The organism is Streptomyces sp. NPDC059696, assembly GCF_042733745.1.
In the GTDB taxonomy this organism is placed as follows: Bacteria; Actinomycetota; Actinomycetes; order Streptomycetales; family Streptomycetaceae; genus Streptomyces.
In genome coordinates, this window is record NZ_JBHWFG010000001.1 from 343,817 (window position 1) to 399,975 (window position 56,159).

The 56,159-nt window shown below is 70.9% G+C and carries 54 protein-coding genes (2 of these 54 running past the window's edge); 36 read left to right on the forward strand and 18 right to left on the reverse strand.

Features of this window, described 5'->3' with window-relative positions:
- The 4 genes in view from ACFV20_RS01575 to ACFV20_RS01590 are tightly spaced (at most 11 nt apart) and all read left to right on the forward strand, a layout consistent with a single transcriptional unit that may run on beyond the window.
- Positions 1-504, forward strand: partial view of an ABC transporter permease gene (locus ACFV20_RS01575; protein WP_385651107.1) — the 3' portion only. The gene continues 423 nt to the left of window position 1, outside the view; the window shows 504 of its 927 coding nt (coding positions 424-927); its start codon lies beyond the left edge, outside the window; the stop codon is at positions 502-504.
- Positions 497-1,465, forward strand: a complete 969-nt coding sequence (locus tag ACFV20_RS01580) for an ABC transporter permease (protein ID WP_385651109.1) — start codon at positions 497-499, stop codon at positions 1,463-1,465. Before ACFV20_RS01575 ends, ACFV20_RS01580 begins: the two co-directional genes overlap by 8 nt.
- Positions 1,466-1,476: 11 nt before the next feature.
- Positions 1,477-2,535 (forward strand): ABC transporter ATP-binding protein, encoded by a 1,059-nt coding sequence (locus ACFV20_RS01585; RefSeq protein WP_385651112.1) that lies wholly within the window; start codon positions 1,477-1,479, stop codon positions 2,533-2,535.
- On the forward strand, positions 2,528-3,676 hold the full coding sequence (locus ACFV20_RS01590) for an ABC transporter ATP-binding protein (protein WP_234846160.1): 1,149 nt from the start codon (positions 2,528-2,530) through the stop codon (positions 3,674-3,676). The genes ACFV20_RS01585 and ACFV20_RS01590 overlap by 8 nt, the downstream gene beginning before the upstream one ends.
- 206 nt (positions 3,677-3,882) lie before the next feature.
- Here the strand turns inward: ACFV20_RS01590 and ACFV20_RS01595 are convergent, their stop codons facing one another.
- Positions 3,883-6,009 (reverse strand): prolyl oligopeptidase family serine peptidase, encoded by a 2,127-nt coding sequence (locus ACFV20_RS01595; protein ID WP_385651117.1) that lies wholly within the window; start codon positions 6,007-6,009, stop codon positions 3,883-3,885.
- A gap of 177 nt (positions 6,010-6,186) precedes the next feature.
- Here ACFV20_RS01595 and ACFV20_RS01600 point away from each other — a divergent pair, with 177 nt between their 5' ends.
- The 4 genes from ACFV20_RS01600 to ACFV20_RS01615 all read left to right on the forward strand — a co-directional run bounded on the left by ACFV20_RS01600 (position 6,187) and on the right by ACFV20_RS01615 (position 13,247).
- Entirely contained in the window at positions 6,187-6,381 is a 195-nt protein-coding gene (locus ACFV20_RS01600) for a hypothetical protein (RefSeq protein ID WP_031103282.1), read from the forward strand.
- A gap of 193 nt (positions 6,382-6,574) precedes the next feature.
- Positions 6,575-10,156, forward strand: a complete 3,582-nt coding sequence (locus ACFV20_RS01605) for a DEAD/DEAH box helicase family protein (protein WP_385651120.1) — start codon at positions 6,575-6,577, stop codon at positions 10,154-10,156.
- Positions 10,157-10,251: 95 nt separating this feature from the next.
- The gene (locus tag ACFV20_RS01610; RefSeq protein ID WP_385651278.1) at positions 10,252-11,655 is read left to right on the forward strand and encodes a restriction endonuclease subunit S; all 1,404 of its coding nucleotides are present in this window, start codon (positions 10,252-10,254) and stop codon (positions 11,653-11,655) included.
- Positions 11,652-13,247, forward strand: coding sequence for an N-6 DNA methylase (locus ACFV20_RS01615; protein WP_385651123.1), 1,596 nt, complete (start codon positions 11,652-11,654; stop codon positions 13,245-13,247). The genes ACFV20_RS01610 and ACFV20_RS01615 overlap by 4 nt, the downstream gene beginning before the upstream one ends.
- A gap of 6 nt (positions 13,248-13,253) precedes the next feature.
- Here the strand turns inward: ACFV20_RS01615 and ACFV20_RS01620 are convergent, their stop codons facing one another.
- The gene (locus ACFV20_RS01620; protein ID WP_385651125.1) at positions 13,254-13,463 is read right to left on the reverse strand and encodes a DUF397 domain-containing protein; all 210 of its coding nucleotides are present in this window, start codon (positions 13,461-13,463) and stop codon (positions 13,254-13,256) included.
- Positions 13,460-14,335, reverse strand: coding sequence for a helix-turn-helix domain-containing protein (locus ACFV20_RS01625; protein ID WP_385651128.1), 876 nt, complete (start codon positions 14,333-14,335; stop codon positions 13,460-13,462). Before ACFV20_RS01625 ends, ACFV20_RS01620 begins: the two co-directional genes overlap by 4 nt.
- A 157-nt stretch (positions 14,336-14,492) precedes the next feature.
- Here ACFV20_RS01625 and ACFV20_RS01630 point away from each other — a divergent pair, with 157 nt between their 5' ends.
- The gene (locus ACFV20_RS01630) at positions 14,493-14,951 is read left to right on the forward strand and encodes an ATP-binding protein (protein WP_385651131.1); all 459 of its coding nucleotides are present in this window, start codon (positions 14,493-14,495) and stop codon (positions 14,949-14,951) included.
- Between the two features lie 202 nt (positions 14,952-15,153).
- A complete protein-coding gene (locus ACFV20_RS01635) occupies positions 15,154-18,693 on the forward strand; it encodes an AAA family ATPase (RefSeq protein WP_385651134.1) in 3,540 nt (1,179 codons plus the stop codon).
- 8 nt (positions 18,694-18,701) lie between these two features.
- Here ACFV20_RS01635 and ACFV20_RS01640 read toward each other — a convergent pair whose 3' ends face one another.
- Positions 18,702-19,001, reverse strand: coding sequence for an NIPSNAP family protein (locus ACFV20_RS01640; RefSeq protein ID WP_385651137.1), 300 nt, complete (start codon positions 18,999-19,001; stop codon positions 18,702-18,704).
- Between the two features lie 392 nt (positions 19,002-19,393).
- Here ACFV20_RS01640 and ACFV20_RS01645 point away from each other — a divergent pair, with 392 nt between their 5' ends.
- The 8 genes from ACFV20_RS01645 to ACFV20_RS01680 all read left to right on the forward strand — a co-directional run bounded on the left by ACFV20_RS01645 (position 19,394) and on the right by ACFV20_RS01680 (position 27,641).
- Positions 19,394-20,056 carry a hypothetical protein gene (locus ACFV20_RS01645; RefSeq protein WP_385651140.1) on the forward strand — a complete coding sequence of 221 codons (663 nt, stop codon included), beginning with the start codon at positions 19,394-19,396 and terminating at the stop codon, positions 20,054-20,056.
- A 48-nt stretch (positions 20,057-20,104) separates the two neighbouring features.
- Positions 20,105-20,965 carry an N-acetyl-1-D-myo-inositol-2-amino-2-deoxy-alpha-D-glucopyranoside deacetylase gene (gene mshB, locus ACFV20_RS01650; protein ID WP_385651143.1) on the forward strand — a complete coding sequence of 287 codons (861 nt, stop codon included), beginning with the start codon at positions 20,105-20,107 and terminating at the stop codon, positions 20,963-20,965.
- Positions 20,962-21,372: a DUF6113 family protein gene (locus ACFV20_RS01655; RefSeq protein WP_385651146.1), complete on the forward strand. Its 411-nt coding sequence runs from the start codon at positions 20,962-20,964 to the stop codon at positions 21,370-21,372. Before mshB ends, ACFV20_RS01655 begins: the two co-directional genes overlap by 4 nt.
- 156 nt (positions 21,373-21,528) lie before the next feature.
- Positions 21,529-24,075: a hypothetical protein gene (locus tag ACFV20_RS01660; RefSeq protein WP_385651149.1), complete on the forward strand. Its 2,547-nt coding sequence runs from the start codon at positions 21,529-21,531 to the stop codon at positions 24,073-24,075.
- Positions 24,076-24,218: 143 nt separating this feature from the next.
- The gene (locus ACFV20_RS01665; protein WP_385651152.1) at positions 24,219-25,130 is read left to right on the forward strand and encodes an ABC transporter ATP-binding protein; all 912 of its coding nucleotides are present in this window, start codon (positions 24,219-24,221) and stop codon (positions 25,128-25,130) included.
- Positions 25,127-25,867, forward strand: coding sequence for an ABC transporter permease (locus tag ACFV20_RS01670; RefSeq protein WP_385651154.1), 741 nt, complete (start codon positions 25,127-25,129; stop codon positions 25,865-25,867). The genes ACFV20_RS01665 and ACFV20_RS01670 overlap by 4 nt, the downstream gene beginning before the upstream one ends.
- A complete protein-coding gene (locus ACFV20_RS01675) occupies positions 25,864-27,030 on the forward strand; it encodes a sensor histidine kinase (protein WP_385651157.1) in 1,167 nt (388 codons plus the stop codon). The genes ACFV20_RS01670 and ACFV20_RS01675 overlap by 4 nt, the downstream gene beginning before the upstream one ends.
- The gene (locus ACFV20_RS01680) at positions 27,027-27,641 is read left to right on the forward strand and encodes a response regulator (protein WP_385651160.1); all 615 of its coding nucleotides are present in this window, start codon (positions 27,027-27,029) and stop codon (positions 27,639-27,641) included. The genes ACFV20_RS01675 and ACFV20_RS01680 overlap by 4 nt, the downstream gene beginning before the upstream one ends.
- Positions 27,642-27,699: 58 nt before the next feature.
- On the opposite strand, the gene ACFV20_RS01685 is transcribed toward ACFV20_RS01680, so the two are convergent.
- The 3 genes from ACFV20_RS01685 to ACFV20_RS01695 form a co-directional block, all read right to left on the reverse strand.
- Positions 27,700-27,984 (reverse strand): hypothetical protein, encoded by a 285-nt coding sequence (locus ACFV20_RS01685; RefSeq protein ID WP_385651163.1) that lies wholly within the window; start codon positions 27,982-27,984, stop codon positions 27,700-27,702.
- A 271-nt stretch (positions 27,985-28,255) separates the two neighbouring features.
- Positions 28,256-29,107, reverse strand: a complete 852-nt coding sequence (locus ACFV20_RS01690) for a tetratricopeptide repeat protein (RefSeq protein ID WP_385651165.1) — start codon at positions 29,105-29,107, stop codon at positions 28,256-28,258.
- A gap of 30 nt (positions 29,108-29,137) precedes the next feature.
- Positions 29,138-30,205, reverse strand: coding sequence for a GNAT family N-acetyltransferase (locus ACFV20_RS01695; RefSeq protein WP_385651168.1), 1,068 nt, complete (start codon positions 30,203-30,205; stop codon positions 29,138-29,140).
- A gap of 140 nt (positions 30,206-30,345) precedes the next feature.
- Here ACFV20_RS01695 and fdxA point away from each other — a divergent pair, with 140 nt between their 5' ends.
- Positions 30,346-30,666: a ferredoxin gene (fdxA, locus tag ACFV20_RS01700; protein ID WP_003973842.1), complete on the forward strand. Its 321-nt coding sequence runs from the start codon at positions 30,346-30,348 to the stop codon at positions 30,664-30,666.
- 121 nt (positions 30,667-30,787) lie between these two features.
- A complete protein-coding gene (locus ACFV20_RS01705) occupies positions 30,788-31,879 on the forward strand; it encodes a bifunctional succinyldiaminopimelate transaminase/glutamate-prephenate aminotransferase (protein ID WP_385651170.1) in 1,092 nt (363 codons plus the stop codon).
- Between the two features lie 74 nt (positions 31,880-31,953).
- Here ACFV20_RS01705 and ACFV20_RS01710 read toward each other — a convergent pair whose 3' ends face one another.
- Both ACFV20_RS01710 and ACFV20_RS01715 read right to left on the reverse strand, forming a co-directional pair.
- Positions 31,954-32,400 carry an ATP-binding protein gene (locus ACFV20_RS01710; RefSeq protein ID WP_385651173.1) on the reverse strand — a complete coding sequence of 149 codons (447 nt, stop codon included), beginning with the start codon at positions 32,398-32,400 and terminating at the stop codon, positions 31,954-31,956.
- 400 nt (positions 32,401-32,800) lie between these two features.
- Positions 32,801-33,721, reverse strand: coding sequence for a heavy metal transporter (locus ACFV20_RS01715; protein ID WP_385651176.1), 921 nt, complete (start codon positions 33,719-33,721; stop codon positions 32,801-32,803).
- Positions 33,722-33,866: 145 nt separating this feature from the next.
- On the opposite strand from ACFV20_RS01715, the gene dapE reads away from it, so the two are divergent.
- Together dapE and ACFV20_RS01725 are read left to right on the forward strand one after the other, a co-directional pair.
- On the forward strand, positions 33,867-34,946 hold the full coding sequence (gene dapE / locus ACFV20_RS01720; RefSeq protein ID WP_385651179.1) for a succinyl-diaminopimelate desuccinylase: 1,080 nt from the start codon (positions 33,867-33,869) through the stop codon (positions 34,944-34,946).
- A 119-nt stretch (positions 34,947-35,065) separates the two neighbouring features.
- Positions 35,066-35,824 (forward strand): TIGR00730 family Rossman fold protein, encoded by a 759-nt coding sequence (locus ACFV20_RS01725; RefSeq protein ID WP_385651182.1) that lies wholly within the window; start codon positions 35,066-35,068, stop codon positions 35,822-35,824.
- Positions 35,825-35,954: 130 nt separating this feature from the next.
- Here ACFV20_RS01725 and folP read toward each other — a convergent pair whose 3' ends face one another.
- On the reverse strand, positions 35,955-36,815 hold the full coding sequence (folP, locus tag ACFV20_RS01730) for a dihydropteroate synthase (protein WP_385651185.1): 861 nt from the start codon (positions 36,813-36,815) through the stop codon (positions 35,955-35,957).
- A 143-nt stretch (positions 36,816-36,958) separates the two neighbouring features.
- On the opposite strand from folP, the gene ACFV20_RS01735 reads away from it, so the two are divergent.
- Together ACFV20_RS01735 and ACFV20_RS01740 are read left to right on the forward strand one after the other, a co-directional pair.
- Positions 36,959-37,348 carry a DivIVA domain-containing protein gene (locus tag ACFV20_RS01735; RefSeq protein ID WP_385651188.1) on the forward strand — a complete coding sequence of 130 codons (390 nt, stop codon included), beginning with the start codon at positions 36,959-36,961 and terminating at the stop codon, positions 37,346-37,348.
- On the forward strand, positions 37,345-37,944 hold the full coding sequence (locus ACFV20_RS01740; RefSeq protein ID WP_385651191.1) for a DNA-3-methyladenine glycosylase I: 600 nt from the start codon (positions 37,345-37,347) through the stop codon (positions 37,942-37,944). The genes ACFV20_RS01735 and ACFV20_RS01740 overlap by 4 nt, the downstream gene beginning before the upstream one ends.
- A gap of 35 nt (positions 37,945-37,979) precedes the next feature.
- Here ACFV20_RS01740 and ACFV20_RS01745 read toward each other — a convergent pair whose 3' ends face one another.
- Positions 37,980-38,783, reverse strand: coding sequence for an enoyl-CoA hydratase/isomerase family protein (locus ACFV20_RS01745; protein ID WP_385651194.1), 804 nt, complete (start codon positions 38,781-38,783; stop codon positions 37,980-37,982).
- A gap of 66 nt (positions 38,784-38,849) precedes the next feature.
- On the opposite strand from ACFV20_RS01745, the gene ACFV20_RS01750 reads away from it, so the two are divergent.
- Entirely contained in the window at positions 38,850-39,014 is a 165-nt protein-coding gene (locus ACFV20_RS01750) for a hypothetical protein (protein ID WP_385651196.1), read from the forward strand.
- Between the two features lie 153 nt (positions 39,015-39,167).
- Positions 39,168-39,335 (forward strand): DUF3117 domain-containing protein, encoded by a 168-nt coding sequence (locus tag ACFV20_RS01755; RefSeq protein ID WP_003966491.1) that lies wholly within the window; start codon positions 39,168-39,170, stop codon positions 39,333-39,335.
- A gap of 118 nt (positions 39,336-39,453) precedes the next feature.
- Here ACFV20_RS01755 and ACFV20_RS01760 read toward each other — a convergent pair whose 3' ends face one another.
- A complete protein-coding gene (locus ACFV20_RS01760; RefSeq protein WP_366712180.1) occupies positions 39,454-40,152 on the reverse strand; it encodes an O-methyltransferase in 699 nt (232 codons plus the stop codon).
- A 162-nt stretch (positions 40,153-40,314) separates the two neighbouring features.
- Here ACFV20_RS01760 and sigE point away from each other — a divergent pair, with 162 nt between their 5' ends.
- From sigE to ACFV20_RS01785, 5 genes are all read left to right on the forward strand, one after another.
- Positions 40,315-41,088: an RNA polymerase sigma factor SigE gene (gene sigE / locus ACFV20_RS01765; RefSeq protein ID WP_385651199.1), complete on the forward strand. Its 774-nt coding sequence runs from the start codon at positions 40,315-40,317 to the stop codon at positions 41,086-41,088.
- Positions 41,085-42,128 carry a zf-HC2 domain-containing protein gene (locus ACFV20_RS01770; RefSeq protein WP_385651202.1) on the forward strand — a complete coding sequence of 348 codons (1,044 nt, stop codon included), beginning with the start codon at positions 41,085-41,087 and terminating at the stop codon, positions 42,126-42,128. Before sigE ends, ACFV20_RS01770 begins: the two co-directional genes overlap by 4 nt.
- A 131-nt stretch (positions 42,129-42,259) precedes the next feature.
- Positions 42,260-44,410: a trypsin-like peptidase domain-containing protein gene (locus tag ACFV20_RS01775; protein WP_385651205.1), complete on the forward strand. Its 2,151-nt coding sequence runs from the start codon at positions 42,260-42,262 to the stop codon at positions 44,408-44,410.
- A gap of 226 nt (positions 44,411-44,636) precedes the next feature.
- The gene (locus ACFV20_RS01780) at positions 44,637-45,086 is read left to right on the forward strand and encodes a sec-independent translocase (RefSeq protein ID WP_385651208.1); all 450 of its coding nucleotides are present in this window, start codon (positions 44,637-44,639) and stop codon (positions 45,084-45,086) included.
- A gap of 228 nt (positions 45,087-45,314) precedes the next feature.
- On the forward strand, positions 45,315-45,986 hold the full coding sequence (locus ACFV20_RS01785; RefSeq protein WP_385651210.1) for a hypothetical protein: 672 nt from the start codon (positions 45,315-45,317) through the stop codon (positions 45,984-45,986).
- A 146-nt stretch (positions 45,987-46,132) separates the two neighbouring features.
- Here ACFV20_RS01785 and ACFV20_RS01790 read toward each other — a convergent pair whose 3' ends face one another.
- Genes ACFV20_RS01790 through ACFV20_RS01800 form a run of 3 tightly spaced genes read right to left on the reverse strand, consistent with a single transcriptional unit; the run spans position 46,133 to position 49,181 of the window.
- Positions 46,133-47,266, reverse strand: coding sequence for an Mrp/NBP35 family ATP-binding protein (locus tag ACFV20_RS01790; RefSeq protein WP_361119940.1), 1,134 nt, complete (start codon positions 47,264-47,266; stop codon positions 46,133-46,135).
- A gap of 42 nt (positions 47,267-47,308) precedes the next feature.
- The gene (locus tag ACFV20_RS01795; RefSeq protein ID WP_385651214.1) at positions 47,309-47,908 is read right to left on the reverse strand and encodes a DUF1003 domain-containing protein; all 600 of its coding nucleotides are present in this window, start codon (positions 47,906-47,908) and stop codon (positions 47,309-47,311) included.
- Positions 47,898-49,181 (reverse strand): magnesium transporter MgtE N-terminal domain-containing protein, encoded by a 1,284-nt coding sequence (locus ACFV20_RS01800; protein ID WP_385651216.1) that lies wholly within the window; start codon positions 49,179-49,181, stop codon positions 47,898-47,900. The genes ACFV20_RS01795 and ACFV20_RS01800 overlap by 11 nt, the downstream gene beginning before the upstream one ends.
- A 225-nt stretch (positions 49,182-49,406) precedes the next feature.
- Here ACFV20_RS01800 and ACFV20_RS01805 point away from each other — a divergent pair, with 225 nt between their 5' ends.
- The gene (locus ACFV20_RS01805) at positions 49,407-50,162 is read left to right on the forward strand and encodes a hypothetical protein (RefSeq protein WP_385651218.1); all 756 of its coding nucleotides are present in this window, start codon (positions 49,407-49,409) and stop codon (positions 50,160-50,162) included.
- 4 nt (positions 50,163-50,166) lie between these two features.
- Here the strand turns inward: ACFV20_RS01805 and ACFV20_RS01810 are convergent, their stop codons facing one another.
- Both ACFV20_RS01810 and ACFV20_RS01815 read right to left on the reverse strand, forming a co-directional pair.
- The gene (locus tag ACFV20_RS01810) at positions 50,167-50,679 is read right to left on the reverse strand and encodes a hypothetical protein (protein ID WP_385651220.1); all 513 of its coding nucleotides are present in this window, start codon (positions 50,677-50,679) and stop codon (positions 50,167-50,169) included.
- Between the two features lie 23 nt (positions 50,680-50,702).
- Positions 50,703-51,818: a magnesium and cobalt transport protein CorA gene (locus ACFV20_RS01815; protein ID WP_385651222.1), complete on the reverse strand. Its 1,116-nt coding sequence runs from the start codon at positions 51,816-51,818 to the stop codon at positions 50,703-50,705.
- A gap of 455 nt (positions 51,819-52,273) precedes the next feature.
- On the opposite strand from ACFV20_RS01815, the gene ACFV20_RS01820 reads away from it, so the two are divergent.
- Positions 52,274-52,858 carry a suppressor of fused domain protein gene (locus ACFV20_RS01820; protein WP_385651224.1) on the forward strand — a complete coding sequence of 195 codons (585 nt, stop codon included), beginning with the start codon at positions 52,274-52,276 and terminating at the stop codon, positions 52,856-52,858.
- A gap of 30 nt (positions 52,859-52,888) precedes the next feature.
- Here the strand turns inward: ACFV20_RS01820 and ACFV20_RS01825 are convergent, their stop codons facing one another.
- A complete protein-coding gene (locus tag ACFV20_RS01825) occupies positions 52,889-54,112 on the reverse strand; it encodes an MFS transporter (protein WP_385651226.1) in 1,224 nt (407 codons plus the stop codon).
- Between the two features lie 160 nt (positions 54,113-54,272).
- Here ACFV20_RS01825 and ACFV20_RS01830 point away from each other — a divergent pair, with 160 nt between their 5' ends.
- The 3 genes from ACFV20_RS01830 to ACFV20_RS01840 all read left to right on the forward strand — a co-directional run.
- Complete coding sequence (locus tag ACFV20_RS01830; RefSeq protein ID WP_385651228.1) at positions 54,273-54,914, forward strand: DUF6758 family protein; 642 nt, start codon at positions 54,273-54,275, stop codon at positions 54,912-54,914.
- Between the two features lie 131 nt (positions 54,915-55,045).
- On the forward strand, positions 55,046-55,906 hold the full coding sequence (locus ACFV20_RS01835; protein WP_385651281.1) for a PHP domain-containing protein: 861 nt from the start codon (positions 55,046-55,048) through the stop codon (positions 55,904-55,906).
- Positions 55,907-56,075: 169 nt separating this feature from the next.
- Positions 56,076-56,159: the start of a MarC family protein gene (locus tag ACFV20_RS01840; protein ID WP_234850138.1), read on the forward strand. The gene runs 522 nt beyond the window's last position; only the first 84 of its 606 coding nucleotides appear in the window; it begins with the start codon at positions 56,076-56,078; the stop codon falls past the right edge of the window.

The following is a 56,159-nucleotide window of genomic DNA, read 5'->3' on the forward strand; positions in this document are numbered from 1 at the left end:
ATCCCGGTGTTCGTGCTGGGCTTCATCGCGCGGTTCATCTTCGCCGACGAACTCGGCTGGCTGCCGCCCAACGTCCAGGACTCCACGGACTACGCGCAGTTGTTCCTGCCCGCGTTCGTCCTGGCCATGCTCTCCATGGCGTACGTGGCGCGGCTGACCCGGACGACCTTCGCCGAGAACCTGCGGGCCGACTACATGCGCACCGCGCTGGCCAAGGGCCTGCCCCGGCGCCGCATCATCGGTGTGCACCTGCTGCGCAACTCGCTGATCCCCGTGGTCACCTTCGTCGGCACCGACGTCGGCGGCTTCATCGGCGGCGCGGTCATCACCGAGGGCATCTTCAACATCCAGGGTGTCGGCAACCTCCTCTACAGGGCGATCCAGACGAGCGAGGGCTCGACGGTCACGGGTGTGGTGACGGTCCTCGTCCTCGTCATCCTCCTGATCAACCTGCTCATCGACCTGCTGTACGCGGTCCTGGACCCGAGGATCCGGTATGCCTGACGTGACCAAGGCCCAGACCACCGACGCCGCGACCGTGGACGCCGTCGCCCCGCCGGCCGTCGACGCCCCCGGCAAGCAGAGCGCGCAGACGAGCGAGAAGCCCCGCTCCCTGTGGGGCGACGCCTGGTACGACCTGCGGCACCGGCCCATGTTCTGGATCTCCTCGGTGCTGCTGGTCCTGCTGCTGGTGATCGCCGCCTTCCCCGGCTGGTTCACCAGCGTCGACCCGCGCGACGGCGACCTCGTCCACCACTACCTGGGCAAGCCGGAGCTGGGTCACTTCTTCCAGCCCGACTGGTTCGGCTACGACCAGCAGGGCCGCTCGATCTACTCGCGCGTCATCCACGGCACCCGGGCCTCGATCCTCGTCGGCGTCTGCGTCACCGCGGCCGTCACGCTGATCGGCGGTCTGCTCGGCATGCTGGCGGGCTACTTCGGCGGCTGGATCGACTCCGTGATCTCGCGCATCGTCGACATCTTCTTCGGCCTGCCGTTCCTGCTCGGCACCATGGTCGTCCTGAACGCCTTCACCGAGCGCAAGGTGTACGTCGTCATCCTGGCCCTGGCCTTCCTCGGCTGGACCTCGATCGCGCGGGTCATGCGCAGCTCCGTCATCACGGCGAAGCAGGCGGACTACGTGACGGCGGCCCGGGCGCTGGGCGCCGGCACCCCGCGAATCCTGTTCCGCCACGTGATGCCGAACGCCGTCGCGCCCACCATCGTGGTGGCCACGATCGCCCTCGGCGGCTACATCTCCGCGGAGGCGACGCTGTCGTTCCTGGGCCTCGGCCTGAGCGACCCGACGATCTCGTGGGGCATCGACATCTCCGAGGGCAGCAAGGTGATCCGGGACAACCCGCACACGCTGCTGTTCCCGGCGGGCATGCTCAGCCTCACCGTCTTCGCGTTCATCATGCTCGGCGACGCGGTGCGCGACGCCCTCGACCCGAAGCTGCGCTGAGGAGGGCGTACGTGACCACCATCGACAAGACCCGGAACGTCCCCGAGCCGCGCGGCGCGGCCGACGGTGATGTTCCCCTGCTCGAAGTGCGTGACCTGCACGTCGAGTTCCACACCCGTGACGGTGTGGCCAAGGCCGTCAACGGCGTCAACTACACCGTGAACTCCGGCGAGACCCTCGCCGTGCTCGGTGAGTCCGGCTCCGGCAAGTCCGTGACCGCGCAGGCGATCATGGGCATTCTCGACATGCCGCCCGGGCGCATCCCCCAGGGCCAGATCCTGTACCGGGGCGAGGACATGCTCACCATGTCCGCCGACGCCCGGCGCAAGATCCGCGGCCGGAAGATCGCCATGATCTTCCAGGACGCGCTGTCCGCGCTGAACCCGGTGCTGTCCGTCGGCTACCAGCTCGGCGAGATGTTCCGCGTCCACCAGGGCCTGAGCAAGAAGGACGCCAAGGCCAAGGCCATCGAGCTGATGGACCGTGTGAAGATCCCGGCCGCCAAGGAGCGCGTCGGCGACTATCCGCACCAGTTCTCCGGCGGTATGCGCCAGCGCATCATGATCGCCATGGCGCTCGCCCTGGAGCCGGACCTGATCATCGCCGACGAGCCGACCACGGCCCTCGACGTGACGGTCCAGGCCCAGGTCATGGACCTGCTCGCGGAGTTGCAGCGCGAGTACAACATGGGCCTGATCCTGATCACCCACGACCTCGGCGTGGTCGCCGACGTGGCGGACAAGATCGCGGTGATGTACGCGGGCCGGATCGTGGAGACCGCGCCCGTGCACGAGCTGTACAAGCGGCCCGCGCACCCCTACACCAAGGGTCTGCTCGAGTCGATCCCGCGCCTGGACCAGAAGGGCCAGGACCTCTACGCGATCAAGGGACTGCCGCCCAACCTGCTGCGGATCCCGACCGGTTGCGCCTTCAACCCGCGGTGCCCCCAGGCGCAGGACATCTGCCGTACGGACGTCCCGCCGCTGCACCGGGTCACCGAGCGGGACGGCGGCGAGCTGCCCGGCCGCGGCAGCGCGTGCCACTTCTGGAAGGAGACGATCCATGGCTGAGCTGGACAAGACGGACGAGTCCATGGACGCCACCCCCAACGTCACCGAGGTCGAGACGGTGGAGGCCGCCACCGACGCGGAGGCCGTGGCCGCCATCGAGGCGCCGGTCGAGCGCGGTGAGCCGATCCTGCAGGTGCGCAACCTGGTCAAGCACTTCCCGCTGACCCAGGGCATCCTGTTCAAGCGTCAGATCGGTGCGGTCAAGGCCGTGGACGGGGTCTCCTTCGACCTCTACCAGGGTGAGACGCTCGGCATCGTGGGCGAGTCCGGCTGTGGCAAGTCCACGGTCGCCAAGCTGCTGATGATGCTGGAGAAGGCGACCGCGGGCGAGATCTTCTACAAGGGCCAGGACATCACCAAGCTGTCCGGGCGTGCGCTGAAGGCGGTCCGCCGGAACATCCAGATGGTGTTCCAGGACCCGTACACCTCGCTCAACCCCCGTATGACGGTGGGCGACATCATCGGGGAGACCTTCGAGATCCACCCCGAGGTGGCGCCGAAGGGCGACCGCCGGCGCAAGGTCCAGGACCTCCTGGACGTGGTCGGCCTCAACCCGGAGTACATCAACCGCTACCCGCACCAGTTCTCGGGCGGTCAGCGCCAGCGCATCGGCATCGCCCGCGGCCTGGCACTGAACCCCGAGATCATCATCTGCGACGAGCCGGTCTCCGCCCTGGACGTGTCCGTCCAGGCGCAGGTCATCAACCTGATGGAGAAGCTGCAGAACGAGTTCAACCTCTCGTATCTCTTCATCGCGCACGACCTGTCGATCGTCCGGCACATCTCGGACCGTGTGGGCGTGATGTACCTCGGCAAGATGGCCGAGATCGGCTCGGACACGGAGATCTACGACCACCCGACGCACCCCTACACCCAGGCGCTGCTGTCGGCCGTCCCGGTCCCCGACCCGGAGTCCCGTGAGGGACGCGAGCGGATCATCCTCACCGGTGACGTCCCGTCCCCGGCCAACCCGCCCTCGGGCTGCCGCTTCCGCACCCGCTGCTGGAAGGCGCAGGACAAGTGCGCCCAGGAGGTTCCCCTCCTGGCCATCCCCGAGCGCTTCCAGGGCGTGGACACGCCGGCGGCCCACGAGTCCGCCTGCCACTTCGCGGAGGAGAAGGACGTGGTCCACGCGGCCTGACCCGACCGCTCGATTTCCCGGCATCCCCCTGGGGTGCCGGGAAATTCTGCTGTCGGGACCGGTCCGCACCCCCAACTGCGTTAACACGCAAGCAACTTCGCGGACCCGGTTCCGATATACGGACACGTCAGGGTGGTGGGCGTACGGCCGTGCGGGTGCCGTAGACGGGCCGGGGCGCGCCATGTCGCCCCGGCCCGTTGCCGTGCTCAGACGGCCGTGATGCCCAGGGAGCGCTTCAGGAAGTCGACCTGGAGGAGGAGCAGGTTCTCGGCGACCTGTTCCTGAGGGGTGATGTGGGTGACGCCGGACAGCGGCAGCACCTCGTGGGGCCGGCCGGCCGCCAGCAGGGCCGAGGACAGGCGCAGGGCGTGGGCGACCACGACGTTGTCGTCGGCGAGGCCGTGCACGATCATCAGCGGGCGGTGCGGCTCGGCGGGGGAGGACAGCCCGTCCGGAGTGACCAGGGAGCTCTTCGCGTACGCCTCCGGGTGCTCCGCCGGGGTGCCCAGGTAGCGCTCCGTGTAGTGGGTGTCGTACAGGCTCCAGTCCGTCACCGGCGCGCCCGCGATGCCCGCGTGGAAGACGTCGGGGCGGCGCAGCACCGCCAGACCGGCCAGCCAGCCGCCGTAGGACCAGCCGCGGATCGCCACCTTGGACAGGTCCAGGGGGTAGCGCTTGGCGAGGTCCTCCAGCGCCTCCACCTGGTCGTCCAGCGACAGTGTGAAGTCGTGGTGGATCGCCTTCTCCCAGGCCGGTGAGCGCCCCGGGGTTCCGCGGCCGTCGGCGACCACGACCGCGAAGCCCTGGTCCGCGAACCACTGGGACGTGAGGTGGGCGTTGTGCGCGGCGACCACCCGCTGGCCGTGCGGGCCTCCGTACGGGTCCATGAGGACCGGCAGCGGAGTGTCACCGTCGTAGTCCCGAGGCATAAGCACGGCGCACGGTACGCGGCGTGCGCCCCCCTCGGTGAGCGTCACGCGGGGGGACATACCAGGATCTTCGGCGTACGAGCGGACAGTCCTGGTCGGTTTTCCGTCGCGCAGGACCTGCACCAGCGAACCTGGCCGGTTCAGTGCGGCCGAGACCAGAACCGTCACCTCCCCGGCCCGCACCGCCGCGTGCACGCCCGGCTCCCGGGACACCCGCTCCACGCCCAGCTCGTTCACCCGGTACACGTGCACCTGGCCCGTCTCGGCCTCACCGGCCGCCTCCGCGCCCGCCGACGCCGAGATCAGCACGTCGTGCTCGGAGACGTCCAGCAGGGCCCGGACGTGCAGCTGCGCCCCCGTCAGCGGCCGGTCCCCGACCGCCAGCACCCGCGCCCCGCCCTCGTCGGCGATCCGCACCAGCTGACCCGAGGGACTCCAGCACGGCACCCCGGGGAAAAGATCCAGCCAAGTTCGATCTTCGTCGGCGTGCACCATCCGCGTCGCGCCCGAGTCGGGGTCCACGGCCAGGATCAGCTGGCTGCGCTGGTCGCGCGCCTGGACGAGCAGCAGCGGCGCCCCCGCCGCTGACCAGTGCACATGCGCCAGATACGGATAGCGCGCCCGGTCCCAGGCGACCTCCGTGCGCAGCCCGTCCAGGCCGATCACGAACAGCCGCACCTCCGCGTTGGCGGTACCCGCCGCCGGGTACGGCACCCGCTGAGGCTCCCGTTCCGGATGCGCGGGGTCGGCGATCCACCAGCGCCGCACCGGCGTGTCGTCCACGCGCGCCACCAGCAGCCGGTCCGACTCGGGAGCCCACCAGAAGCCCCGCGAACGCCCCATCTCCTCGGCCGCGATGAACTCGGCCAGTCCGTACGAGACGGTCTCCGACTCCGGCTCGGCGAGCGCCCGGTCGCCCTCGCCCTCGGCGCCCACCACCCGCAGGGCCCCCTGCGCGACATACGCGACCTGCCGCCCGTCGGGCGACGGACGCGGGTCGATCACCGGCCCCGGAACGCGCAGTTCACGCGCCGTGCCCGCGCGCAGCTCCGCCGCGAAAAGCCGCCCCGACAAGGCGAAAGAGGCCAATTCGACGGCCGTGTCGGTGGCGTATCCGACGATGCCGGCCCCGCCCTCCCTGCTGCGTTCGCGCCGGGCCCGTTCCTCGGGTGAGAGGTCCTCCGAAGCACCTCCCAGCAGGGCGCGAGGGTCGGCGGCGACCCGCTCCGCCCCCTCCTCCGGGTCGAGGACCCAGAGCGAATTCGCCCGGTCCGTACCGGAACCGGAGCGCAGGAACACGACACGGGAACCGTCGGGCGCCACGGTGAACGAGCGCGGCGCGCCGAGCGTGAAGCGCTGGGTACGGGCGTGCCGTCGGGGGAAGGAGTGAGGCTCGGTCGTCATGCCCTGACCATATTGGCCATGCGCCCCCTTGTGCGGCCGTGCGCCGATCGATGCGCGCAGAGGGATAGTTATGATCAATGACGCATAGTGGGTATGAACCTGCTGGCTGCTGTACGGATTTGATGCCCCCATAGTCCGACCCCCCGCGTCCACGTGGATCTTTGGAGGTGAACCGCCGTGGCACTCTCGATTTCGGCGGTGGTGCTGCTGGCGATCATCGTCTTCCTGCTCGTCAAGAAGTCGGGACTGAAGGCGGGGCATGCGATCGTCTGCATGCTGCTCGGCTTCTACCTCGCCTCCTCGACCGTCGCTCCCACGATCAACGAGCTGACGACGAACATCGCGGGCATGATCGGCAGCATCAAGTTCTGAGCGTCGGCCTTTCCGGCCGGGGTCCGAGGGAAGACCCTGGCCTCGGCCGGAAGCAGTGCCTCTTCTGCCCGATGCCCCTTCTGCCCTCATGCCTCGTCTGTCTTGATGTCCGGCTTTCCCGAGTCGGATTCCGTAGGCTTGCCGGGCCGGGCACGAACGAGGGTCGAGGGGGCGGCACGTGGACGATGAGAGCGTGGACAGGCGGCTTCGGGAGCAGGCGAAGGCCTCCCCCAACTTCGGTCGCCTGTACCAGCACCAGCCGCTCCTCGCCATCTACGGCTCGCAGGCCGAACTCACCGTCCTGACCAATCCGAACGCCGCCTACGTCAGCGCCGGTCAGTTCGGCGAGGTACTGGCCGAGGAGTTCGTCACGCGGACGGGCACGCGTGTCGAGGGAACGAACCAGGTCGACCGCATCAACGCCCTCACCCGAGCAGGTGTCCTCGTCGGTTGGAGCCGCGACGCGTTCCACAAGTTGCGCCGGGGCCGCAACGAAGCAGCACACAACCACCTCTTCGACACGACCATGGCCCTTGAGGCCCTGAAGCTGTGCTGGCAGCTGGGCGACCTCTTCGACCGGGCCATGGGCGGCACCCGCGCGGTGACCGCGTTCGTTCCACCCACCCTCCCCACCGAGACGCCGGAGACCGACCCGCGGGAGATCGCCGAGCTGCGCGAGGCGCTGGAGGGGCACCGACGTACCCTCGCCGAATCCCGCGTGAAGCTGTCTGAGGTCGGCGACCGCCTTGAGGCCGAACGCCGGGCCCGTGCCGAGGCCGAGCGGATCATCGCCAGCGCCGAGCAGGCCAAGACCGCCTACGCCGCCCAGGTCGAGGAGCTGCGGGTGCAGGTCGCCGAGCTACGGGTGGCGCACCAGCAGCGCTACAACCGCGAGCGGCTCAAGCCCCGCCCGGTGGCCTCCGCCGCCCGTGACGCCATCGTGGAGCGCGCCCAGCGCCCCGCGCCGCTCAACGAGGTGCAGGCGCGGAAGAAGATCGACGCGATGCTGGGCAAGGCGGGCTGGCTCCTCCAGGACAAGGCGGACGCCAACCCGCTGGCGGGCACGGGCGTCGCCATCCGCGAGTTCACCCTCGCCACCGGCCGTGCCGACTACGTCCTGTATGTCGACGGGAAGATCGTCGGCGTCATCGAGGCCAAGCGGGAGGGCGTGCCCCTCGCCGGCGCCCTCGCCCAGAACGAGCGGTACGCGGCGGGCGTGCTCCAGGAACACGCCATGGCCGTGTGGCGCCGGGACGAGCCCTTCGCCTTCCGCTACGCCACCACCGGCACCGAGACGTACTTCCTCAACCGCGTCGACCCGGACGCCCGCTCCCGCGAGGTCTTCGCCTTCCACCGTCCCGAGACCCTTGCCTCGTGGATGCGATACGCCGACGAGTACCCGCACGCGCCCACCTTCCGGGCGGCCCTGCGCACCGCCATGCCGCTGCTGGAGACCCACGGCCTGCGCATGGCCCAGGTCGAGGCCATCACGGGCTTGGAAGGCTCCCTGGCCACCGACCGGCCGCGCGCCCTGATCCAGATGGCGACGGGCGCCGGTAAGACGTTCACGGCGGTCACCGAGACCTATCGGCTGCTCCGTTACGCGGGCGCCCGCCGGATCCTCTTCCTCGTCGACCGCAACAACCTCGGCCGCCAGGCCCGCGCGGAGTTCGACAAGTACCGCACCCCCGACGAGAACCGGAAGCTCACCGACCTCTACAACGTCGATATGCTGGGCCGCGCCGGTCTTCAGCAGACCTCCTCGGTGGTCATCTCCACGATCCAGCGGATGTACGCCCTCCTCAAGGGCGAACCGCTGGAGGACGGACCGGAGACCGAGGATCGCGAGGACAAGGCCGCCTCACCCCTGGACGAGTCCTACGTGGCGGACGAGCCGATCACCGTCGAGTACAACCCCGACGTCCCCATCGAGTCCTTCGACGTGATCGTCGTCGACGAATGCCACCGTTCCATCTACGGCCTGTGGCGTGGCGTCCTGGAGTACTTCGACGCCCACCTCGTCGGTCTCACCGCCACGCCCACCCGGCAGACCAAGGGCTTCTTCGACAACAACGAGGTCTCGCGCTACACCTACGAACAGGCCGTCGCCGACGGCGTCAACGTCGACTTCGACATTGCCCGGATCGTGACCGACCTGCGGGAAGAGGGAGCCGTAGCGAGGATCGAGTCGGGGACGACGGTACGGATCCGTGACCGTCAGACGCGCAGCCAACGGTACGAGGAACTGGACGAGGACTTCACCTACACCGCCCCCCAGATCGGCCGCACGGTCGTCACGGAGGACGAGATCCGCGCCGTGCTGACGACGTACCGGGACAACTGGAAGCGGTGGTTCCCCGGCCGGGCCGACCTTCCCAAGACCCTGATCTTCGCGGGCCCGTACGACGACCACGCCGACGAGGTGCTCAAGCAGGTCAAGCATGTCTTCGGCCGGGGCGACGACTTCGCCAAGAAGATCACCTACCGGTCCCGCGACAACGGCGACGACCCCGAGGCCCTCATCAACGACCTGCGCAACTCGCCCCGGCTGCGGGTCGCCGTCACGGTCGACATGATCGCCACGGGCACGGACGTGAAGCCGCTGGAGTGCGTGATCTTCCTGCGGCCGGTGAAGAGCCCCGTGATGTTCGAGCAGATGAAGGGCCGGGGCGCCCGTTCCATCGACGCGGACGAGCTGAAGGCGGTGACCCCGGAGGCGGCACCCGACTTGAAGAAGGACCGTTTCGTCCTCATCGACGCGGTCGGCGTCACCGACTCCCCCCTCGTCGACGCCCGTCCGCTGATCCCGGCGGGCGCACAGCGCGGCATCCCCCTGGCCAAGCTCCTCGACAAGGCGGGCACGCGGTCACTGACCGCCGACGAGGCGGAAACCCTGGCCCGCCGCCTGGCCCGCATCGACCGCCAGCTCGGTGAGGACGAGAGGAAGCTGCTGGTCGAGACGTCCGGCGGCACGAGCCTCGCCGACCTGGCTCGCCGCATCACGGACGCGGTGGACGTCGACACCCAGGACCGGGCCCGGCACGAGGGCGGCCCCGAGCTGGCGCAGAAACTGGTCCAGGACGCGGTGGCCCCCCTCACCGCCCGCCCCGCACTGCGCAAGCTCATCCTGGAGATCCGCCACCAGCAGGACCTGACCTACGACGAGACGACCGAGGTCAAGGTCACCCAGGTGCGCGAGATCCCGATGGAGGAGCGCGCGCGGAAGGAGCTGGCCGAGTGGAACGAGCTGCTGGAGAGGGAACAGCGGGACGAGAACGCGGCGATACAGGTCGCGCTGGGCAGCGGGTCGCGGCTCACTCCGGGGGAGGCACGGGCCGCGCTGAAGGAACTCGCCGGCCGTATCAGGGCGACGAAGCGTTCATGGACGACGCCGGTCCTCTGGGAGTACTACGAACAGGTCGGCAAGGCGGCGGCCAGTCCGGGCAAGGAGGCGGGCCTCGGTGACCTGGTACGGCTCATCCGCTACGAGCTGGGCGCGGACGACGAGCTGCGGCCGTACCGTACGGTGGTCGAGGAGCGCTTCGAGGGCTGGCTGCTGCGGCAGCGGCAGGCGGGCGTGGAGTTCACCGAGGATCAGCTGTGGTGGCTGGAGCGGATAAAGAACGCCATTGCTGTCGATGTCGGTATCGAGCCCGGGGACTTCTCCGTCGCGCCTTTCTCGGAGCGTGGTGGTGGCCGGGGCTTCATGCGGGCGTTCGGGGACAAGGACCGGGCGTTGGAACTGTTGGATGAGCTGAATCAGGAACTGGCTTGAGCGTGGAACAAAGCGGGTTGCCGGACTCCTGGTGCTGGGTGTCCCTGGAAGACGTCTTGAGTGAGCCGCTTGTCAATGGTCGCTCCGTGAAGACCATGGCAGGTGGGTTTCCCGTCTTGCGGCTCACTGCGATCGCAGATGGGAAAATTGAGCTTGCCGAAGCGAAGGAGGGCGCCTGGAATGCGGACCAAGCTGCGCCTTTCCTGGTTCGAGAAGGTGACTTCCTGCTGAGTCGTGGAAATGGATCCAAGCGCTTGGTGGGGCGTGGTGGGATGGTGGGGGCGGTGGAGAATCCGGTTGCTTTCCCGGACACGATGATTCGTGTGCGAGTGAATGATGAACTGATTTCCACCTCATATCTTCGATTGCTGTGGGATTCTCTCGTTGTGCGCGAGCAGATTGAGGCGCAGGCGCGCACAACTGCGGGAATTTATAAGGTGAATCAAGCTATCCTCGAGGGGATCTCTCTGCCGCTGCCGCCGCTCGCGGAGCAGTACCGAATTGCCGAGGCGCTCGAAGAGCAGCTGTCACGGCTTGACGCGGCGCGGGCGAACGTTCGCAAGGTCATGCAACGTACTGATGCCCTTCTCGGAAGAGTTACCGATTTCACTGCCGAACTCTCCGTCGGCGCTGACGACCCTGTTGCGCCGTCTCCCGGAGCAGCCGATTCGATTGACGGGAAGTTGCCGCGCATTCCAGTGGGCTGGCGATGGATGCGTCTAGGCGAGCTGGCTGACGTTGTCGGCGGCGTGACGAAGGACAAGAAGAAGCAGTCCGATCCGGAACTTCCCGAAGTTCCATATCTTCGTGTAGCCAATGTTCAGCGTGGCCATCTCGACCTCGAACAGGTCGCGAACATTCGAGTTCCGCCGAAGAAGGCTGAGCAGTTGAGGCTGCAAGACGGCGACGTCCTGATGAACGAGGGCGGTGACCGCGACAAGCTGGGCAGGGGATGGGTGTGGCGCGAGCAGATCCCCAATGCCATCCACCAGAACCACGTATTCAGAGCCCGCATCCATCATGGTGTGCTCATTCCGGAACTCCTTTCCTGGTATGCCAATGGCTCAGCTAAGTGGTTCGAAGAAAACGGGAAACAGAGCACGAACCTTGCCTCCATCAGCCTTAGCAAGATCAAGAATCTGCCCGTTCCTGTACCGCCGCAATCTGAGCAGCGACGCCTTGCGGAACGGATCGAAGAGCGGCTGATCCAACTACGGCACGCCCGCGCGGCCACAGAACGCGCCCTGCTTCAAGCAGCAAAGCTACGGAACGCCCTTCTGCGTAAAGCGTTCCGAGGGGATCTTGTTCCTCAGAACGAAGCCGATGAGCCCGCAGCGACGACTCTCGCACGTATCGCTGTTGAACGGGCAGCGCAGCCCAAGCGTCCTCGTAGGACAACGACCAAGGCCCCGCCCCAGCGAGTCGCAGAGTCGGTCGGCCCGGCCCCCGAACCGACCCCCATCCCCGCCCTCGCCGTACAGCAGGAGTTCGACCTGTGACCGCCCCCGCAGACGCCCAGCAGCCCGCCGAAGAGCCGGTCAAGACGGCCAAGGCGGTCGCTCAGACCAACACGCTCGTCTCCAAGCTGTGGAACTACTGCAACGTCCTCCGGGACAACGGCATGTCCACCATCGAGTACGTTGAGCAGCTCTCCTATCTGCTCTTCCTCAAGATGGTCGAGGAGATCGAGAGCGACCCGTGGGACGGTCAGGACATGAGTGCCATCGTCCCCGCCGAGTACAACTGGCAGACCTTGGTCACCAAGCGCGGTCCCGAGCTGGAGAAGCACTACCGCGCTGTCCTGGAGAATCTGGGCAGGCGTCCCGACACCACCATCGGGACGATCTTCGACGAGGCCCAGAACCGGATCACGAAGCCCGCCCTCCTCGAAAAGCTCGTCGTCGAGCTGATCGGTCGTGAGGACTGGACGATGACCGGGGTCGACCTCAAAGGCGACGCCTACGAGGGCTTGCTTGCCAAAGGCGCCTCGGACACGAAGACTGGCGCCGGCCAGTACTTCACTCCTCGGCCTCTCATCGACGCCATGGTCGACGTCATGCAGCCCGGCCCGGACGACACGATCACCGACCCGGCCTGCGGCACCGGTGGGTTCCTCATCGCCGCCCACGCGTATATCCGCGACCACCACATGAAGACCATGTCGCTGGACGAGCGCAAGGCCTACGACGAGGGTCGCAAGATCTGGGGCAACGAACTCGTCACCGGCACCGCCCGTCTCGCCGCGATGAACATGCTCCTCCACGGCATCGGCAAGAGCGACGGCCCCAGCCTGATCACTGTCGGGGACGCCCTCGCCGACAAGCCCAGCGGCAAGCACGCCACCCTGGTCCTCGCGAACCCGCCCTTCGGCCGCAAGTCCACGATCACCGTGATCGGCCAGGACGGTGAGACCGAGAAGCAGGAAACCGAGTACGACCGCGACGACTTCACCGCCACGACCACCAACAAGCAGCTCAACTTCCTGCAACACATCATGTCGCTTACGGCCGTCGGCGGACGCGCGGCCGTCGTCCTTCCCGACAACGTCCTCTTCGAAGGCGGAGCGGGCGAGAAGATCCGCCGCAAGCTGCTGGACGAGTTCGACCTGCACACCATCCTGCGGCTGCCAACTGGCATCTTCTATGCGGGCGGCGTCAAGGCCAACGTCCTCTTCTTCGAGAAGAAGCCCCCGCGCGCCGACGGCAAGCCGCACACCACCGAGACCTGGGTCTACGACTTCCGTACCGGCCAGCACTTCACGCTCAAGCAGCGCCCGCTCACCCGCGCCCACCTGGACGACTTCGTCACGGCCTACCGGCCGGGTGAGCCCCGCTCCTCACGCGTCGAGTCCGAGGACGAGAACGGGCCCTTCAAGAAGTTCACCTACGAGGAACTGATCGCCCGCGACAAGGTCAACCTCGACATCACGTGGATGAAGGACCCCGCACTCGACGACGCCGACAGCGGCCTGCCACCGGAGGTGATCGCCGAGGAGATCGTCCGCGACCTCCAGTCCGCCCTGAACGAGTTCACGGCCATCGCCCGTTCCTTGGGCGGCGACGTGGACGTGCCGGAGGTCGAGGTCGAGTAGCAGCCGTCAGCCCTTGGATGCGTACGCCACGAAGTCGGCCCAGGCCACCGGTGAGAGCTGGAGGCGGGGGCCGACGGCGTTTTTGGAGTCCCGGATGTGAATGGTGCTGGGGGTGTGGGCGACCTCGACACAGTCGCTCGGATTGCTGCTGTCGCTGTAGCTGCTCTTGAACCACACCAGCGCGGATGCGTCTTCGACAGAGGCCTTGCGGATCATGTCTCTCCCACCAGTTGCTCGACGAAGGCCAGTGACTCCCGTGCAGTCAGAGCCTCGGCCCGGATGATGCCATAGCGCAGTTCGAGGATCCTGACCTGCCTCGGATCATGGACGGGGCGGCCATTGAACTCGTCGTCCATGCGCCCGACCGCCGTACCGTCCTCGAACTTCAACACCTGGACGCGACCTCCCGTTCCAGGATGGTTCCAACGGTCCGTCGGCATCACCTGAATTTCCACGTTTGGCAACTGGCCGACCTCAATCAGGTGTTCGAGCTGACTGCGCCACACCATCTTGCCTCCGACCGGGCGCCTGAGTGTCGTCTCTTCCAGGACGAAGCTGAGCTCAGGAGCTGGCGCACGATCGTAGATCGCCTTTCGAGCCATACGTGCCGCCAGTGCCTGCTCCAACTGGTCTTCCGGGTTCACCGGCCGTCGTGTCCGCAGCAACGCCCACGCGTACTCCTTGGTCTGAAGCAAACCGTGCAGATTGTGATTGCCGTACGAGAGCAGCTCTGCGGCCTTCGCCTCCAACTCCGCCAGGTCCCGCACCTTCTTCGGGTACCGAACCTTTTTCACATCCTCCTTCATCGCCGAGAGCAGCCCACCAGCCCCCAGCACCTCGTCCGCCATATCCAGATACTCGGGCCGTGGGATCCGCTTCCCGGCTTCGATCTTGTACACCATGTCCTCGCCGTACCCCACCGCCTCCCCGAACTCGGCGGCCCGCATCCCCGCGGCCTCCCGCCGCAGCTTCAGCTGCCGCCCCACCGTGGCGGTGACCGCCAGTCCCCAGTCGTCATCCGGGTCCACCTCCCAGCCCGGTTCGTCAGCCTCGGTCTTGAGCCGTGCTACCTCGCCGTTCACCGACATTCCGTGCCCTCCCGTCGTGCGGCCCTGCCGAACCGCCCCTCGTCGCCGTACGGCCCGTCTCGACAAGCCGGGACACCACCGGACAAGACCGGACAGTCACCGTACGCAACCGCTTCGTCACTGTTCACGGTAAGAGCACTCCGCGACGCTGAGTGACGTGAATCAAGAAACCGCCACCCCTGAGGTGCAACTCCGCCCTCCGATCCGCAACTTCAGCGTTCAGTTGTCACCTACGCCCCGCGGAGCCCGCCTCGCCCGGCTGCTCGCCACCGAACAGCTTCGTTCCTGGGGCCTGCCCCTGGACCCGGCGGCGCACCTCGTGGCCGAACTCGCGGCCAACGCCGCCACACACAGCCGGGTCCCCGGCCGGGACTTCCGGGTCACCCTCTACGTCGTCGGCGCCACCTTGCGCATCGAGGTCACCGACACCCGGGGCGACCACCTCCCGCAACTGCACCACCCGCTCCCGCATGCGGAATCCGGCCGGGGTCTCGTCCTCGTCGACACCCTCGCCGACCGCTGGGGCACCGCCCTCGGGCCGTACCCGCGAAAGACGGTGTGGGCTGAGTGCCGAGTCGGCCCACCGGCCGAACGCTGCCGGGCCGAAGAGCCGTAACCCTGCATGGCCGAAACGCATACGCACCGTTGAACGCGCCTGAGAAGCCCCAGAAGATGGTCATGAGCGCCCCGCCTGGCCGATCCACGGGGCCTCCAGGGCACATGACACGGTGCCGGCGCTTCGAGGCCGGTGGGAACGGAGGCTGATCGGTGCTGGCGGGCAGCGGCGCGATCGTGAGCGGTGCCCGATGAGGAACCGTATGCAGGTCGTCCTTCAGATCATGCTGGCCCTGGTCGCCTGCTTACTCGGGATCGCCACCAACTACGCGACCAGTACCGACGACGTCCCCTGGGCGCTGGAGGCCATTCAACGTTTCTCCGTTCCGGCCATCGGCGTGCTGATCGTGGCGCTGGTGGCCGGGCAGGTCGTCGTCTACCGGCTGGAGAACCCCGCGCCGCCTCAGGCCGAATGGCCGCGTGAGAGGGTCCCGTACCCCGGCCTCGACGCCTTCGACGAGGACGAGGCGCCCGTCTACTTCGGCAGGGAGGCACAGGCTGCCGAACTGACGCGCAGGCTGCACGCCACGGCGAGCCATCCCGCCGATCGGTTCCTGGTGCTGGTCGGGGCGTCCGGTAGCGGTAAGTCCTCGCTTGTCAGGGCGGGAGTGATGCCTCGGCTCCGGGAAAGCCGCTGGACCGTCGTACCGGCCTTCGCTCCCGGACCCAGCCCGCTCGGTGCCCTCGCGACTGCGCTGGCGGCGGTCGCAGGCGGGCAGGAACCGGCGAGTGCCGTACTGCGCAGACTGCGCCAGGGACCTGGCGCGCTCCGCGCCGAGCTGTCGCGGCTGCGGGGAGGCCGGTTCCGGCGGATACTCCTCGTGGTCGACCAATTCGAAGAGGTCGTCACCCTGGCGGGGGAGTGGGAACGCGTCCAGTTCCTCGAAGAGCTGCGTGCCTGTGTGGAACATGATCCGGCGGTCCGCGTGCTGGCCACTCTCCGGGTGGACCTGCTCGGCAGGATCCTCGCCACCCGACACGCGGAACTCCTCCAGCACCCCGTGGCCATCGGCACTTTGGGCAGAGCGCAGCTCGCCGAGGTCGTGGAGCGGCCCGGGGCCCTCGTCGGGCTCGGCTTCGAGGCCGGAGTCGTCGACTCCATCGTGAGCGAGACCGGCACGGACGACGCGCTGCCGCTGCTCGCCTATCTCCTCCAGGAGCTGTACTTCGCCTCCGGCCCCGGCGGGACGGTGACCGAGGAGCTGTACCGGCGGCTCGGCGGAGTACCCGGCGCCCTGGCGCGCCAGGCGGACAACACCGTGACCGGGCTCGGCGCGGGCGTGGGCATCGACGCCGTTCTCCGAGTCCTGCTCCGCTTCGTCACCGTCGAGGGGCAGGAGGTGGCCCGCCGCCGTGTACCGCTGTCCGAACTCGACGGACAGGAACGCCATATCGTCGATGCCTTCGTCGAGGCACGGTTGCTGCGCACCGACGCCACCGGTGGCGCCACGACCAACAGCGAGCCCTACGCGCAGGTGACGCACGAGGCGCTGTTCCGCCAGTGGGCCCCCTTGCGGCAGGAGGTCGAGGCACGTGCCGAACGGCTTCGCGAGCGCGCCGAACTGGAACGGTGGGCCGCCGACTGGGAGCGGGCCGGGCGCAGCGACGACTACCTGCTCACCGGGGAGCGCCTCAGCGCGGCCCGCCGCTGGCTGGAGGGCTTGGAGGAGACCGGGCAGGCGTCCCCACCGGCACGTGCGCTCGTGGAGTCCTCTCAGCGCCGCGACCTGACCTTCCTCAGCAGGGTTTCCGACAGCATCGGCCGTCAGGTCCTCCTGAGTGCGGAGGGCGAACCGGAGCGGTCGCTGCTGCTGTCGCTCGCCGCGCTCGGGGAGTGCACACCCACCCCCTCTGCCAGACGTGGCCTGATGGCGGCACTGGCGGCGAGTCACGCCCGGGCCCGGCTCGGCGGGCACACTGACACAGTCCGGCACATCGCCTGGTCCCCCGACGGCCGCATGCTGGCCACGGCGTCCAGGGACGGCACGGCCCGCGTCTACGAGGCGCCGTCCGGACGCACGCTGCTGGTGCTGCCGTGCGACGGCGTCATGGTCGAGTCCGTCGCTTGGTCGCCGGACTCGGCCAGGGTGGCAACCGCCGGCCGTGACCGAGTGGTACGAATCTGGGATGCCGCCTCTGGGGAGCCGGTCCGGTTGCTCACCGGAGCGGGGGACCTCAGCAGGCAGGTCGCCTGGTCACCGGGCGGCCGGCACGTCGCGGCGAGCTCCAAGGATCGGGTCGTCCGAGTCTGGGAGGCCGACAGCGGTCGGGTCGTGCACGAACTGCGCGGGCACAGCGACGACGTGTGGGGTGTGGCCTGGGCGCCGGACGGCGATCGGCTCGCCTCGGCCTCCCACGATCAGACCGCAATCGTGTGGGACTTTACAACCGGGACCGCGGCCCTCACGCTCAACGGGCACTCGGACTTCGTGGAGGGGATCGCCTGGTCACCCGACGGGCGGCTCATCGCCACCGGCTCCGGGGACCACACCGCCCGTATCTGGAACGCCAGGACCGGCGAACTGCGCCTGTTGCTGCGAGGACACACCGACTACGTGTGGAATCCGGCCTGGTCGCCGGACGGGCGGATGCTGGCCAGTGCATCCTCGGATCACACCGTGCGCATCGTCGACACCGAGGATGCCAAGGTCCTGGCCGTGCTGCGGGGCCACACGGACACCGTGTGGGGCGTCACCTGGTCGCCCTGCGGGACCATGCTCGCCACCAGTTCCACCGACGGCACCGGCATGGTGTGGGACCTGCGCCCGCGCGGCGCCGAGGTCGTACTGGCCGACGGACACCGAGGTCCCGTGAATCATGCCGCGTGGTCCAGTGACGGCGACCGTTTCGCCACGGCCTCGGACGACGGCACCGTACGGGTCTGGGACGCGGTCACCGGAGCTCCGGCTGGACCGGTGATCGAGTGGGAGGACCGGGTCTGGTCTGTTGCCTGGGCTCCCCAGGGGGAACGGCTCGCGTTCTGTACGAACGACGGACTGTTTCGGGTCGTCGACGGGCGCGGCAGCACACTGTTCCAGCGGAACGGCGAGGTCGTCGAGGGGTGCGCTTGGTCTCCGAACGGCGGCCGGATCGCCACCGGGGGGCACGACGGTGCCGTGCGCGTCCTGTCCACGCCGGACGGGACCGAGTTGCTGAAACTGACGGAACACCAGGACTGGGTGGGGCGCGTGGCCTGGTCGCCGAGCGGTCGGCTGCTCGCCAGTTGCTCCGACGACCGCACGTGCCGACTGTGGGACATCGTGGAAGGGCGGCAGTTCACCGTGCTGCGCGGCCACGAGAACTATGTGGAGGACGCGGCCTGGTCCCCGGACGAGACGAGGATCGCCACCGCTTCCGGCGACTGGACCGCCGCTGTGTGGGACGTCGTCACCGGGCGACGGATCGACGTGCTGAAGGGACACGAAGGGCGGCTTCGCGCCGTGGCCTGGTCCCCTGATGGACGGCACATCGCCACGGGCGGCGACGATCGCACCGTACGCGTCTGGTCTGCCGCGACGCTTGAAGAGGTCGCCGTCGTCGGTGTGCACCAGGACAAGGTGCTCTCCGTGGCCTGGTCCCCGGACGGCACACGGCTGCTCACGGGATCGGCCGACGGGACGGCGCGGGTATGGAAAGCCGAGCCCGACTACGACCGGCTGGAGGCCGCGGCCCGGGGGAGGGTTTTCCGTACCCTCACCCACGAGGAACGGCGGCAGCATCTGCTGCCGCTCGATCCTGCGTGACGTAGTGATCAGTAGGCCGACTCGACCGTGCGCTCATCGGTGCGGACGAGGTAGTCGTCCGGGTTCAGGCCCATCGCTTCGCGCTTGGGCGACGACCAGTACAACGCGTTGCGTTCCGCGAACGTCTCCGGGCCCTCGTAGGCGATCAGCCAGAGGAACTGATTGCGCTCACGATCCACCCAGGCCCCTCCGATCATGAATCCCAACTCCATCCGCAGGGGGACGATTTCTTCCCGCCACCGCTGCACCCACTCGTCGAGCAGACCGTCCCGGACCGTGTACGTACGCAGTTGTGTGGTCTTCGGCATGGCAGACATCCTCTCCGACCGGCGAGGTCGGAGTACCCCCGGAACCCGAGAACTCCGGGGCCCTTCCACCAGTGTCGGGCCATGCGTGACTTCGTTCAGTCCACAGACGACGCGCTGCCGGGCAAGTGGAGATCACCAAGGAAGGGATTGTTCACGACCGGCTGTGCACCCACGCGTCACCATCGAGGAAGGGACCATTCCGGCAAGCGGCCTGCCGCGCTACCGAGACAACGATGCGGAAGTGGTCGAGACCTGAGGGACTCGATCCGGAAACGGGAGAATCGGTTTCGGTCACCTTCGTCCGGACGACGCATTCCTGCTTGACCGGCCCCCTGGCAACTCCGCGATCGTGCTCGTAAAGATCGTGGCGAAGAGTGAGTACGGGGTTGCGCATGGCTGTTTCCAGACCACAGACGCGTCAGTTCGAGGCGTTCATGACGAACCTGTCGTACGCCCGGCGCATGGTCGAGACGGGGCGGATGCTCACGCCTCTCCAGTCGCCCACGATCGGCATCGACGACTTCTACCGGGCAGCCTGGGTCCAGGCCGTCGCCGCCATCGATCACTGGCTGCACGAGGAGGTGCTGCGCCGGGTGGCCGAGCTGACGGTCAAGGACAGCCCCGAGATGCCGCCCCAGCTGCGGAGGTACGAACTGCCGCTGTACCGGGTCGAGGCGGTGCGGCGGGGTGAGGTAACGCTTTCCGAGGCCGTCGCGGAGCACCTGCGCGAAAAGCTCGCCGTACAGGCGCTCCAGCACCCTGGGAAGATCTCCGAGGTGCTCAGGCTCGTGACCGAGAAGAAGGTCTGGTACGAGGCGGCGGGATGCATCAACCAGCACTTCTTCCAGGGACGGACCACCTTCAACGAAAAGAAGCTGCGTAGCCGGTACCTGGAGATCACTCAGCGTCGTAACAAGATCGCACACGACGCCGACCTGATCGACGGTGATCTAGAGCAGCGCCGTCCGATCGACGAGGCCGAGGTCACGGACGCCATCGACTGGATCGAGCGGATCGCCCTGGCCATCGCCTACGTGCTCGACGACGAGGGGTGACAGACCAGGGCGCGAGGGAGGGCCCCAGGCGCCTCGTAGGCTGGCCCCATGACGGAACTGCCCTCCCGGCGTCTGCTGCTGGTGCACGCGCACCCGGACGACGAGTCGATCATCAACGGCGCGACCATGGCCAGGTATGCGGCCGAAGGTGCCCACGTCACGCTGGTCACCTGCACCCTCGGTGAGCGCGGCGAGGTCATCCCGCCCGAGCTGGCGCACCTCACGGGCGCCGCCCTGGGCCAGCACCGCCGCCGTGAGCTCACCGCCGCCCTGGCCGAGCTCGGCGTCCGGGACTTCCGCCTCCTGGGCGGCGCCGGACGCTACAGCGACTCCGGGATGATGGGGCTGCCCGACAACGACGACCCCGGCTGCTTCTGGCAGGCCGACGTCGACGAGGCCGCCGCGCACCTCGTCGAGGTGATCCGCGAGGTACGCCCCCAGGTCCTCGTCACCTACGACGACAACGGCGGCTACGGCCACCCGGACCACATCCAGGCCCACCGCGTCGCCATGCGCGCCGTGGAGCTGTCCGCCGACGCCGGCCTGCCGGTCCCCAAGGTCTACTGGAACCGGGTTCCCCGGCCGGTTCTGGAGGAGTCCTTCGCGCGGCTCCGTCAGGACTTGTCCGGCACGTCCTTCACCAAGGTCGCCGACATCGACGACGTCCCGGGAGTCGTGCCCGAGGAGCGCGTCACCACCGTGATCGACGGCACCGCGCACGCCGCCGCGAAGGCCGCCGCGATGCGCGCCCACGTCACGCAGATCACCGTCGACGGGCCGTACTTCGTGCTGTCCAACGAACTCGCCCAGCCGATCCTCACCACCGAGTACTACGAGCTGGTGCGCGGAGAGGCGGGCCCCGGCGAGCGGGAGACGGACCTGTTCGCAGGCGTCGGGGAGGCCTCGTGAACGACCGGACGCCGATGCTGGCCCAGCCGATGAGGCCGCCCACGGCCGGACGGGTCGGCGCCTGTCTCGGCTTCTTCGCGCTGGGCGCGGTGGCCGCCGTCGCCGGGGCCCTGGTGCAGCCCGGGTGGTTCCCGGCCGGGCTGCTGCTCGCCCTGGCCGGAGAGGCCGGGGCCGTCCTGGGCGGCTCACTCGTGCTCCGCGGCCGGGCCGGGAGCGTCGCGGCCGCCGCCGGCTGGATGCTCGCCGTCGTCCTGCTGACCGCCAGCCGTCCCGAGGGCGACTTCCTCTTCGCCGCGGGGAGCGGCTCCTATCTGTTCCTGCTCGGGGGCATCGCCGTGGCTGTGATCTGCGCCACCCTCGCCCCGGGGCGGCAACCGGACGGAGCTCCCGCCCGACTTGCCAAGTGACGTACCACTTCGCCAGGACGTGGCCGTGGGGGTCCGGTGTGGGTTTCCAAGGCGGTCACGGGATACGGGCGAGAAGTGGCCAGTATGGTGGTGCGCGCCGCCGAGCTGCCCGCGTGAGGTTGTGTCGGGCGGCGGAGCCAACCGGGAGAACCTGCCTTGAGTCGTGAAACTGACACTCCGTCCTCCGGGCCCAACGGGCGCGGCGGAGCCGCCTACCCGTCGGGTACGCCGCCGTACGGGACCCCGGCGGTCTCCGACGCCGGTGCGGACGCGGGCCGTTCCGCCACGCGGCCGGAGGAACGCAAGACCGAGACCACGCTGACGACCCGGATCCGGATCAACATCCCCGGGTCGCGGCCCATTCCGCCCGTGGTGGTGCGCAAGCCCGTCGCGGAGACGGAGAGCGCGGCCGACACCGACACGCGCGGTGAGACGTCGACGGCCCTGGGCACCACCCCGTCCCCGGCACCGGCCGAGCCTCCCGCCGAACCCGCGCAGCAGGGCGACGACAAGCCGGCCAGCGACTGGTTCGCGCCCCGCAAGTCGGGCGGCGGCAAGGGCGGTCCGGGCAGCGGCTCCACCAACGGTGCGGGAATGCCGGGCGGTTCGCGTCCGGGTACGGGCGGTCCCGCTGCCGCGGCGCCGGGTTCCGGTGCCGGTGCGTCCGGTGCGTCCGGTGCGTCCGGTGGGGCGCGGCCGGGTGCCGGCCGGCCCGGCGGCGTGGTCGGCTCCATGGGCGCGCCGGGCGGCTCGCGGTCCGGCGGCACCAGCGGTGCCGGGCTCCCGGGCGGCGCCACCGGCGGCCCCGTCGCGCCAGGACACGGCGGCGGCACCGGCTCCTTCGACGTCACCGAGGCCTTGGCGGCGGGCCCGCTGGGCAGCGGCTCCCGCCCCGCCCCGGGCGGCGCCGAACCGCGCCGCGACGACCTGCCGTACTTCTCCGAGAACCTCTCCGAGAACGGCCGCAACGGGCAGAACGGCCACACCGGGCAGAACGGGCAGGCTGGTTACGGTGGCCAGCCCGGCGGCCCGAGTACGGCCGACGGCTTCGGCACGCCCGGCGGCCCGAGTACGGCCGACGGCTTCGGCACGCCCGGCGGCCCCGGCTCACGGGGCCCGTCCGGCCCGACGGGCGGACCGGTCACCGGCGACGGCCCGATGGTGCCGCCGGCCGGCGGGCAGGGCTTCGACGAGCAGGGCGGTCCCGGCGGCTTCGGCAACGAGCCGGGTGGCCCGGGCGCCTTCAACGCCCCCGGCGGTCCGGGTGGCTTCGGTGACCCGACCGGGCCCGGCGCCCCGGAGGCCTTCAACGACCCCGGCCGCACCGGCGGGCCGGGAGGCCCCGGCGCGTTCAACGCCCCCGGCCGGCCGGGCGTACCCGGCGGCCCCGGAGCCATAGGCGGCGGCCCGGCCGGTCCGGGCGTCCCCGGCGTACCCGGCGGTCCCGGCGCCCCCGGCGGTCCCGCGGGCCCGGGCGCCCAGGGCGGCACCCCCGCCCCCGGCGGTGGCCTGAGCGACGACACCGCCGTCCTCACCCCGCAGAAGCCGGCCCCCGAACCGCCGGACGGCCAGGGCTACGGCCCCCGGCACGACAACGTCTCCGGGCACACCGTCACCAGCGGCATGCCCGTCGTGACGCCCGGCGCGGCCTCGCCGTTCGGCCCGGGCGCGCCCGCCGACGGCCCGGTGCCGCACGCCGCCCCGAAGCTGCCCGAGCCGGTCTCACCGCCCCCGGCGAGCTCCTCCAAGGCACCGAAGAAGAAGGGCCGCAGCAAGCTCGTGCTGCTCGCGGTCGGCGTGGTCGTGGCCGCCGGCGGCGTCTACGGCGCGGGTCTGCTGATGAACCGCACCGACGTGCCCAAGGGCACCACCGTCCTCGGCGTCGACATCGGCGGCACGACCCGCGACGGCGCCGTCAGGAAGCTCGACGAGGCCTTCGACGACCGTGCCGGCACGCCGCTGAAGCTGTCGGTGGGCGGCAAGACCGTCACGCTCGACCCGGACAAGGCGGGCCTGCAGTTCGACATGGACGCCACAGCCGACGCGGCGGCCAAGAGCGACTACAACCCGGTCTCCGTGATCGGCTCGCTGTTCGGCAACCACCGTGCCGTCACGCCGGTCATGCCCGTCGACGAGGAGAAGCTGCACGCCTCCCTGGAGCAGGCGTCGGGCGCCTCCGGCGCGTCGACCGACGGCACGATCGAGTTCAAGGGCGGCAAGGCCGTCCCCGTGTACGGCAAGGTCGGCAAGGGCGTCGACCTCGCCAAGGCGACCACCACGGTGGAACAGGCCTACCGCACCCAGGTGGAGACCGGCACGGCCACCACCGTGAACCTGCCGACGACCGCCCGCCGGCCGACGGTCTCCGACGCCGAGGTCGACCGGGTGCTGAAGGACTTCGCGCAGCCCGCGATGTCGGCCAAGGCCATCGTGCAGACCGACGCGGCGCACAGCATCCCGTTCGGCGCGCTGTCACTGCCGAAGATCCTCAGCTTCAAGGCCGTCGACGGCAAGCTCGTGGACACGTACAACCTCAAGGCCCTCCAGGAGGCGTACGGCACGACCTTCGAGGGCGTGAAGATCGAGGGCGCGAGCGGCAAGCGCGACGTCACGCCGCAGGACGTCGTCACGGCCCTGCGCAAGGCCCTGCGCGGCAAGACCCCCGCGGAGCGCGTCGGAGTCATCGACACCAAGCCGAACTGACCCCCGGCCGACCGCCGTACGAGAGCCCCTGCCCGACGTGGGCGGGGGCTCTCGTCGTCATCTCACCGGCATGACACCTGTCATGCGGCACTCCGGACACCCGGCACTGCCCCCGCGGACCGCCCCGAAGCCACGATGTCCGTATGACAACGACAGCCTCGGTGGTCGCGTTCGACCAGGTGAGCAAGGCATACGGCGGCGTCCGCGCGGTGGACGCGCTGACCCTGGACCTCCGGCCGGGGGAGACGGTGGCGCTGCTCGGGCCCAACGGCGCCGGCAAGTCCACCACCCTCGACCTCCTGCTCGGCCTCAAGAACCCCGACAGCGGCACGGTCAAGCTGTTCGGCACCTCCCCCCGGGAGGCCATCGTGGCCGGGCGTGTGGGCGCCATGCTGCAGAGCGGCGGCCTCATGGACGAGGTCACCGTCGCCGAGCTCGTACGGCTCGCCTGCGACCTGCACCCCAAGGCCCACCGGCCCTCCGAGGTGCTGTCCCGGGCGGGCATCACACAGCTCGCCGACCGCAAGGTCAACAAGCTCTCCGGCGGCCAGGCCCAGCGCGTCCGCTTCGCCCTCGCCACCGCCGGCGACAGCGACCTCGTCGTCCTGGACGAACCCACCACCGGCATGGACGTCACCACCCGCCAGGGCTTCTGGGCCACCATGCGCGAGCAGGCCGACCAGGGCCGGACCGTCCTCTTCGCCACCCACTACCTCGAAGAGGCCGACGCCGTCGCCGACCGGGTCCTCGTCCTGCACCGCGGCCGGCTCCTCGCCGACGGCACGGCCGCCGAGATCAAGGCCAAGGCGGGCGCCCGCCGGGTCTCCTTCGACCTGGAGGGCACCATCGACGAACCGGCCCTGCGCGCCTTGCCCTTCCTGACCGGCCTCGACATCTCCGGCCGGACCGTGCGCATCCAGTCCTCCGACGCCGACGCCACCGTCCACGCCCTGTACGGCCTCGGCGTCTTCCCGCGCAACCTCGAAGTCGCCGGACTCGGCCTGGAGCAGGCCTTCGTCGCCCTCACCACCGCCGAGGAGGCGAAGTCGAAGTGAACAGCCTCATCAAGCTGGAACTCACCCGCGCCCTGCGCAACCGCAAGTTCCTGTTCTTCTCCGTGATCTACCCGTCGGTGCTGTTCCTGATCATCGCGGGCAACGCCGACAGCACCACAAAGGTCCCCGGCAGCGACCTGACCCTGCCGACCTACATGATGGTCTCCATGGCGTCCTTCGGCGCCCTCACGGCCGTCCTCATGGGCAACAGCGAGCGCATCGCCAAGGAGCGCGAGGGCGGCTGGGTACGGCAACTGCGTCTGACCACGCTGCCCGGCCGCGGCTACGTCCTCGCCAAGACCGCGAGCGCCGCCGTCGTCAGCCTGCCGTCCATCGTCATCGTCTTCGCCGTCGCCGCGGCCGTGAAGGACGTCCGCCTGGACGCCTGGCAGTGGCTCGCCCTCACCGGCGCGATCTGGGCCGGCAGCCTCGTCTTCGCCGCGCTCGGCGTCGCCATCGGCTACCTGGCCACCGGGGACGCGGTCCGGCCGATCACGATGATCACCTACTTCGGCCTGTCCATGCTCGGCGGCCTGTGGATGCCCACGACGACCTTCCCCGACTGGCTCCAGGCCCTTACGAAGTGGCTGCCCACGCACGCGTACGCTGCCCTCGGGCAGGCCATCGAGCAGAGCCGTGCCCCGCACGTCCAGGACCTCGCCGTCCTCGTGGTGTCGTTCGTCCTGTTCGCGGGCGGCGCGGCCTGGCTGTACCGGAAGGACACCCTGAAGGCGTGAACGACGTCGGCGTCGGTATCGGACAGCGCCCGGTCAACCGCCGGCAGCGCGTGGTGAAGTCGCTGTGGACCGGCATCTGGCTGGTCTACCTGAGCGCCCCCGTCAGCGACCTGCTGCACGGCGGCCACAGCACCGGGGTGCGGATCCTCGGCTGGCTCGGTCTGGCCGCCTTCGTCACCTGGTACATGCTGCTGGTGTTCCGCACCGGCCGCGGTGAGCGCAACGGCCTGGTGCTCGGCTCGCTCGGGGTCCTCGCGGCCCAGTCCGCACTCCTCGCCCTCACCCTGGGCCGCGCGTGGCTGGTGCTGTTCGTGTACGTGTCGATCGCGTCCGGTGCGGCCCTGCCGCTGCGCATGGCCCGCTGGACGATCCCGGGCGCCTGCGCGCTGCTGACCGCCGTGGCGTTCGCCGTGCCGGACGGACGCTCCTACCTGGCGGGGCTGCTCATCCCCGCCCTGCTCGGCGGTTTCGCGATGACCGGGGTGCGCGAACTCGTCCGTACGACCATCGCGCTGCGCGAGGCCCGGGCCACCGTCGCCCAGCTCGCCGCCAACGAGGAGCGCCTGCGGCTGGCCAGGGATCTGCACGACCTGCTCGGCCACTCGCTGTCCCTGATCACGCTGAAGAGTGAGCTGGCCGGGCGGATGCTGCCCGGCCGGCCCGACGAGGCGGCCCAGCAGGTCGCCGACATCGAGCAGGTCAGCCGCCAGGCCCTCGTCGACGTACGGGAGGCCGTCACCGGCTACCGCCGCCCCCGCCTGCACGCCGAACTCGCCGGTGCCCGGGTCGCCCTGACCGCGGCCGGCGTCACCGCCGAACTGCCCGCGGAACCGGGCCTCGACGGTGTGCCCGAGGACAGCGAGTCCGCCCTGGCGTGGGCGCTGCGCGAGGCCGTCACCAACGTCGTACGGCACAGCGGCGCCCGCCGCTGCGCGGTCGAGCTGGTGCGCCGTCAGACCCTCGACGGGCCGGTGCTGGAACTCACCGTCGAGGACGACGGCTCGGGCGGCACGGGCACCGGCGACGGCAACGGCCTCGCGGGGCTGACCGAACGCCTCACCAGGACGGGCGGCACCTTGGAGGCGGGCCCGCTCCGGCGCGGGTTCCGCCTGGTCGCCCGCGTGCCCACGGCCGGACCGGCGCACGTAGGATCCCCCGCATGAGCCGCACGATCAAGGTCCTGCTCGCCGAGGACCAGTCGATGGTCCGCGAGGCCCTGGCCGCCCTGCTCGGCCTGGAGGAGGACATCGAGGTCGTCGCCCAGGTGGCCCGCGGCGACGAGGTCCTGCGGGCGGCCCGCGACCACGGCGTGGACGTGGCCCTCCTGGACATCGAGATGCCCGGCGCGACGGGCATAGAGGCCGCGGCCCGCCTGCACGCCGAACTCCCGGACGTGAAGCTGGTCATCCTCACCACCTTCGGCCGCCCCGGCTACCTGCGCAGCGCGATGGAGTCCGGCGCCGACGCCTTCCTGGTCAAGGACGCCCCCGCGGCCCAGCTCGCCGAGGCGATCCGCACGGTCCTCACCGGCGAACGCGTCATCGACCCGACCCTCGCGGCAGCGGCCCTGGCGGATGGCGCCAACCCGCTGACCGACCGCGAGCGAGAGGTCCTGCGCGCAGCCGCGGACGGCTCCACCAACGCCGAACTGGCAGCCGCCCTCCACCTCTCCCAGGGCACGGTCCGCAACTACCTCTCCACGGCGATCCAGAAACTGGCGGTGAGGAACAGGGCGGAGGCGGTCCGGGTAGCACGTGAAAAGGGCTGGTTGTAGAGCCTTCGGGGGCGCGGAGGTCGTGCACGGTCCGGTGCCTGAGCCGGGCTCGCGCCGTTCACCGCCTCGGCGCGCGCGAGGCCGGCAGGAGCGCGCCGCCGACGGCGAGCGCGCCCGCCGCCAGGACGCCGCCCCGGGAGCGCCAGGACATGACCGACCAGCACGACCGGGCGGACAGCAGCGAGCCGGCGCTCAGCCAGGAGCCGACCGAGGCGACGGAGCCGGCCGAGCCGATGGAACCGATGGAGAGCGCCGAGCCCACGGAGCCGATGGACAGCACGGAGCCCACCGAGCCGATCGAGAGGACGGAGTCCCGGGACCAGAGGGAGAGTGCGGCGGCCATGGTCCGATCGTAGACGCGATCCGTCGTCCCGGTAGGTGCACCTGCCGGGTGTCGGACAGCACGATCGCGTTCGGCCAGGGCGTGGCGCCCTTCCCGCAGGTCGGCCCGGGCCTCGATCCGGCGGCGGCAGGCGGGCCCGTCGGCCAGGTGCACGCTGTGCGGGAACGTGGAGTCCCGCCACCGGCTCACCCGCACACCGCTACGGCGGACGTACCGGCGACTCGCGGGTCGGGTGACTGCTGGAGATTGGGCCGGCTGCGCGCTTGCGGGCTCAGTTCAGCATCGCCCTGGCCGCGAAAGCCTCCCCCCGCACGCGCTCCGCGGCCCCCTCGTCCACCGCCGCGACGACCTCCGCATAGGCCTCCAACTCCAAGGCCCCACCGAGAAACTCCCCCCGCTGCACCAGCAACCGCGCCCGCTCGTACCGCAACCGCGCCGGATGCGCCGGCAGCAGCAACGACAACTCCACCGCCCACAACGCCACGTCCGACCGCTCGGGCCGGGCCGCCGCCCACGCCCGGACGTTGTTCAGGATCCGCAGCACCACGTCCAGCGGATCGGCCGGCCGCAGCATCGCCGGGTCGATCCCCGCCCCCGTCGCCCCGGCCACCAGCAACTCGGCGTCGGCCCCGCTGAGCACCCGCCCCCCGTCGAACGGATCCGCCAGCACCTGCCCCTCCTCGGGCCCGAACCCGACCACGAAGTGCCCCGGCAGGGCCACCCCGTACACCGGTGCCCCCGCCCGCCTGGCCACCTCCATCCACACCACGGACAGCAGGATCGGCAGCCCCCTGCGCCGCCCCAGCACCTGGTGCAGCAGCGAGGACTCCAGCCGCTGGTAGTCGCCCGGGGCGCCGTGGAAGCCCATCCGCTCACCGAGCAGCTCCCGCAGGGCGACCGCCCACGCCCGCGGCCCGGCGGGCCGGAACGGCAGCAGCCCGGCCAGCCGGTCCAGCTCGACCTGCGCGGCGTCCAGGCCCTCCTCGTCCAGCTCCCGGTCCGCCTCCGCCCCCACCAGCAGGCACAGCGCCGACAGATCGGGCCGTTCGGAGCGGGCCTCCTCGGCGAACCGCCGCCGCAGCTCGGCGGAGCGTTCCGGGGACGGGGGGTACGGGGGACGCATGACTGGCTCGTGCCCTCTCAGGACGATCGGTTACCGGCCGCTGCGGGTGCCGTCGGCATCCGGCTCCCGGTAGTGGTGGTAGGCGTGGTGCGCGGCGAAGCCCATCCCGGCGTACAGCGCCCGCGCTCCGGCGTTGTCGGCCTCGACCTGGAGCCATGCCGCCGACGCGCCCTCGTCCAGCGCCCGGCGGGCCAGCGCGGCCATCACGGCCGTCGCGAGACCCTGCCGCCGCAGCGCCGGATCGACCTCGACGGCGGCGAACCCGGCCCACCGCCCGTCGACGACACACCGCCCGATGGCAGCGGGAGCCGCATCCGGGGTCCGACCGGGCACGGTCGCGAACCACACGGAGGGCCCGCTCTCCAGCACGCGCAGCGCCACCTCGCTCACGCCCTTGCGCTGGTACCGGGCCAGCCATCCCTCACCGGCCTCCCGGGACAGCACGACGTCGTCCGGACCGGCCGGACCGTCCGGACCGGCCGGACCGTCCGGACCGGCCGGACCGGCCGGGTCGGCGATCGGCGCGAGCGGCCCGACCCACAGCTCGGCCGTCACCTCCCGCACCCAGCCCCGCCGCTCCAGCTCCGCGCAGAGCAGCTCCTGCGTCCCCTCGGCACCGGTCGCGGTCTGGACGTAGGCGGGCAGCCCGCGCTCGGCGTACCAGGCGCGTACGGCCGCGAGGGCCTCGTCGAGCGGCACGCCCGGCTCGCCCAGCGGCAGCACCGAGTTGGCCCGCCGGGTGAATCCCGACGCGGCCCGCAGTTCCCACGCGCCCAGCCGTGCGCTCTCCACGGGCCGCCAGGCCCGCGCGGCGACGCGGCCCAGCTCCTCGTAGGAGGCGGCCGGACCGCGGCGACGCGCCGGTGCGGGCGGCACGGTCTTGCCCGCGACCAGCGCGGATTCCGCGATACGGACGCTCTCGCCGCTCTTACGTGTGATGAGCAGCACACCGTTGTCCCATGATGTGAGAACACCGACCGTGTCGGTGAACTTCTCACCCGGAGCCCCATGTTCGATCAAGCTCCGTACGGAGACCCGTTTGCCCACGTCAGCAGCGGTGATACGGACCTCGAGTCGCCCGGCGGCAGAGATTTCCACAGGTCAGTTCACCCCTCCTGTTCGGATCATGCCCAGGAACGGAGATACTAGGGGCGGGCATCGACGACGCCGCGCTCCCGCGCGCCAGGCGGCGGAGCCTGAGGAGGCCCGCCAGCGCCCTATCGAGGAGGAACGACAGCGTGACCTACGTCATCGCGCAGCCTTGTGTCGACGTCAAGGACAAGGCGTGCATCGAGGAGTGCCCGGTCGACTGCATCTACGAGGGCCAGCGGTCCTTGTACATCCACCCGGACGAATGCGTCGACTGTGGTGCCTGTGAGCCGGTCTGCCCGGTCGAGGCGATCTTCTACGAGGACGACACTCCCGAGGAGTGGAAGGACTACTACAAGGCGAACGTCGAGTTCTTCGACGAGCTCGGTTCGCCCGGCGGAGCCAGCAAGCTGGGGCTGATCGAGCGCGACCACCCCTTCGTCGCCGCGCTGCCGCCGCAGAACCAGTAAGAGCGGCCCGCACTCCGTGCCGCCTCGGTCCCGTACGGCCCGATCAGCCCGCTGATCGCCGTACGGGGCCGAGGCGTTTGCCGTCACCGGCTCGTACGTACCAGAAAGTGAGCCAGAACCCGTGTCCGCAGTCTCCGACCGCTTGCCCACCTTCCCCTGGGACAAGCTGACCCCGTACAAGGCCACGGCAGCCGCCCACCCGGACGGCATCGTCGACCTGTCCGTCGGCACCCCCGTCGACCCGGTGCCCGAGCTGATCCAGAAGGCACTGGTGGCCGCCGCCGACTCGCCGGGCTACCCGACCGTCTGGGGCACGCCCGAGCTGCGCGACGCGATCACCGGCTGGTTGGAGCGCCGCCTCGGTGCCCGGGACGTCACGCACCACCACGTGCTGCCGGTCGTCGGCTCCAAGGAACTCGTCGCCTGGCTCCCGACCCAGCTGGGCCTCGGCCCCGGCGACCGGGTGGCCTTCCCGCGCCTGGCCTACCCGACGTACGAGGTCGGCGCACGGCTGGCCCGCGCCGCGTACGAGGCCTACGACGACCCGACGGAGCTGGACCCCGAGGGCCTGAAGCTGCTCTGGCTGAACTCCCCGTCGAACCCCACGGGCCAGGTCCTCGCCAAGGAGGAGCTGACCCGGATCGTCGCCTGGGCCCGCGCGCACGGAATCCTGCTCGTGTCCGACGAGTGCTACCTGGAGCTGGGCTGGGAGGCCGACCCGGTCTCGGTGCTGCACCCGGACGTCAACGGCGGCTCGTACGACGGCATCGTCGCCGTCCACTCCCTCTCCAAGCGCTCGAACCTCGCGGGCTACCGCGCGGCCTTCCTGGCCGGTGACCCGGCGGTCCTCGGCCCGCTCCTGGAGATCCGCAAGCACGGCGGCATGATGGTGTCGGCCCCGACGCAGGCGGCGATGATCGCGGCCCTCGGCGACGACGGCCACGTGCGCGTCCAGCGCGAGCGCTACGCCTCCCGCCGCGAGCTGCTGCGCGAGGCCCTGGTCACCCACGGCTTCCGCATCGAGCACAGCGAGGCCAGCCTCTACCTGTGGGCCACCCGGGGCGAGTCCTGCTGGGACACGGTCGACCACCTCGCCAAGCGCGGCATCCTCGTGGCTCCCGGCGACTTCTACGGCCCGGCGGGCGCGCAGTTCGTGCGCGTGGCGCTGACGGCGACGGACGAGAGGGTGGCGGCGGCCGTACAGCGGCTGTGACCGCTCCGCCGAGCACGGCAAAGGGGTCCGGGGAAACTCCCCGGACCCCTTCTGCGTCAGTGAACGCCGCCGTGTCAGCCGACCGGCAGGCTCTTCACCGGCAGCGAGTCCGCGGACGGCACGCCGCCCTTGGTCAGGGAGTCCGTCGGCAGACCGCCCTTGGCCGAACCGGCCGTCTCGCCGACGAGCCGACCGGCGGAGCCGGCCGCGTCACCGGCCGCCTTCTGCGCGACGGGCGTGGTCTTCTTGACGGCCTTGCCGCTGGTCTTGCCCGCGGCCGGCACCGCCTTCTCGACGGTCTTGCCGCCGGTCTCGCCGGCGGACTCGGTGACCTTCTGCGCCGCGCCGTCGACGGTGTTGCCGACGTTCGCCCCGTCCAGGGCGGTCAGGCCACCGAGGTTGGGCGTGGCGGGCAGCTCGGGGGCCGCGCTGGCGGAGCCGGCCGCACCGACCCCGGCAGCCGCTCCCGCAGCGACGATCAGCGCGGCACGGGCGATACGGCGGGTCAGGGGGAGGGACATGGTGCTCCTTCGACGGGAGTGAACGGTGAGCTTCCTGAAGTGTCCGACCGGGTCCGGCAGTTGATCGACCGGCTGTCGATCTCCCCGGCTCGGACGCAGTGACTACCGCTCGAAGCCCGCGAAGGTTGCGGCACCGCAACGTAAAGAGTTGGCAATGCGTCGCATTATCGGCTGCGGATAAAAACGGTCAAAGAGGCGTTCGCCGGAAACCCCGCCGAATCCTTCCCGCCCTGTGTTCCCAAGGGATTTCCCCGCCTCCCGGGTGAGAGTGCGAAAACCTGCGCACACGCCGTCGCCGGACCGCACGGCTAATCCCCACGGGTGAGCCACCGCACCCCTGCGCGATCCAGGGGACAGCTGATGGATCTCCACGGCCGCGCGGAGACCGACCAGACGGCCCCTAACCCATCGTGACGATGCGGACGGCGGCCGCGTCCCGCTCCGCGCCCGCGGCGGCCTTCGGCGCGCCGTCCCGCCACTGGCTGGCGGTGTTGCCGGCGACCCACTCGCGCCCCGCGTAGGTGACGCGCGCGATGTGCAGCTCCGAGGCGTTGGCCACGGCCCAGTGCGCCAGCTGCCAGCCGCGCCGGTCCGGGCTCCGCCCGGCCGCCGCCCCGGTGCCGGAGGTCACCGGCAGCGTCACGGTGTGCCCACCGGTCCCGTCCGCGGCGCTCGGGGACGCCGTGGGCGCGGCCGTGGGCGCACCGCCCACCTCGGCCCCGGCCGGCTCCAGCACGTCGCGCCCGAAGTCCCGCACGAGCGCGGCCCGCACCCCGTCCGGGCCCGAGGCCCGGGTCGCGGCCGGGCGGCCCTCACAGGTCAGCGTGGCCGCCGACTGCCCGGTCAGAGCCGCGGCCAGCAGCGCGGCGTCCGGCTCGTGCTTGGCGTAGGCCTGCGGGAAGCCGCTGCGCTGCACGCGCTGCGCGGCGACGGTGAGCGGCAGCCGGGTGTAGCCGGGCACCTTGACCAGATGGTCGTAGAACTCACCGGCCGAGTACGTCGGGTCCATGATCTCCTTCGGCGTTCCCCAGCCCTGCGAGGGCCGCTGCTGGAACAGGCCGAGGGAATCCCGGTCGCCGTGCCTGATGTTGCGCAGGGCCGACTCCTGCAGGGCGGTCGCCAGTGCGATGGTCACGGCCCGCTCGGGCAGCCCGCGCGCGGTCCCGACCGCTGTGATCGTCGCCGCGTTCACCGCCTGCTCGGGCGTGAACTCGTACGACGCCCCGTCGCCCTTGCCGGAGACGACCTTGCAGCCCGGTCCGCCCGAGCCCCCGGTGATGTACTGCACGACGACGTAACCGGCGACCGCGAGCAGGGCCACGAGAGCGGCTCCGCATCGGAAGAGGCGGCCACGACGCTGGGGAGAGGACGACTCTGGCACGCCGTACAAGGTACTGGAGAGTACGGAGTGGTATGAGCCGGGTGGGAAGAGTGAGGGCACGGCCTGGCGCGTTAGGGTCGACGGCATGGCCGACACCTCGCTTGACCTCACGCTGGACGTCGCGCAGCTCACCGCCCGGCTCGTCGACTTCCGCTCCGAGAGCGGCACCGAGGAGCCCCTCGCGGACGCGATCGAGACCGCGCTGCGCGCGCTGCCCCACCTGACGGTCGAGCGGTACGGCAACAACGTGGTGGCCCGCACGAACCTCGGCCGCTCGGAGCGGGTGATCCTGGCCGGCCACATCGACACGGTCCCGATCGCGGACAACGTGCCTTCCCGGCTCGACGAGGACGGCGTCCTGTGGGGCTGCGGCACCTGCGACATGAAGTCCGGCGTCGCCGTCCAACTGCGCATCGCGGCCACCGTCCCCGCCCCCAACCGGGACCTGACCTTCGTCTTCTACGACAACGAGGAGGTCGCCGCGGAGCTGAACGGCCTCAAGCACGTCTCCGAGGCGCACCCCGAGTGGCTGGAGGGCGACTTCGCGGTGCTCCTGGAGCCGTCGGACGGTCAGGTCGAGGGCGGCTGCCAGGGCACGCTGCGGGTGCTGCTGAAGACCACGGGCGAGCGGGCCCACTCGGCGCGCGGCTGGATGGGCTCCAACGCGATCCACGCCGCCGCCCCGATCCTCGCCCGCCTGGCCTCCTACGAACCCCGCCGGCCGGTCATCGACGGCCTGGAGTACCGCGAGGGCCTCAACGCCGTGGGGATCAGCGGGGGAGTGGCCGGCAACGTCATCCCCGACGCGTGCGTCGTCACCGTCAACTTCCGCTACGCCCCCGACCGCACGCCCGAGGGGGCGATCGCCCACGTCCGTGAGGTCTTCGCGGACTGCGGTGTGGAGGAGTTCGAGGTCGTCGACCACAGCGGCGCGGCGATGCCCGGACTGTCCCACCCGGCGGCCGAGGCGTTCATCGAGGCGGTCGGCGGCACCCCGATGCCGAAGTACGGCTGGACGGACGTCTCGCGCTTCTCCGCGCTCGGCGTCCCCGCGGTCAACTACGGCCCCGGCAACCCCCACTTGGCGCACAAGCGGGACGAGCGCGTGGAGGTCTCCAAGATCCTCGCGGGCGAGGAGCGCCTGCGGAACTGGCTGACCGCCTGAGCCCGCCGCCCCTCCCGCGGGTTTACGCCGCTGGATCGCGGACATGCTCACGTCCCTCGTTCGTAACCCGCGTAGATCTACGCTGAGGTGGAAAGACAGGCACGACGGAGGGAGCGCACATGGCGACCGGCAACCCCGAGGGGAAGAAGCAGCCGCCGGACGAGAAGCGCCTGGGCCCGGTCCTCCAGAGGCGGGACCAGGTGCAGGCCAGCACCACCGACCAGAGGCTGCTGGACGAGCGGGCCCCCTCCGACTGGGTTCACACCGACCCCTGGCGCGTGCTGCGCATCCAGTCGGAGTTCATCGAGGGCTTCGGCACGCTCGCCGAGCTCCCACCCGCGATCAGCGTCTTCGGCTCGGCCCGCACGCCCGCGGACTCGCCCGAGTACGAAGCGGGCGTCCGGCTGGGGCAGGGCCTGGTCGACGCGGGCTTCGCCGTCATCACGGGCGGCGGCCCGGGCGCGATGGAGGCGGCCAACAAGGGCGCCCTGGAGGCGAAGGGCATCTCGGTCGGCCTCGGCATCGAGCTGCCGTTCGAGCAGGGCCTGAACCCGTACGTCGACATCGGGCTCAACTTCCGCTACTTCTTCGTCCGGAAGATGATGTTCGTCAAGTACGCCCAGGGCTTCGTCGTCCTGCCCGGCGGCCTCGGCACCCTCGACGAGCTCTTCGAGGCCCTCACCCTCGTCCAGACCCAGAAGGTCACCAGGTTCCCGATCGTCCTCTTCGGCACCGAGTACTGGGGCGGCCTGGTCGACTGGCTCCGCGACACGGTCATCGCCCAGGGCAAGGCGGCGGAGAAGGACCTGCTGCTGTTCCACGTGACGGACGACGTGGACGAGGCGGTGGCACTGGTGTCGAAGGAGGCGGGCAGGTAGGGGGCTTGCGAGCCCGGCCGCCTGTCCGACCGTGTCGGGGCGGGCGAGCCGGGCTGCCCGCCCGGCCGCGTCGGGCGGTCGTTGGGCACAGGGTCCGGGGGCCCAGGGGGCGGAGTTCCCTGGACCCGGGCTAGGCCAGCCCGCGCCGGGCGACGCGAGGAGCCCGCTGTCCCGCGATCGCCGAGACCATCTCCAGCACCTGCCGTGTCTCCGCGACCTCGTGCACCCGGTACACCCGCGCCCCCAGCCACGCGGACACCGCCGTCGTCGCCAGCGTCCCGACGACCCGCTCCTTCACGGGCCGGTCCAGCGTCTCCCCGACGAAGTCCTTGTTCGACAGCGACACCAGCACCGGCCACCCCGTGGCGACCATCTCGTCCAGCCGCCGCGTCGCCTCCAGGCTGTGCCGCGTGTTCTTCCCGAAGTCGTGCCCCGGGTCGATCATGATCGACTCCCGCGGCACGCCCAGCGCGAGCGCCCGCTCGGCCAGTCCGACCGTCACGTCCAGGATGTCCGCCATGACGTCGTCGTACTCGACGCGGTGCGGTCGCGTCCGCGGCTCCGCCCCGCCCGCGTGCGTGCACACCAGCCCCACCCGGTACCGCGCGGCGACCTCCGCGAGCCCCGGATCGACCCCGCCCCACGCGTCGTTCAGCAGGTCGGCCCCGGCCTCGCACACGGCTGCGCCGACCTCGGCACGCCAGGTGTCCACGCTGATGACCACGTCCGGGAACCGCCGCCGCACCTCCGCTACGAACCCGACCGTCCGCCGGGCCTCCTCCTCGGCCGTGACCTCCTCGCCCGGCCCGGCCTTCACCCCGCCGATGTCGATGATCGCGGCACCCTCGGCCACCGCCCGCTCCACCCGCGCGAGGGCCGGCTCGTCGCGGAAGGTGGCGCCCCGGTCGTAGAAGGAGTCCGGGGTGCGGTTCACGATCGCCATGATCACCGGCTCGTGCGTCCCGAATTCCCGCTTGCCCAGCCTGAGCATCCCCTGTGACCTTTCCTGGTACGACCCGTCTTCCGCCGCCTGCGACCCTAACCGGCGTGCTCGCATGGCACGATCGGAGCCTGACAACATCCGACTCGGAGGACGTGCGCAGCGTCCGATCCGTCCGCCGTGGGGGCCCCGCGATGGTTATGTTCCTGTTCCTGGTCGTCGCGCTCGCCGTCGTGGTCGCCGCGGTGACACTCGCCGTGGTGGGCGGCGGCGAGAACGCCCCGCTGCCCGAGGCGGCCCCCGAGCGGCTGCGCGATCCGCTGCCCCCGGACCGGCCGGTCGACCGCGCGGACATCGAGGGACTCCGCTTCCCGCTCGCCGCCCGCGGCTACCGCATGGCCGACGTGGACGACGCCCTGAGCCGCCTGGGCGCCGAGCTCGCCGAGCGTGACGCCCGCATCGCCGACCTGGAGTCCGCCCTGGCCGGTGCCCGGTCGGCCGCCGGCCACGGGCCGGTGCACCCGGCCGCGGCCGGGGAGAACCACGTCTCCATGGACAAGCCGCGGCGGGAGGACCAGCCGTGAGCGACGGTGCCCCCCTGGCCGGCCCGGACGGCGCGCTGCGCTGCCCCTGGGCCCTGTCCGCCCCCGAGTACGTCGCCTACCACGACGAGGAGTGGGGCCGCCCCGTCCGCGGCGACGACGCGCTGTTCGAGCGGCTCAGCCTGGAGGCGTTCCAGTCCGGTCTGTCGTGGATCACCATCCTGCGCCGCCGCCCCGGCTTCCGCACCGCCTTCGCCGACTTCAAGATCGCCGCGGTGGCCGCCTTCACCGACGAGGACCGCGAGCGCCTCCTGGCCGACGCGGGCATCATCCGCAACCGCGCCAAGATCGACGCGACCCTCGCCAACGCGCGTGCGCTGACCGAATGGACCCCGGGCGAGCTGGACGAACTGATCTGGTCCCACGCCCCCGACCCGGCCGGCCGCCCGGCCCCGAAGACCCTGTCCGACGTCCCGCCGGTCACCCCGGAGTCGACGGCCCTGTCCAAGGCCCTGAAGAAGCGGGGCCTCCGCTTCGTCGGCCCGACCACGGCGTACGCCCTGATGCAGGCCTGCGGCCTGGTGGACGACCACTTGGAGGCCTGCACGGCGCGGGGAGCCGCGCGGTCCACCCCGTAGGACCCGCAGCCCCCGACGGCGCCGAACCCCCGGGCTCAGCGGCCCAGGTACTTCGGCTTCTCCTTGTTGACGAAGGCCTGCACCGCGATCGCGTGGTCCTCGGAGGAGCCGGCCCGGGTCTGGAGCTCGTCCTCCTTCTCCAGGGCCTCCTCCAGCGTGTGCGTCAGCCCGTACGCCACGGACTCCTTCAGCGCCGCGTACGCCACCGTCGGCCCCGCGGCCAGCGCCCGCGCCACCTTCTCGGCCTCCGCGCGCAGCTCACCGGCCGGCACCAGCCGGTTGGCGATGCCCAGCTCGTACGCCTCCTGGGCGCTGATGCTCCGCGGGAAGAGCAGCAGGTCGGTGGCGCGGCCCGGGCCGATCACCCGCGGCAGCGTCCAGGAGATCCCCGAGTCGGCGGTCAGCGCCACACCGGCGAACGAGGTGTTGAACGCCGCCGTGTCCGCCACGATCCGGTAGTCCGCGGCGAGCGCGAAGCCGAAGCCCGCCCCGGCCGCGACGCCGTTCACCGCGGCGACGACCGGCTTCGCCGCCCCCGCCAGTGCCCGCACGATCGGGTTGTAGTGGTCCCGTACGGTGCTCATGGTCTGCCCCGAGCCGGTCTCCCGGTCCTGGACCAGCAGCCCGATGTGCTCCTTGAGGTCCTGCCCGACACAGAACGCCCGGTCCCCGGCGGCGGTCAGCAGCACCGCCCGCACGGCGTCGTCGCCCGCCGCCGACTCGACCGCCTCCCGCAGGGCGACCTTGGTCTCCACGTTCAGCGCGTTCATCGCCTCCGGGCGGTTCAGCGTGATCGTCGCGAGTCCGTCGCTCACCTCGTAGAGCACGGTGTCGGCCATGGCGTATCCCCTCCGGTCGCGGAACGGGGGCGTACCGGCCGGTACGCCCCGGGTCTGCAGGACAGCATGACGGAGATCGCGGACGAGGAACCGGACCGGACGTGTGACCTGCGTCAAACAATTCTCGTCCGAATCGGTTCGGCGGACGTGTGTGCGGTGGCGGAGTATCGCAGCCTCATCGCCGAATTGAGTGGTTTTGCTCGCGTGCGTTGCCCAAGCGATGCCGACTGATGTTGGTCATCGGGTCCTGAGATGCGGGATAATGGCTGGGAAGCAATGTGTTCGATGCCGGTGTCGCGTGTCCTGCCACAAGGGCCGCACGTGTGCCCTTCTCAGGGGCCGTCGGCTTTGACGATGAGCTGGGTTTCAGGAAGGGGAACGAGCATGGCGGCCATGAAGCCGCGAACGGGTGATGGCCCGCTCGAGGTGACCAAGGAGGGGCGGGGCATCGTCATGCGCGTTCCGCTCGAAGGCGGCGGTCGGCTCGTCGTCGAGCTGACCCCTGACGAGGCCGACGCGCTCGGCGACGCCCTCAAGAAGGTCGTCGGCTGACGCGCAAGCGACCATACCCTTTCAGTTGCCCCGGCATCACCTGTGGTGCCGGGGCGGCTGTTTTCCCACCGCTGACACCCGCCTGCCCCGGTTCCCGCTCCGCAGACCTGCGACCGGGCTAGCGTTTCACCGCGCACAGCAGCCCGTCGCCCACCGGCAGCAGGGACGGCACCAGCTCCTGGCTCTCGCGCACCGCGCGCAGCAGCTCCCGCAGCCGCAGCACCTCCGTGGGCTGGGGACCGGAGTCCACCGTCCGCCCGTTGGCGAAGGCGCCCTCGAAGACGACCAGCCCGCCGGTGCGCAGCAGACGCAACGATTCAGCGAGGTAGTCCATGACCTCCAGACGGTCACCGTCGCAGAAGACCAGGTCGTAGCCGGCGTCCGCGAGGCGGGGCAGCACGTCCAGGGCCCGGCCCGGGATGAAGCGGGCCCGGTTGCTGGCGAACCCGGCGGCACGGAAGGCCTGCCGGGCGAACTGCTGGTGCTCCGGCTCGGGGTCCACGGTCGTCAGGACACCGTCCGGCCGCATGCCGTGCAGGAGGTGGATCCCGGAGACACCGCAGCCCGTCCCGATCTCCGCGACGGCCTTCGCGTCCACCGACGCGGCCAGCAACCGCAGCGCGGCGCCCGTGCCGGGCGTCACCGAGCGCAACCCTGCCTCGCGGGCCCGGTCCCGGGCCCATTGCAGCGTTTCGTCCTCGGCGACATAGGCGTCGGCGAACGCCCAGCTCGTCTGCCGGTTGCCGGTAATGACCCTCTCCTGTCCCCGTGAATGCCTGGGCGTGACTGTATCCGTTGGGCACGGGAACCCGCAGATGGGACCGGTCGTTTAAAGGGATGAGCAAGTGGCGCGGGTCGTGACGGGGGGCAGGCAGTGGATCGGGACGCCGAGCAAGTGCCGACGCAGCAGTACGAGGCGTATCAGCCCAGATCAAATTCTCGTAAAACCACTTATCCGGTCCTAACGGGCGAGGTGGCTATGGTAGGGGCTCCACTGGACACCACCAGAGCTGACAGGGGAGGTGCGGCTGCGCCTGTGGATCGCGCAGGAGTGCTCCGGCGCTTCCTCGGACCCGCGGGCAGGCCGACATCTGTGAACGACACCGCTGCTGACCACAGTCACGCCGCTGACTTCGCCCAGACCGCGACCTTCACCACCGACGCGGACGGGCAGGCGTGGACTCCGCCCACGTGGGAGGAGATCGTCAGCACGCACAGCGGCCGGGTCTACCGGCTCGCCTACCGTCTGACCGGCAACCAGCACGACGCGGAGGACCTCACGCAGGAGGTCTTCGTCCGCGTCTTCCGCTCCCTGTCGACCTACACGCCGGGCACCTTCGAGGGCTGGCTGCACCGCATCACCACGAACCTGTTCCTGGACATGGTCCGCCGCAAGCAGCGCATCCGCTTCGACGCGCTCGGTGAGGACGCGGCCGAGCGCCTGCCGAGCAAGGAGCCCACGCCGCAGCAGGTCTTCAACGACGCGCACTTCGACGCGGACGTCCAGCAGGCCCTCGACACCCTCGCCCCCGAGTTCCGCGCCGCGGTCGTCCTGTGCGACATCGAAGGCCTGTCCTACGAGGAGATCGCCGCGACCCTCGGCGTCAAGCTCGGCACGGTCCGCTCCCGGATCCACCGCGGCCGCTCCCAGCTGCGCAAGGCTCTCGCGCACCGCTCGCCGGAGGCGCGCGCCGAGCGCCGCTCCTTCGTGCCCCGTGTTCCCGCCCTGGGAGGAGGGGGCGCGAGCGCGTGAGCGGATCTCGGCCGAAAGCCTCCGAGGGTCACCTCGCAGAGCAGCATCTGGGAGACCGACTCTCCGCCCTGGTGGACGGAGAGCTCGGTCATGACGCGCGCGAGCGCGTACTGGCGCACGTGGCCACCTGCCCGAAGTGCAAGGCGGAGGTGGACGCCCAGCGCCGGCTGAAGAACGTCTTCGCCGAGGCGGCCCCGCCGCCCCCCTCCGAGAGTTTCCTGGCCCGCCTGCAGGGACTACCCGCGGGCGGCGGCCCGGACGGTGATGCCACGCCGCCGGGCGGAGGAGGCCTGCCCGCCGGGCTGTCCGGACGGTTCGGCTCGTCCGGGGCCTTCGGAGTGAAGCGTGGCGAGCGGTTCGACTTCGGGTACGCCCCCTCCCGGTCGCACCTGCCCGTCCTGCCCGCGTCCCCGGGAAGCCGGAACCTTGCCTCCGACGCCGCCGGCAGCCCGCTGACCGGCCACCGGGGCCTGCCCTCCGAGAAGGGCTTCCGTATCCACGACGCCGGCCGGCCCGACAGCGACCGGTCCTCCTCGCGGCTGCGGTTCGCGTTCGTGGCCGCCGGCGCGGTGTCCCTGGCGGCGATCGCCCTGGGCGGTGTCACGGGCAGCATCCCGACCGACGCGGAGGCCCGCGGAGGCCAGGGCGCGGGGAGCAACGTGACACCGACGCGCCCCCAGGGCACCGGCGCCGTGACGGCACCCGAGTCCCAGCGCCGCCGGACGGCGCCGCTGCTCGGCCAGGTGCACGGCGAGAGCCTGCTCGGCCGTACCCCGGTCGCCCCGACCGAGGTCTCGGCCCCGCTGCTGCCCGGGGTACCGTCCGCCGCCCGGCACCACGCGATGCACGCGCTGACCGCCCCGGTGGTCGCCGGTGCCGCCGTCATGTCCCCGTTGATACGCCCGCTGGAGGCGGCCACTCCGGCCGCCCTGACCTCGTGGTCCACGGTCCCCGAGATCACGGCTCCCCTGCTCGCCGTGCCCCTCGCGGACCCGACCTCGGCCCCCTCTTCGCCCACCTCCCCGCGTACGGCTCACTGACCGGCCTCTGCGCACCGACCCGCGAACCTGATTGAATCCGGGGGTTGTCGCCCGCGGCCCAGGTGTGGCCGGGCGCCGGTTCGAGGAACTGCGGCCATCGCGACGAGCCGTGCCGCGGCTGTGGGGAGAGCATGAACGAGGGGAAGCCCACGAAAGCGAAGTGGTGGAGCCGTCCGCGCCCGCAGGAGCACACGGCGGAGCCGCAGGGAGCGGACCCGCGCGTGGGGAAGGGCCAGGGCGTGGCAGAGGACCAGGCCGTGACGGAGGGCTCCGCCGCAGCGGGCCAGGGTGCTGAGCGGCTGCGCGCGGGGGAGCCTGCGCGGCTGGACCGGACCGGCGGCTCCGACGCCGACTTCGAGCTGCCGCGCCCCGCGCCCCCGTCCGGCGGCGACAGCGACGGCGACTACGAGCTGAGGCATCCCGAGGCGGTTCCGACCGTGGCCGAGAGCGACTCCGCCGAGCCGGCGCACGGTGTGGCGGGGACGGATGACGTCGTGGTCGGGGGTGCTGGCGAGGCTGTTGCTCCGGTTTCCGCCGAGTCGGCGCATGGTGTGGCGGGGACGGATGACGTCGTGGTCGGGGGTGCTGGTGAGGCTGTTGCTCCGGTTTCCGCCGAGTCGGCGCACGGTGTGGCGGGGACGGATGACGTCCTGACTGGGGGCGCTGCCCAGGGCCTTGCCTCGGTGCCCGCTGCCCGGTCATCAGAGCAGGGCCTGCCCGTTGCCGCCGCAGCGCCCGCCGCGCCGTCGGAAGAAGCGCCCAAGCCGCTGCACGACCCCGACCCGTACAGCACCCCGCCCTACGGCGAGCCAGGCCCCTGGGCGCCCGCGCCGCCCGTCCAGCATCCGGCGACCTCGGCGACCCCGGCGCAGGGAGTGGCGATGCCGGGGCAAGCGGCCGTGCCGTCGGCGCAGGGCACTCCGCCGACCCCGGTGCCCGGGGCCCCGGCCCCCGCAGTGCACCCGACCGCCGCTCACGGACCTGCCGAGCCACCACCCCCCGCCACCCCCGCACCCGCCCCGGCCGCACCGCCCTACGCCGACGCCCCGGCAACCGCACCGGCCTCCGGCCCCTGGCAGCGCTACGACCCCTGGGCGGCCCCCACCGTCGCCCAGGGGCAGGGGCCCCTCCAGCAGAACGGCGCCGCCATGCTCAGCACGGAGCAGCGGCGCAGCCGGGGGAGGCGATCGCTGGTGCTCGGTGCCGTCCTGCTCGCGGTCGTCTCCGGGGGCATCGGCGGTGCCGTCGGGACGTACCTGGAGCGCAACGGCGGCGTCGGGACCGTCGAGCTGCCACAGGCCGGGAAGGAGTCCACCGCCCGGAACGCCGACAGTGTGGCCGGGATCGCCGGGCGGGCCCTGCCCAGTGTGGTCACCCTGCATGTCAGCGGCGCCGACGAGCAGGGCACGGGCACCGGCTTCGTGCTCGACACCCGCGGGCACATCCTCACCAACAACCACGTCGTGCAGCCCGCCGGCTCGGGCGGCGAGATCACCGTCACCTTCAACGGAGGGCAGACCGCCAAGGCCGAGGTCATCGGCCGGGACAGCGGCTACGACCTGGCCGTCGTGAAGGTGAAGGGCGTCAGCGGGCTCACCCCGCTGCCCCTCGGCAACTCGGACAACGTGCAGGTCGGCGACCCCGTCGTGGCCATCGGCGCCCCCTTCGACCTGGCCGGCACCGTCACCTCGGGCATCATCAGCGCCAAGGAGCGGCCCATCACGGCCGGCGGCGAGAAGGGCGACGGCAGCGACGTGTCGTACGTCGACGCGCTGCAGACCGACGCGCCCATCAACCCGGGCAACTCCGGCGGGCCCCTGCTCGACGCCCGGGCCCGGGTCATCGGCATCAACTCGGCCATCCGCTCGGCGGAGAGCGGCGGCTCCGGGCCGGACAGCGGCCGGGCCGGTTCGATAGGCCTCGGCTTCGCCATACCGATCAACCAGGGCAAACGCGTCGCCGAGGAGCTGATCAACACCGGGAAGGCGACCCACCCGGTCATCGGCATCACGCTGGACATGGACTACACGGGCGACGGTGCCCGCGTCGCCGCCGAGGGCAGCGAGGGCGGCGCGCCGGTCACCGCCGGCGGCCCGGGCGCCAAGGCCGGGATCAAGGCGGGTGACGTCATCAGGGAGGTCGACGGCCTGCGCGTGCACTCCGGTGAGGAACTGATCGTCAAGACCCGGGCGCACCGCCCCGGCGACCGTCTGGAGCTGACCGTCGAGCGTGGCGGCAAGGAGCGGAAGGTCTCGCTCGTCCTCGGATCCTCCGGTGGCTGAGACATGAGGGCCGTGACGCGCGGATTCGCCCCAAGGGGTCCCAACGGCCCCACAGGGGACCGGCAAGGCAGACAATCGGGCAAGCGCTCCCACCTCCCGCACGCGGAGGCCCCGGGACAGTACCGGTCGGACTGGATCGCCGGGTACCGTGGATCCGGCCCGGACCACGGCAAGACCCGCACCGACCACGAGGGCCGAGGACCGAGGACATCGCTAGGAGCTTCAGGTGTTCAATGACATAGGACCACTCGAGCTGGTGACGCTCATCGTCCTTGCCGTGCTCGTCTTCGGTCCGGACAAGCTCCCCAAGGTCATCCAGGACGTGACGCGCACCATCCGGAAGATCCGTGAGTTCTCGGAGAGCGCGAAGAACGACATCCGGCAGGAACTGGGCCCGGAGTTCAAGGACTTCGAGTTCGAGGACCTCAACCCCAAGACCTTCATCCGCAAGCAGCTGGACAACGAGGACCTGGGGCTCAAGGAGATCCGCAACGGTTTCGACCTGAAGAAGGAGATGGCCGAGGTCACCGACGCCGTCCACAGCCGTGACTCCGACCCGTCCTCGGCGTCGTCCGCGGGCTCCACCGGCTCGTCCGGCGGCCGTATCGACATGACGAAGAAGCCCGAGACGTCCGCTCCGGACGACCGGCCGCCCTTCGACGCGGACGCCACCTGAGCGGCACACGCAGGGGGCGCACGCCCCCGGGCGCGTGACGCGTTTCATACTCCGGTCGGGCTGTCTACGGCCTGAACCGGGCGCCCGTGCGGCCCACGCGCCGGGCGGTTTCCCTGCTGCTCGCAGCGGTGTGGCTATGCTGCCGAGTTGTTGTGCGGACCGTGACGAGTACGCCCGAAGGGGGGCGGGCCGTTGCGGTCCGACTAGAGCGAGGAGGCGTCCGGGCACATGGAGACGACGAGTCGGGCAGTCGCGCAGACGCCGGCCGCGGAGGGTGGACAACAGCTCCCCTCCGCCCGGCGTACGGTCGACGGCTACCTGCGTGCGCCCTTCCCCTGGTACGGCCTCGACGAGGCCTTCACGGGGCCGCGCTGGCTGATGCAGGTCGGTACGACGGCCGACGGGGCCGTGGAACACGGGTCGATCGGACACGGTGACGAGCCCTCGGTGCGCAACGAGTTCGCCGCCGGGGGCGATCAGGAGACCAAGGAGAAGTTCGCGGTCGTCGTGACCGTGGCCGCGAACCCCTCACGGCGTACCGCGGACGGCACGGGGCTGCTGGAGGCCACGTCGGTGTCGTCCGCGGCGTGGCTCGCGGGCGTCGGACTGCTGTCCTTCACCTGGCCCGGGCAGATGGACCACGCGCTGCGGGACGACTGGCTGGAGCAGCAGACCGAGACGGCGTGGGTGCTCGCGGACGACCTCGACGGGGCCGACTGGTCGACGCTGTCGCTTCCCGTGGACGGGGTGCCGACGGCGTTCCACTACCGGGAGTCCGAGTTCGGGTGGGTGCTGGCCGGGTCGACCTCGGCGGGGGTTCATGTCGGGGCGTACGGCAGGGGGATGAGCGCGTACGGGCTCGGCTTCGCCGTGGTGAAGGACATCGCCGCGTACGCGTGAGTTCCCTGGGGCGCCGGGTTTCGGCGCCCCTTCGCCGTGGGGATTCCGGTGCTCGGGCGGCTGCGGGCCGTGCGTGGTTGCTCGCGCAGTTGCTCGCGCAGTTCCCCGCGCCCCCGAGAAGGGCGCTTGCGGCCACCCGCGTCAGATCAGAACTTGTTCCTCGGAGTGATCCCCAGCGACAGGCCCGACAGGCCGCGCTGGCGTCCTCCCAGCTTGCCCGCGATCGCGCGCAGCGCCGAGCCCGCCGGGGAGTCCGGGTCCGTGAGGACGACCGGCTTGCCCTCGTCGCCGCCCTCGCGCAGGCGGACGTCGATCGGGATGCTGCCGAGGACCGGGACGTTCGCGCCGGTCGTGCGGGTCAGGCCGTCGGCGACCAGCTGGCCGCCGCCCGTGCCGAACACGTCGACCATCTCGTCGCAGTGCGGGCAGGGCAGGCCGGACATGTTCTCGACCACGCCGACGATCTTCTGGTGGGTCTGCACGGCGATGGAGCCCGCCCGCTCGGCGACCTCGGCCGCCGCCTGCTGCGGGGTCGTCACGACCAGGATCTCGGCGTTCGGGACCAGCTGGGCGACGGAGATCGCGATGTCGCCGGTGCCGGGCGGCAGGTCCAGGAGCAGGACGTCCAGGTCGCCCCAGTACACGTCCGCCAGGAACTGCTGGAGCGCGCGGTGGAGCATGGGGCCGCGCCAGACGACCGGGGCGTTGCCGGGCGTGAACATGCCGATGGAGATGACCTTCACGCCGTTCGCCGACGGCGGCATGATCATGTTCTCGACCTGGGTGGGACGCCCGTCGGCGCCCAGCATGCGCGGCACGGAATGGCCGTAGATGTCGGCGTCGACGACACCGACCTTGAGGCCGTCGGCCGCCATCGCCGCGGCCAGGTTGACCGTCACCGAGGACTTGCCGACGCCGCCCTTGCCGGAGGCGACCGCGTAGACGCGGGTGAGGCTGCCCGGCTTGGCGAAGGGGACCTCGCGCTCGGTCTGGCCGCCGCGCAGGGCGGACGCCAGCTCCTTGCGCTGCTCGTCGCTCATCACGTCGAGCGTGACGTCGACGCGGGTCACGCCCTCGACGGCGGAGACCGCGTCGGTCACGCGCTGCGTGATCGTGTCCCGCATCGGGCAGCCCGAGACCGTGAGGTACACGGTGACCGCGACCGCCCCGTCCGCGCCGATCTCCACCGACTTGACCATCCCGAGTTCGGTGATGGGCTTGTGGATCTCGGGGTCGTTCACCGTCGCCAGTGCCTCGCGCACCGCGTCTTCCGTAGCCATAGGACGATGGTACGGCGCCGTACCGGTGCGTAGGAAAGCGTCTCAGCGGTCGTCTGCGTCACGTCCCCCTGACCGTTCCGCCGGGAATACGACGGGGTCGTGACGGTGGCCGTTCTGCCGTTCCTCCATCTCCTTGACCATGTCCTGCAGCTCCGAGCGGATCCAGTCACGGGTGGCGACCTCGCCCAGGCCGATGCGCAGGGCGGCGATCTCGCGCGTCAGGTACTCGGTGTCGGCGATCGACCGCTCGTTCTGCTTGCGGTCCTGCTCCAGGTTGACCCGGTCCCGGTCGTCCTGCCGGTTCTGCGCGAGCAGGATCAGCGGGGCGGCGTAGGAGGCCTGGAGGGAGAGCATCAGGGTCAGGAAGATGAACGGGTACTCGTCGAACCGCAGGTGGCCGGGGGCGAGGCTGTTCCACACCACCCACAGGATGATGACGACCGTCATCCAGACGATGAACCGCCCGGTGCCCAGGAAGCGCGCGATGCGCTCCGACAGCCGGCCGAAGGCCTCCGGGTCGTACTCGGGCAGGAACCGGCGCCGCCGCGGCAGCGGCTGGTCGAGGCGGGTGGTGCGGGGCCGGGAGGCGGCGGTGGCGCCCGCCGGTGTGCGCTCACGCACGCTCTCACGCTCAGGAACCATCGGTCGCCACCTCCTCGTCCAGGTGGAACTCCTGCTCCCGCCAGTCCTCCGGGAGCATGTGGTCGAGCACGTCGTCCACGGTGACCGCGCCCAGCAGCGATCCGGCCTCGTCGACGACGGGCGCCGCGACCATGTCGTACGTGGCGAAGAACCCGGCGATGGCCGGCAGCTCGGCCTCGGGGTCGAGCGGCTGCAGATCGGTGTCCACGATCGAACTGACCAGGGACGGCGGTGGCTCGCGCAGCAGCCGCTGGAAGTGGACCGTGCCCAGGTACTTGCCGGTCGGGGTCTCGTCCGGGGGCCGGCAGACGTAGACCTGGGCGGCGAGGGCGGGGGAGAGGTCGCGGTTGCGGACCCGGGCGAGCGCGTCGGCGACGGTGGCGTCCGGGCGCAGCACGATCGGCTCGGTGGTCATCAGACCGCCCGCCGTGCGGTCCTCGTACGACATCAGACGCCGCATGTCGGCCGCGTCGCCGGGCTGCATCAGGCTCAGCAGCCGCTCCTGCTCGTCCGTCGGCAGTTCGCCCAGCAGGTCGGCCGCGTCGTCGGGGTCCATGGCCTCCAGGACGTCGGCGGCGCGCTCCTCCTTCAGCTTGCCGAGGATCTCGATCTGGTCGTCCTCCGGCAGCTCCTCCAGCACGTCGGCGAGCCGGTCGTCGTCGAGGGCGGCGGCGACCTCGGCCCGGCGCTTGGCGGACAGGTGGTGCAGGACGTTCGCCAGGTCGGCCGGGCGCAGCTGCTCGAAGGTGGCGAGCAGGCTCTCGGCGCCCTGCCCCTGCTCCTCCAGGGAGAACCCGGTGACGGCGGTCCACTCGACGGTCAGCGCCTCGCCCTTGGCGCGCCGGAAGGCACTGCCCTTCCTGCCCTTGCGGACGAAGACCCGGTCGATCTCCCACTCCCGGCGGGCCGGCAGCTGATGCACCGACAGATCCAGGACGGTGACCTCCTCACCGGTCTCGGTGAGCGTCACGCGCCGGTCCAGCAGCTCCCCGAAGACCAGCCGCTCGGTGGGTCGCTGCTCGAAACGCCGGACGTTGAGCACGCCGGTGGTGATGATCTGGCCGGACTGGATGGCCGTGACCCGGGTCATCGGCAGGAAGATACGGCGGCGGGTGGCGAGTTCGACGACGAGGCCGAGCAGCCGCGGCGGTCGCTGTCCCACCCGCAGCATGACGACCAGATCGCGCACCCGCCCCACCTGGTCACCGGCTGGGTCGAAGACGGCGACACCTTGGAGGTGCGATACGAAGATCCGGGGGGCGCCCGCTGCCATGGCCGCGGCTCCTTTTCGTGCGGGGTGGTTCGTGGGTCCTGTGGGGAGGGCTTTCCTTGTGCCTGTGTCTTCCGAATTGCCCGCTCGGGTGGGCTTCAGGCTAGCCCGTCCTGATCGGTGACGCGTGGGCGGCCGGTCCGGACGCACTGGCTCCGATCCGTTCGTACGACCCCGGTACCCTGCGGTACGCCGTTCAGGTCTCCCGTCAGAGAGGCAGCCCCACCTGTGACTCCGATTCGCCAGAGCCGTGGCCGCGGTGCCGCACTCACGAGCGCCGCGTGCGCCCTGCTCGTGACGGGAACGGTGCTCACCGGCTGCGCGGAGGATCCGAACGAGGGCACCAACGGGGTCGGCCGACTCCCCGCCGCCAAGATCCAGGGCAAGACCCGGGCGGCCGCCGAGTCCGCCGGGGCGGTCCGGGTGCACGGCAACGTCGTCAGCGGAGGGCGCACGTACGCGCTCGACATGCGGCTGAAGGACGACGGCGGCGACGGTGCGGTCACCGCGAAGGGCGCGACCTTCAAGCTGCTGCGCATCGGCGAGCAGCTCTACGTCAAGGCGGACGCCGAGTTCTGGACTCACGGCAGCGGCCAGGAGGAGGGCGGCCAGGGGGACGCGGCGGCGGCCTCCAAGCTCGACGGCAAGTTCGTGAAGGTGCCGCAGGGCGACCCGGCGTACAAGAAGTTCAGCGGTTTCACGGACAAGAGCCTCCTCCTCGACGGTCTGCTGACCCTGCACGGGACGCTCGCGACGGACGGCCACGACGAGGAGGCGGGCGTCCGCACCATCCGCGTCACCGGTGACAAGGGCTCCGGCGGCACCCTGGAGGTCTCGCTGGAGGGCAAGCCGTACCCGCTGCGCCTGGAGCGGGCCGGCGGGGCGGGAACGCTCACGTTCTCCGGCTGGGGGGAGGACTTCTCCCTCCGGGAGCCGGAGAAGAACGAGACGGTGGACTACGGCAAGCAGCTGCCGGCGTCCTAGCCCGTCAGGCCCGTTTGCGCTTCTTCAGCAGCAGGCGGGGCAGAGCCGCCGGGACCGGCCGGCGGGTGATCGCCGGGGACGGCAGGGGCGGCTCGGACAGGGACCCGTCGGGCAGCGGCGCCGTCGCCCCGGTCGGTTCCAGCCGCAGCACCCGGCACTCGCGGGCCCAGCGGTCGGTCATGGCCTCGCCGTCGGGCGCGTTCAGCCGCTTGCCCTTGAGCTCGGCGACCGCCGCGTCCCACGCCTCGGAGCCGGGCGCGAGCTCGGTGACCCGCGCCGTCCAGGTGACCAGCCGGCCGCCCTTGTCCTTGCTGCGCACCGTCACCGTCGCCTCGGACCCGTCGGCCAGCCCCGGCAGCGGCTGCTCGCCCGGCCCGTCGCCGACCAGGCACGCGGCACCCTCGTGCCACACGTGCCACAGCGCACGCGCCGGGCCGCCGGGGCCCTGGACCCAGACGAGGCCGGACTTCTTCGTGGCCTCCTCGACGAGGGCCTGGTCGAGCAGCTCGCTTGTCATGGGGCTCAGCCTAACCAGGCCGCTCACAGCCACCCGTTCCGCTTCAGCGTGCGGTGGATGCCGAGACAGACGACGACCGTGAAGCCCAGGATCACCGGGTAGCCGTAGCGCCAGTGCAGCTCCGGCATGTGGTCGAAGTTCATCCCGTACACGCCGCACACCATCGTCGGCACGGCGATGATCGCGGCCCAGGAAGTGATCTTCCGCATGTCCTCGTTCTGGGCGACGGACGCCTGCGCGAGGTTGGCCTGGAGGATGGAGTTGAGCAGCTCGTCGAAGCCGAGGACCTGCTCCTGGACGCGGGCCAGGTGGTCGGCGACGTCCCGGAAGTACTTCTGGATGTCGGGGTCGATCAGCCGCATCGGCCGCTCGCTCAGCAGCTGCATGGGCCGCAGCAGGGGCGACACGGCCCGCTTGAACTCCAGCACCTCGCGCTTGAGTTGGTAGATCCGGCCGGCGTCCGAACCGCGCGGTGAACCCTTGCGCCCCGGGGAGAAGACATCGGTCTCGACCTCGTCGATGTCGTCCTGCACCGCGTCGGCGACGGCGATGTACCCGTCGACCACGTGGTCCGCGATGGCGTGCAGCACCGCCGAGGGGCCCTTGGCGAGCAGCTCGGGGTCGTCCTGGAGGCGGTGCCTGAGGGTCCGCAGGGAGCCCTGCCCGCCGTGCCGGACGGTGATGAAGAAGTCCCGCCCGGTGAAGCACATGACCTCGCCGGTCTCGACGACCTCGCTGTTGGCGTCGAGCTGGTCGTGCTCGACGTAGTGGATGGTCTTGAAGACCGTGAACAGGGAGTCGTCGTAGCGCTCCAGCTTGGGCCGCTGGTGGGCCTGGACGGCGTCCTCCACCGCCAGCGGGTGCAGTCCGAACTCACTGGCGATGCCGGAGAATTCGGCCTCCGTCGGCTCGTGCAGGCCGATCCACACGAACCCTCCGTCGCGGCGCACCAGGCGCACCGCCTCGTGCGGGGTCAGGGCGGTCTCGGTCTCGATGCGGCGGCCGTCCCGGTAGACGGCGCAGTCGACCACGGCGGAGGCCGCGGCGGGGCTGCGGGTGGCGTCGTAGGTGCCGCTCTCCTTGCGCAGCGACACACGGGAGGGACGGACAACGGCGCGCAGGTCGCGGATCATCGACATGGCGGGCTCCTTCGCGGGCGTGCGACGAACGGCGCCGGCGACGGGTGGAACTACCCGGAATGAGGACGTTGTGACCACGGATGTTTGGCACGTCCACAAAGCGGGGAGCACCGCATCGTCGCGGTGGCCGGGTTCGTCACTGATTCAGCTACTGAGGCAGATCAGGCAAAGCGAGACGAAGCGCTCTTCCGCGGTGAAGCGAGTGCGAGAGGTGGCAGCCAGAGACAGCAGCGGCTACATCGGCGGCGCGAAGAGCGTGGTGCTACTGCACGGTCGACTTCGATCCATTGCAGCCCCACCTCCTCCGGCCGGTCCCTCGTAAGGGAGTTCCTTCGGCGTCGGGGCTTGATCGCGACGCTTCAGCGTGCTGCCCCGAACCACCGGGCAAGAGTAGCAGCCGACACAACTGTCAAGGTGCTGCTTTGCCCGCTACTGACGAGTTCTATGCTCGCCGCATGGCAGATGTTCTTCCTCTGGTCGAAGCGCGGTTGCGGACGGCGCTGGGCGAACCGGACGCGCGCGCCGCGGTCACCTTCCTCGGCACGGACCGCATCGAGGTGCTCCGCTTCCAGGAGGGCGACATCGTCCGCTACGCCTCGCTCGGCATGTCCGCGCACCCCATGACGGACCCCACGGCGGTGGTCGCCGACCCGGTCAAGGGCCCGCGCGCCGAGCTGGTCCTCTCGGTCCGTTCCGGGATCGCCGACACCGACAAGGTGCTCCGGCCGCTCGCCGTGCTCGCCGCGTCTCCGCAGGTGGAGGGCCTGGTCGTGGCTCCCGGCGCATCCCTGGACGTCGGTGAGCCGCTGTGGCCGGGCGCCCCCTTCAGCTCGGTCCTGGTCGCCGAGCCGGGCGGTCTGGTCGAGGACCTGGAGCTGGACGAGCCCCTCGACCCCGTGCGGTTCCTGCCGCTGCTGCCGATGACCCCGAACGAGGCCGCCTGGAAGCGCGTGCACGGCGCGCAGGCGCTGCGGGAGAGGTGGCTGAACCAGGGGACGGACCTCCGGGATCCGTCCCGGAAGTCCGTCCCGCTGGAGTGAGGAAGCTCACCAAACTCCGGCCCTACGGCCTCAGTTGACGAAGACGGCGACGCCGTCCTCGGTCGCGTGCCGCGGCTCCAGCTCCTCCGCTTCGTCTGTGAGGGCCTTGCGCCGTACGACGACGACGGCCGCGCCCACGACCGCGGTGACCGCCGCCACCACGAACGGGATGTGGATGTCGGTCCACTCCTCGATCTTCGGCGCGAAGTAGGGGGCTGCCGCCGCGGCGAACCAGCGCACGAAGTTGTAGCCCGCGCTCGCCACCGGCCGGGGGGCGTCGGAGACGCCGAGAGCCAGTTCGGTGTAGACGGTGTTGTTCACGCCGATGAAGGCGCCGGACAGGATCGTGCAGACGACGGCGGTGGTGTGCGAGCCGTAGCCGAGCACCAGCACGTCGGCCGCGAGCAGCACCAGCGAACCGCCCAGCACCTTCAGCGAACCGAATCGCTTCTGCAGACGCGGGGCGACGATCACCGAGAAGACGGCGAGCAGCACGCCCCAGGCGAAGAACACCGCACCCGACCGGTACGGGCTCATGTCCAGCACGAACGGCGTGAAGGCCAGCACGGTGAAGAACGTGTAGTTGTAGAAGAACGCCGAGACCGCCGCGGAGGCGAGGCCGCCGTGCCCGAGGGCCTTGAGCGGGTCCAGCAGCGAGGTCTTGCGGGCCGGCTTCGGCTGCTCCTTGAGGAACACCGTGATGCACAGGAAGCCGACGGCCATCAGGAACGCGGTGCCGAAGAACGGGTAGCGCCAGCTGGCGTCGCCGAGCAGGGCGCCCACCAGCGGGCCGCAGGCCATGCCGAGGCCGAGGGCCGACTCGTACAGCAGGATCGCCGCGGCGCTGCCGCCGGCCGCCGCGCCGACGATGACCGCGAGGGCCGTGGAGACGAACAGCGCGTTGCCGAGGCCCCATCCGGCCCGGAAGCCCACCAGTTCGCCGACGGATCCGGAGGTGCCCGCGAGTCCGGCGAACACCACCACGAACGCGAGGCCGAGCAGCAGCGTCTTCTTCCCGCCGATCCGGCTGGAGATGAAGCCGGTCACCAGCATCGCGACGGCGGTGATGAGGAAGTACGAGGTGAAGAGCAGGGAGACCTGGCCGGCCGTGGCGTCGAGGCCCTGGGCGATGGACGGCAGGATCGGGTCGACGAGTCCGATGCCCATGAAGGCGACGACCGACGCCCCGGCGGTCGCCCACACGGACGTGGGCTGCTTCAGGAGGCCGCCCGATCCGGCGTCGAAGGAGTCCATTGCGTGCTCCCTTTCCCGAGACTAGGTAGTTGGTATATACACATACTAAGTTAGCCATGCTAATTAATGCAAGCTACACCTAACGGTGCCGGTGAAGGGTTCCGTCCGGATGGGTGATCGTCCTTGACGCGGCGGGGCGCGGGTAGGACCGTGGGGCCCTATGAGGGGCGAACCCAGTTGCCCGAAGTGTGGTGGCCGGGTCAGGGCTCCCGGCCTCTTCTCCGACTCGTGGCAGTGCGACGTGCACGGCACCGTTCATCCGGTGCAGCCCGTGATACCGCCCAGCGTCGACGCCCTCAACGTCGTGGTGCACCGCACCCGGGTGCCGTTGTGGATGCCCTGGCCGCTGCCGGTGGGGTGGCTGTTCACAGGGGTGGCCTGCGCCGGCGACGACCGCACCGGCGGCCGCGCGACCGCCGTGGCCTGCACGGGGCCCGGGCCGCTCGGCGGGATGGGCGAGCTGATCCTGGTCGCCGAGGAGCTCGGTGTCGGGCTCGGGGCGCGCTACGCCGGCATGGACGGACCCGACCCGGGGCCGCACATGAACGTCGAGAAGCCGCCGCAGGCCAAGGTGCTGGCCGCCGGGCGCCCCACACCGCTGTGGCACGTGGCCGGTGCGCCCCACGACCGCGCGGTGTTCGCGGGGGAGGCGCTCGGGATGTGGCTGTGGGCCGTGGTGTGGCCCGAGCAGTCCGGGCTGCTGATGTACGACGAACTGGTGCTGGCGGATCTCCGGGAGGCGGGGGCCGAGGTGGAACTGGTGCCGTGCGGGGCGTTGTCGCCGCGCCTGCTCCAGCCGTAGGACGTGCGGGGCCGGGGTTCGGGCCTCTCGTTGTAGGGGGCGCTTGGCCGGTTCAGGTGTGACAGCGGTCGTTGAAAATCCGGTTATCCTTGTGCAGTCCTGTTCCTGCTGTCGTGTCTGGAGTCCGTGTCGTGCGCATCGATCTGCACACCCACTCCACCGCTTCCGACGGCACGGACTCTCCCGCGCAGCTGGTCCGGAAGGCCGCCGCCGCGGGGCTGGACGTCGTCGCGCTCACCGACCACGACACCACCCGCGGGCATGCCGAGGCGATCGCCGCGCTGCCCGAGGGCCTCACGCTGGTGACCGGCGCCGAACTCTCCTGCCGGATCGACGGCATCAGCATGCACATGCTGGCCTACCTCTTCGACGCCGAGGAGCCGGCTCTGCTCGCCGAGCGGGAGCTGGTCCGCGACGACCGGGTGCCGCGCGCCCAGGGCATGATCGCCAAGCTTCAGGAGCTGGGCGTGCCCGTGACGTGGGAGCAGGTGGCGCGGATCGCCGGTGAGGGGTCCGTCGGACGCCCGCACGTGGCGAGCGCGCTGGTCGAGCTGGGTGTCGTGCCCACCGTGAACGACGCCTTCACGCAGGACTGGCTGGCCGACGGCGGCCGGGTCTTCGTCGAGAAGCACGAGACCGACCCCTTCGAGGCCATCCGCCTGGTCAAGGGCGCGGGCGGGGTCGCGGTGTTCGCGCACCCCGGGGCGAGCAAGCGGGGGCTCACGGTGCCGGAGGCCGCCATCGCCGAGATGGCCGCGGCCGGACTGGACGGCATCGAGATCGACCACATGGACCACGACGCGGACACCCGCGCGCGGCTGCGGGGCCTGGCCAAGGAACTCGGCCTTCTCGTGACCGGGTCCTCGGACTACCACGGCAGCCGCAAGACCTGCGTGCTCGGGGAGTACACGACGGATCCCGAGGTGTACGGCGAGATCACGCGGCGGGCCTTCGGGGCGTTCCCGGTGCCCGGGGCCGGCGGGGCCGTCTGAGGGTCCCCCGCTCCAGAACCTCTTCAGGCACCCGGCGCTGTCCGCCGTGCCCATCCGTTCCGCGCCCCCGCTGCCCGAAGCGCCCGGGGCCCGTGCGGAACGCCTGCCCACAGCGGTGCCGATACGCCGTGCCCCGCCGCTCCACCCATACCGCAAGGCCATCACGTTCATGTTCGACCTCGCCGTCTTCGGCTCCCTGTTCCTGACCCTCTTCGTCATCATGGATCCCCCCGGGATCACACCGATCTTCCTC

Excerpts from the sequence above, each read along its gene's own strand:
- ACFV20_RS01610 (WP_385651278.1), top strand. The coding sequence starts at position 10,252 with ATGGCAGGTGGGTTTCCCGTCTTGCGGCTCACTGCGATCGCAGATGGG.
- ACFV20_RS01810 (WP_385651220.1), bottom strand. The coding sequence starts at position 50,679 with ATGACAAGCGAGCTGCTCGACCAGGCCCTCGTCGAGGAGGCCACGAAG.
- ACFV20_RS01785 (WP_385651210.1), top strand. The coding sequence starts at position 45,315 with ATGGAGACGACGAGTCGGGCAGTCGCGCAGACGCCGGCCGCGGAGGGT.
- ACFV20_RS01690 (WP_385651165.1), bottom strand. The coding sequence starts at position 29,107 with ATGCGTCCCCCGTACCCCCCGTCCCCGGAACGCTCCGCCGAGCTGCGG.
- ACFV20_RS01830 (WP_385651228.1), top strand. The coding sequence starts at position 54,273 with ATGAGGGGCGAACCCAGTTGCCCGAAGTGTGGTGGCCGGGTCAGGGCT.
- ACFV20_RS01825 (WP_385651226.1), bottom strand. The coding sequence starts at position 54,112 with ATGGACTCCTTCGACGCCGGATCGGGCGGCCTCCTGAAGCAGCCCACG.
- folP (WP_385651185.1), bottom strand. The coding sequence starts at position 36,815 with ATGCTCAGGCTGGGCAAGCGGGAATTCGGGACGCACGAGCCGGTGATC.
- ACFV20_RS01725 (WP_385651182.1), top strand. The coding sequence starts at position 35,066 with ATGGCGACCGGCAACCCCGAGGGGAAGAAGCAGCCGCCGGACGAGAAG.
- ACFV20_RS01580 (WP_385651109.1), top strand. The coding sequence starts at position 497 with ATGCCTGACGTGACCAAGGCCCAGACCACCGACGCCGCGACCGTGGAC.
- ACFV20_RS01815 (WP_385651222.1), bottom strand. The coding sequence starts at position 51,818 with ATGTCGATGATCCGCGACCTGCGCGCCGTTGTCCGTCCCTCCCGTGTG.
- ACFV20_RS01745 (WP_385651194.1), bottom strand. The coding sequence starts at position 38,783 with ATGGCCGACACCGTGCTCTACGAGGTGAGCGACGGACTCGCGACGATC.
- ACFV20_RS01665 (WP_385651152.1), top strand. The coding sequence starts at position 24,219 with ATGACAACGACAGCCTCGGTGGTCGCGTTCGACCAGGTGAGCAAGGCA.
- ACFV20_RS01800 (WP_385651216.1), bottom strand. The coding sequence starts at position 49,181 with ATGGCAGCGGGCGCCCCCCGGATCTTCGTATCGCACCTCCAAGGTGTC.
- ACFV20_RS01685 (WP_385651163.1), bottom strand. The coding sequence starts at position 27,984 with ATGGCCGCCGCACTCTCCCTCTGGTCCCGGGACTCCGTCCTCTCGATC.
- ACFV20_RS01735 (WP_385651188.1), top strand. The coding sequence starts at position 36,959 with ATGGTTATGTTCCTGTTCCTGGTCGTCGCGCTCGCCGTCGTGGTCGCC.
- ACFV20_RS01595 (WP_385651117.1), bottom strand. The coding sequence starts at position 6,009 with ATGACGACCGAGCCTCACTCCTTCCCCCGACGGCACGCCCGTACCCAG.
- ACFV20_RS01680 (WP_385651160.1), top strand. The coding sequence starts at position 27,027 with ATGAGCCGCACGATCAAGGTCCTGCTCGCCGAGGACCAGTCGATGGTC.
- ACFV20_RS01710 (WP_385651173.1), bottom strand. The coding sequence starts at position 32,400 with ATGTCCCTCCCCCTGACCCGCCGTATCGCCCGTGCCGCGCTGATCGTC.
- ACFV20_RS01640 (WP_385651137.1), bottom strand. The coding sequence starts at position 19,001 with ATGCCGAAGACCACACAACTGCGTACGTACACGGTCCGGGACGGTCTG.
- ACFV20_RS01635 (WP_385651134.1), top strand. The coding sequence starts at position 15,154 with ATGCAGGTCGTCCTTCAGATCATGCTGGCCCTGGTCGCCTGCTTACTC.
- sigE (WP_385651199.1), top strand. The coding sequence starts at position 40,315 with ATGGTAGGGGCTCCACTGGACACCACCAGAGCTGACAGGGGAGGTGCG.
- ACFV20_RS01820 (WP_385651224.1), top strand. The coding sequence starts at position 52,274 with ATGGCAGATGTTCTTCCTCTGGTCGAAGCGCGGTTGCGGACGGCGCTG.
- ACFV20_RS01625 (WP_385651128.1), bottom strand. The coding sequence starts at position 14,335 with ATGTCGGTGAACGGCGAGGTAGCACGGCTCAAGACCGAGGCTGACGAA.
- ACFV20_RS01645 (WP_385651140.1), top strand. The coding sequence starts at position 19,394 with ATGGCTGTTTCCAGACCACAGACGCGTCAGTTCGAGGCGTTCATGACG.
- ACFV20_RS01755 (WP_003966491.1), top strand. The coding sequence starts at position 39,168 with ATGGCGGCCATGAAGCCGCGAACGGGTGATGGCCCGCTCGAGGTGACC.
- ACFV20_RS01750 (WP_385651196.1), top strand. The coding sequence starts at position 38,850 with ATGACGGAGATCGCGGACGAGGAACCGGACCGGACGTGTGACCTGCGT.
- ACFV20_RS01795 (WP_385651214.1), bottom strand. The coding sequence starts at position 47,908 with ATGGTTCCTGAGCGTGAGAGCGTGCGTGAGCGCACACCGGCGGGCGCC.
- dapE (WP_385651179.1), top strand. The coding sequence starts at position 33,867 with ATGGCCGACACCTCGCTTGACCTCACGCTGGACGTCGCGCAGCTCACC.
- ACFV20_RS01590 (WP_234846160.1), top strand. The coding sequence starts at position 2,528 with ATGGCTGAGCTGGACAAGACGGACGAGTCCATGGACGCCACCCCCAAC.
- ACFV20_RS01790 (WP_361119940.1), bottom strand. The coding sequence starts at position 47,266 with ATGGCTACGGAAGACGCGGTGCGCGAGGCACTGGCGACGGTGAACGAC.
- ACFV20_RS01620 (WP_385651125.1), bottom strand. The coding sequence starts at position 13,463 with ATGATCCGCAAGGCCTCTGTCGAAGACGCATCCGCGCTGGTGTGGTTC.
- mshB (WP_385651143.1), top strand. The coding sequence starts at position 20,105 with ATGACGGAACTGCCCTCCCGGCGTCTGCTGCTGGTGCACGCGCACCCG.
- ACFV20_RS01775 (WP_385651205.1), top strand. The coding sequence starts at position 42,260 with ATGAACGAGGGGAAGCCCACGAAAGCGAAGTGGTGGAGCCGTCCGCGC.